General features: G+C 62.3%; 41 protein-coding genes and 2 pseudogenes (1 of these 43 running past the window's edge). 23 read left to right on the top strand and 20 right to left on the bottom strand.

All coding sequences use genetic code 11. The features are described from left to right. The 13 genes from ACFOOQ_RS21275 to ACFOOQ_RS21215 form a co-directional block, all read left to right on the top strand. Positions 1-1191 carry the 3' portion of a conjugal transfer protein TraG gene (locus tag ACFOOQ_RS21275; RefSeq protein ID WP_379729723.1) on the top strand. It extends 801 nt beyond the left edge of the window, so only the last 1191 of its 1992 coding nucleotides appear in the window; the start codon falls outside the window, past its left edge; it ends in the stop codon at positions 1189-1191. Positions 1192-1195: 4 nt separating this feature from the next. Beyond that, entirely contained in the window at positions 1196-1642 is a 447-nt protein-coding gene (locus tag ACFOOQ_RS21270) for a CopG family transcriptional regulator (protein ID WP_120216242.1), read from the top strand. Between the two features lie 170 nt (positions 1643-1812). Then, a complete protein-coding gene (trbB, locus tag ACFOOQ_RS21265) occupies positions 1813-2796 on the top strand; it encodes a P-type conjugative transfer ATPase TrbB (RefSeq protein WP_120216243.1) in 984 nt (327 codons plus the stop codon). Next, positions 2793-3125 carry a TrbC/VirB2 family protein gene (locus tag ACFOOQ_RS21260; protein WP_120216244.1) on the top strand — a complete coding sequence of 111 codons (333 nt, stop codon included), beginning with the start codon at positions 2793-2795 and terminating at the stop codon, positions 3123-3125. The genes trbB and ACFOOQ_RS21260 overlap by 4 nt, the downstream gene beginning before the upstream one ends. Further along, positions 3125-3406 carry a VirB3 family type IV secretion system protein gene (locus tag ACFOOQ_RS21255; RefSeq protein ID WP_379729722.1) on the top strand — a complete coding sequence of 94 codons (282 nt, stop codon included), beginning with the start codon at positions 3125-3127 and terminating at the stop codon, positions 3404-3406. The genes ACFOOQ_RS21260 and ACFOOQ_RS21255 overlap by 1 nt, the downstream gene beginning before the upstream one ends. A 14-nt stretch (positions 3407-3420) precedes the next feature. Further along, positions 3421-5868 carry a conjugal transfer protein TrbE gene (gene trbE / locus ACFOOQ_RS21250; RefSeq protein WP_379729721.1) on the top strand — a complete coding sequence of 816 codons (2448 nt, stop codon included), beginning with the start codon at positions 3421-3423 and terminating at the stop codon, positions 5866-5868. 5 nt (positions 5869-5873) lie between these two features. After that, positions 5874-6653: a P-type conjugative transfer protein TrbJ gene (gene trbJ, locus ACFOOQ_RS21245; protein ID WP_379729720.1), complete on the top strand. Its 780-nt coding sequence runs from the start codon at positions 5874-5876 to the stop codon at positions 6651-6653. A gap of 10 nt (positions 6654-6663) precedes the next feature. Then, positions 6664-6948, top strand: a complete 285-nt coding sequence (trbK-alt, locus tag ACFOOQ_RS21240) for a putative entry exclusion protein TrbK-alt (protein ID WP_120216247.1) — start codon at positions 6664-6666, stop codon at positions 6946-6948. Between the two features lie 3 nt (positions 6949-6951). Then, positions 6952-8310 carry a P-type conjugative transfer protein TrbL gene (trbL, locus tag ACFOOQ_RS21235; RefSeq protein WP_120216248.1) on the top strand — a complete coding sequence of 453 codons (1359 nt, stop codon included), beginning with the start codon at positions 6952-6954 and terminating at the stop codon, positions 8308-8310. Beyond that, on the top strand, positions 8307-8996 hold the full coding sequence (gene trbF / locus ACFOOQ_RS21230; RefSeq protein ID WP_120216249.1) for a conjugal transfer protein TrbF: 690 nt from the start codon (positions 8307-8309) through the stop codon (positions 8994-8996). Before trbL ends, trbF begins: the two co-directional genes overlap by 4 nt. Further along, positions 8993-9973, top strand: coding sequence for a P-type conjugative transfer protein TrbG (trbG, locus tag ACFOOQ_RS21225; RefSeq protein ID WP_120216250.1), 981 nt, complete (start codon positions 8993-8995; stop codon positions 9971-9973). Before trbF ends, trbG begins: the two co-directional genes overlap by 4 nt. Further along, complete coding sequence (locus ACFOOQ_RS21220) at positions 9970-11154, top strand: TrbI/VirB10 family protein (protein WP_379729719.1); 1185 nt, start codon at positions 9970-9972, stop codon at positions 11152-11154. The genes trbG and ACFOOQ_RS21220 overlap by 4 nt, the downstream gene beginning before the upstream one ends. Before the next feature lies 1 nt (position 11155). Then, positions 11156-11395 (top strand): DUF2274 domain-containing protein, encoded by a 240-nt coding sequence (locus ACFOOQ_RS21215; RefSeq protein ID WP_120216252.1) that lies wholly within the window; start codon positions 11156-11158, stop codon positions 11393-11395. Here ACFOOQ_RS21215 and ACFOOQ_RS21210 read toward each other — a convergent pair. The 8 genes from ACFOOQ_RS21210 to ACFOOQ_RS21175 form a co-directional block, all read right to left on the bottom strand. Beyond that, positions 11390-12283, bottom strand: coding sequence for a LysR family transcriptional regulator (locus ACFOOQ_RS21210; RefSeq protein WP_379729718.1), 894 nt, complete (start codon positions 12281-12283; stop codon positions 11390-11392). The genes ACFOOQ_RS21215 and ACFOOQ_RS21210 overlap by 6 nt on opposite strands. A 143-nt stretch (positions 12284-12426) precedes the next feature. Beyond that, entirely contained in the window at positions 12427-15723 is a 3297-nt protein-coding gene (locus tag ACFOOQ_RS21205) for a DUF499 domain-containing protein (protein ID WP_120216254.1), read from the bottom strand. 13 nt (positions 15724-15736) lie between these two features. After that, positions 15737-18541 (bottom strand): DUF1156 domain-containing protein, encoded by a 2805-nt coding sequence (locus ACFOOQ_RS21200; protein WP_379729717.1) that lies wholly within the window; start codon positions 18539-18541, stop codon positions 15737-15739. After that, the gene (locus ACFOOQ_RS21195) at positions 18525-22754 is read right to left on the bottom strand and encodes a sacsin N-terminal ATP-binding-like domain-containing protein (protein WP_379729716.1); all 4230 of its coding nucleotides are present in this window, start codon (positions 22752-22754) and stop codon (positions 18525-18527) included. The genes ACFOOQ_RS21200 and ACFOOQ_RS21195 overlap by 17 nt, the downstream gene beginning before the upstream one ends. Continuing rightward, positions 22751-23239, bottom strand: a complete 489-nt coding sequence (locus tag ACFOOQ_RS21190) for a hypothetical protein (protein ID WP_172595570.1) — start codon at positions 23237-23239, stop codon at positions 22751-22753. The genes ACFOOQ_RS21195 and ACFOOQ_RS21190 overlap by 4 nt, the downstream gene beginning before the upstream one ends. Next, the gene (locus ACFOOQ_RS21185; RefSeq protein WP_120216257.1) at positions 23239-24219 is read right to left on the bottom strand and encodes a hypothetical protein; all 981 of its coding nucleotides are present in this window, start codon (positions 24217-24219) and stop codon (positions 23239-23241) included. The genes ACFOOQ_RS21190 and ACFOOQ_RS21185 overlap by 1 nt, the downstream gene beginning before the upstream one ends. After that, positions 24216-27719: a protein NO VEIN domain-containing protein gene (locus ACFOOQ_RS21180; RefSeq protein WP_379729715.1), complete on the bottom strand. Its 3504-nt coding sequence runs from the start codon at positions 27717-27719 to the stop codon at positions 24216-24218. Before ACFOOQ_RS21180 ends, ACFOOQ_RS21185 begins: the two co-directional genes overlap by 4 nt. Positions 27720-27741: 22 nt before the next feature. Next, a complete protein-coding gene (locus ACFOOQ_RS21175) occupies positions 27742-28626 on the bottom strand; it encodes a WYL domain-containing protein (RefSeq protein WP_379729714.1) in 885 nt (294 codons plus the stop codon). Between the two features lie 199 nt (positions 28627-28825). On the opposite strand from ACFOOQ_RS21175, the gene ACFOOQ_RS21170 reads away from it, so the two are divergent. The 7 genes from ACFOOQ_RS21170 to ACFOOQ_RS21140 all read left to right on the top strand — a co-directional run bounded on the left by ACFOOQ_RS21170 (position 28826) and on the right by ACFOOQ_RS21140 (position 44871). Then, positions 28826-31483: a PD-(D/E)XK nuclease family protein gene (locus ACFOOQ_RS21170; protein WP_379729713.1), complete on the top strand. Its 2658-nt coding sequence runs from the start codon at positions 28826-28828 to the stop codon at positions 31481-31483. Then, entirely contained in the window at positions 31480-34875 is a 3396-nt protein-coding gene (locus ACFOOQ_RS21165; protein WP_379729712.1) for a UvrD-helicase domain-containing protein, read from the top strand. Before ACFOOQ_RS21170 ends, ACFOOQ_RS21165 begins: the two co-directional genes overlap by 4 nt. Before the next feature lie 14 nt (positions 34876-34889). Next, positions 34890-38231 carry a DEAD/DEAH box helicase gene (locus ACFOOQ_RS21160; protein WP_379729711.1) on the top strand — a complete coding sequence of 1114 codons (3342 nt, stop codon included), beginning with the start codon at positions 34890-34892 and terminating at the stop codon, positions 38229-38231. 64 nt (positions 38232-38295) lie between these two features. Continuing rightward, positions 38296-39513 (top strand): DUF6361 family protein, encoded by a 1218-nt coding sequence (locus ACFOOQ_RS21155; RefSeq protein WP_120218168.1) that lies wholly within the window; start codon positions 38296-38298, stop codon positions 39511-39513. Continuing rightward, entirely contained in the window at positions 39510-41315 is a 1806-nt protein-coding gene (locus ACFOOQ_RS21150; RefSeq protein ID WP_379729710.1) for a phospholipase D family protein, read from the top strand. Before ACFOOQ_RS21155 ends, ACFOOQ_RS21150 begins: the two co-directional genes overlap by 4 nt. Further along, entirely contained in the window at positions 41312-44320 is a 3009-nt protein-coding gene (locus ACFOOQ_RS21145) for a hypothetical protein (protein WP_379729709.1), read from the top strand. Before ACFOOQ_RS21150 ends, ACFOOQ_RS21145 begins: the two co-directional genes overlap by 4 nt. A 320-nt stretch (positions 44321-44640) precedes the next feature. After that, positions 44641-44871: a helix-turn-helix transcriptional regulator gene (locus tag ACFOOQ_RS21140; RefSeq protein ID WP_219436526.1), complete on the top strand. Its 231-nt coding sequence runs from the start codon at positions 44641-44643 to the stop codon at positions 44869-44871. 22 nt (positions 44872-44893) lie between these two features. Here ACFOOQ_RS21140 and ACFOOQ_RS21135 read toward each other — a convergent pair. From ACFOOQ_RS21135 to ACFOOQ_RS21110, 6 genes and pseudogenes are all read right to left on the bottom strand, one after another. Beyond that, positions 44894-45573: pseudogene (locus ACFOOQ_RS21135) on the bottom strand (IS5 family transposase); the annotation flags it as partial. Then, a complete protein-coding gene (locus tag ACFOOQ_RS21130; RefSeq protein ID WP_379729852.1) occupies positions 45536-46012 on the bottom strand; it encodes a peroxiredoxin family protein in 477 nt (158 codons plus the stop codon). The gene ACFOOQ_RS21130 and the pseudogene ACFOOQ_RS21135, both read right to left, overlap by 38 nt. A gap of 34 nt (positions 46013-46046) precedes the next feature. Next, on the bottom strand, positions 46047-46853 hold the full coding sequence (locus ACFOOQ_RS21125) for an SDR family NAD(P)-dependent oxidoreductase (protein WP_379729708.1): 807 nt from the start codon (positions 46851-46853) through the stop codon (positions 46047-46049). Further along, a complete protein-coding gene (gene yghU / locus ACFOOQ_RS21120) occupies positions 46850-47734 on the bottom strand; it encodes a glutathione-dependent disulfide-bond oxidoreductase (RefSeq protein WP_379729707.1) in 885 nt (294 codons plus the stop codon). Before yghU ends, ACFOOQ_RS21125 begins: the two co-directional genes overlap by 4 nt. Before the next feature lie 30 nt (positions 47735-47764). Further along, entirely contained in the window at positions 47765-48469 is a 705-nt protein-coding gene (locus tag ACFOOQ_RS21115; RefSeq protein WP_379729706.1) for a glutathione S-transferase family protein, read from the bottom strand. Then, positions 48466-49428 (bottom strand): DMT family transporter, encoded by a 963-nt coding sequence (locus tag ACFOOQ_RS21110; protein ID WP_379729705.1) that lies wholly within the window; start codon positions 49426-49428, stop codon positions 48466-48468. Before ACFOOQ_RS21110 ends, ACFOOQ_RS21115 begins: the two co-directional genes overlap by 4 nt. 105 nt (positions 49429-49533) lie before the next feature. Between ACFOOQ_RS21110 and ACFOOQ_RS21105 the strand changes: the two genes are divergently transcribed. Together ACFOOQ_RS21105 and ACFOOQ_RS21100 are read left to right on the top strand one after the other, a co-directional pair. Further along, positions 49534-49926, top strand: coding sequence for a TetR/AcrR family transcriptional regulator (locus ACFOOQ_RS21105; protein WP_379729704.1), 393 nt, complete (start codon positions 49534-49536; stop codon positions 49924-49926). Between the two features lie 92 nt (positions 49927-50018). After that, positions 50019-50873 (top strand): diguanylate cyclase domain-containing protein, encoded by an 855-nt coding sequence (locus ACFOOQ_RS21100; protein WP_379729703.1) that lies wholly within the window; start codon positions 50019-50021, stop codon positions 50871-50873. Between the two features lie 985 nt (positions 50874-51858). On the opposite strand, the gene ACFOOQ_RS21095 is transcribed toward ACFOOQ_RS21100, so the two are convergent. Next, the gene (locus ACFOOQ_RS21095) at positions 51859-53052 is read right to left on the bottom strand and encodes an NADH:flavin oxidoreductase/NADH oxidase (protein ID WP_379729702.1); all 1194 of its coding nucleotides are present in this window, start codon (positions 53050-53052) and stop codon (positions 51859-51861) included. A 555-nt stretch (positions 53053-53607) separates the two neighbouring features. Here ACFOOQ_RS21095 and ACFOOQ_RS21090 point away from each other — a divergent pair. Next, positions 53608-54186, top strand: coding sequence for a TetR/AcrR family transcriptional regulator (locus ACFOOQ_RS21090; protein WP_232014870.1), 579 nt, complete (start codon positions 53608-53610; stop codon positions 54184-54186). Positions 54187-54368: 182 nt separating this feature from the next. On the opposite strand, the gene ACFOOQ_RS21085 is transcribed toward ACFOOQ_RS21090, so the two are convergent. The 5 genes and pseudogenes from ACFOOQ_RS21085 to ACFOOQ_RS21065 form a co-directional block, all read right to left on the bottom strand. Beyond that, positions 54369-54857, bottom strand: coding sequence for a peroxiredoxin family protein (locus ACFOOQ_RS21085; RefSeq protein WP_012114951.1), 489 nt, complete (start codon positions 54855-54857; stop codon positions 54369-54371). Positions 54858-54907: 50 nt separating this feature from the next. Beyond that, positions 54908-55420, bottom strand: a complete 513-nt coding sequence (gene msrA, locus ACFOOQ_RS21080; RefSeq protein WP_379729701.1) for a peptide-methionine (S)-S-oxide reductase MsrA — start codon at positions 55418-55420, stop codon at positions 54908-54910. Beyond that, positions 55420-55866 (bottom strand): peptide-methionine (R)-S-oxide reductase MsrB, encoded by a 447-nt coding sequence (gene msrB, locus ACFOOQ_RS21075; protein ID WP_120216267.1) that lies wholly within the window; start codon positions 55864-55866, stop codon positions 55420-55422. Before msrB ends, msrA begins: the two co-directional genes overlap by 1 nt. A gap of 151 nt (positions 55867-56017) precedes the next feature. After that, entirely contained in the window at positions 56018-56893 is an 876-nt protein-coding gene (locus tag ACFOOQ_RS21070; protein WP_012114948.1) for a LysR family transcriptional regulator, read from the bottom strand. 271 nt (positions 56894-57164) lie between these two features. Beyond that, positions 57165-57322 (bottom strand): annotated as a pseudogene (locus ACFOOQ_RS21065) (IS5/IS1182 family transposase); the annotation flags it as partial. Positions 57323-57671 lie beyond the last annotated feature (349 nt).

The following is a 57671-nucleotide window of genomic DNA, read 5'->3' as shown; positions in this document are numbered from 1 at the left end:
ACGCTCGCCGGTGTCGCCGCCTTCCTCTCCGATCCGAAGCGCCCGATCGAGTCGACCCTCGACGCGATGATGAAGACCAGCCACCTCGGCGAAGCGGGACCGCACCCGGTCATTGCCAGCGCCGCGCGTGAGTTGCTGAACAAATCCGACAACGAACGGTCCGGCGTGCTCAGCACCGCCATGTCGTTTCTCGGCCTCTACCGCGATCCTGTCGTGGCCGAGGTGACACGGCGCTGCGATTGGCGGATCAACGACATGGTGGGTGGCAAGCTTCCGACCACCCTCTACCTCGTCGTGCCGCCCTCCGACATCAACCGCACCAAGCCGCTCATCCGCCTGATCCTTAATCAGGTTGGTCGCCGGCTCACCGAGGATTTGCAGGCAAAGGCGGGGCGTCATCGGATACTGCTCATGCTCGACGAATTTCCCGCGCTCGGCCGTCTCGATTTCTTCGAGAGCGCGCTGGCGTTCATGGCAGGCTACGGCCTCAAAAGCTTCCTGATCGCGCAGTCGCTGAACCAGATCGAGAAGGCTTATGGCCCCAACAACTCGATCCTCGACAACTGCCATGTCCGCGTTTCGTTCGCCACCAACGACGAACGTACCGCCAAGCGTGTCTCCGATGCCCTCGGGACAGCGACCGAGATGAAGGCGATGAAGAATTACGCCGGCCATCGGCTTTCACCCTGGCTCGGCCACCTGATGGTGTCGCGCTCGGAGACCGCGCGCCAGTTGCTGACACCCGGCGAAATCATGCAACTGCCGCCGACCGACGAGATCGTCATGGTCGCCGGAACGCCGCCGATCCGGGCGAAGAAGGCGCGCTACTACGAGGATGTCCGCTTCAAGGAACGCATCCTGCCGCCACCTGAACTGGCACGGCCCGCCGAAGGTCGACCGGACGACTGGAGCAGGCTGCGGATCCCGGCTCGCCCGGACACGAGCGACAGCGCCGACCCAACGGTCATCTCCGACGAGGAAGAAGATTCGACTGAGTCCGAGCGTCGCCATCAGCCTGAACTCAGCCGGGTGAAGCCCGTCGAGAAGATGGCGCCGATCGACAACGAATTCGAGTTCGGTCTGCCCGATGACACTGAGGATGACGCCGCACGCAATCAGCGCCTGACTCGCGCGATGGGTGGCGTTGCCCGCCAGGTCTCGCTCGATCCCAATGACGGCATGGAACTGTAGCATCATGACTAGCCGCAAGAAAAAGGTGCAAATCTCCGTCTATCTCGACCCCGACATCATGGCGATGCTCACCGACTATGCCGCGCGGCGCGAACAATCGCTCTCCCTGATCGCCGAGGCGGCCATCGCGTCCTTCCTGTCGCCGGACGATGCGCAGCGGCGGGAGGCCGTCGTCGCCAAACGCCTCGACCAGATCGACCGCCGCCTCACGCGCATGGAGCGCGATGTCGGAATCTCCGTCGAGACCATGGCCGTGTTCATCCGGTTCTGGCTCACCACGACGCCGGCACTGCCCGAGACCGCCGCCCAGGCCGCGCGGGCCATGGTCGGGAAGCGCTACGAGGCTTTCATCACGGCGCTTGGACGTCGATTGGCGCAAGGGCCGAAGCTCCGGCAGGAGATCGTCGAAGATGTAGGCGAATCGCCGACGGGAGAGACGGCGAGCGGTTGATAGAATCCGCTGGCCCGGGATCAAGAGCAGCGCCTCACCGCCGTTCTCCTGTATTTGCACGCCACGCTACTACGACGACCGATACTTGTTGAACCGATCCGTTTCCGGGCTCTTTTAATCACCCCGATCCGGGGACCATCTGTTTTGCCCCGTCAGGAAGCGGGGCAGAAATGACCACAACCAGCCAGAAGCCGGAAGCTCTCGCGCGTGGTGCGCGAATGCTGCGCACGGCGCTCGGTTCGACCATCACCCATCTGCTCGAAGACCCATCCGTCGTCGAGGTGATGTTGAACCCGGACGGTCGCCTCTGGGTGGATCGACTGTCGGAGGGCCTTGCCGATACGGGAGAGCGGCTGTCCGCCGCCGATGGCGAACGCATCGTGCGCCTCGTCGCGCACCATGTCGGCGCCGAGGTCCACCCGCGCAGCCCGCGCGTCTCGGCCGAACTGCCCGAGACCGGCGAGCGGTTCGAGGGCCTGCTGCCGCCCGTTGTCGCCGCGCCAACCTTCGCCATCCGCAAGCCTGCCGTCGCGGTCTTCACGCTCGATAACTATGTGGCAGCCGGCATCATGAATGCCGACCAGGCCGCGACGCTGCGCACGGCGGTCGTCTCGCGCGCCAACATCCTTGTCGCGGGCGGCACCTCCACCGGCAAGACCACGCTCACCAATGCGCTCCTCGCCGAGGTCGCGAAATCATCCGATCGCGTCGTCATCATCGAGGACACGCGCGAGCTGCAATGTGCCGCACCCAACCTCGTCGCCATGCGGACCAAAGAGGGCGTCGCCACGCTCTCCGAGCTGGTCCGATCCTCGCTGCGTCTGCGCCCCGATCGCATCCCCATCGGCGAGGTGCGCGGGGCGGAAGCCCTCGACCTCCTCAAAGCCTGGGGCACCGGCCATCCGGGTGGAATCGGGACGATCCATGCCGGCACCGGAATCGGAGCGCTACGACGCCTCGAACAACTCATTCAAGAGGCCGTCGTCACCGTCCCGCGCGCGCTGATTGCCGAGACCATCGACATCGTGGCCGTCCTGTCGGGTCGCGGCTCCGCACGCCGGCTGGCCGAACTCACCCGCGTCGAAGGGCTCGGCCCCGACGGCGACTACCGCGTCGTCCCCGCACACCCCGCCAGCACAGGAGACCCTAAATGATCCTCACCACCCTGCGCGCTCGCCGCGTCATCGCGGCGGCGGTCGCCTTTACCTATATCAATCTCGTCCTCGTCCCCGCCGCCCATGCCTCCGGCTCGTCCATGCCATGGGAAGCCCCGCTTCAGAAAATTCTCGAATCCATCGAGGGGCCGGTCGCCAAGATCGTCGCCGTCATCATCATCATCGCCACCGGCCTGGCGTTGGCGTTCGGCGACACCTCGGGCGGCTTTCGCAAGCTGATCCAGATCGTCTTCGGCCTGTCGATCGCGTTTGCGGCCAGCTCGTTCTTCCTGTCGTTCTTCTCGTTCGGCGGCGGGGCGCTCGTCTGATGGCAACGAGCTTTGAGCAGCTCGACGCCGTGCCGGGTTTCACGATCCAGGTCCACCGGGCGCTAACCGAGCACATCCTGCTCGGCGGCGCACCGAGGAGCATTGCCATCCTGAATGGCACGCTGGCCGGGGCTGTGGGTCTCGGCCTGCGCATTTGGCTCGTTGGCCTCGCCATCTGGGCCATCGGCCACTTCGCGGCAGTCTGGGCGGCGAAGCGCGATCCGCTCTTCGTAGAGGTCGGCCGCCGTCATCTGCGCATTCCCGCTCACCTGTCCGTCTGAGGAGGCACATCGCGATGATGAACCTTGCCGAATATCGCCGCACCGCAGCCCGTCTCTCGGACTATCTGCCCTGGGCTGCGCTCGTCGCCGAAGGCGTGGCCCTTAACAAGGACGGGAGCTTCCAGCGCACGGCGCGCTTCCGTGGTCCCGACCTGGATTCCGCCGTCGCGGCCGAGCTGGTCGCCGTCGCCGGGCGGCTCAACAACGCATTCCGCCGGCTCGGTTCGGGCTGGGCGATCTTCGTCGAGGCGCAGCGCCACGAAGCATCGACCTATCCGTCCAGCCTGTTTCCCGACGCCGCCGCGGCCCTCCTCGATGCCGAGCGCAAGGCCGATTTCGAGGAAGCCGGCGCGCACTACATCTCCGGCTACTACCTCACCGTCACCTATCTGCCGCCGGCCGAAGACGCCGCACGCACAGAGGCTTGGCTCTACGAGGGACGCGAGCGCGGCGGCATCGATCCGAAGGAGGTCCTCAACACATTCATCGATCGTACCGATCGCGTGCTCGCGCTGCTCGACGGCTTCATGCCCGAATGCGCCTGGCTCGATAGCAGCGAGACGCTGACCTATCTCCATTCGACAGTTTCGACCAAGCGGCACCGCGTCCGCGTGCCGGAAACCCCGATCTATCTCGATGCGCTGCTCGCCGATCAGCCGCTGACCGGCGGCCTCGAGCCGCGTCTCGGAACGGCCCATCTGCGCATTCTCACCATCGTCGGCTTTCCGACCGTGACCACGCCCGGCATCCTCGACGATCTCAATCGTCTCGCCTTTCCCTACCGCTGGTCGACACGCGCGATCCTGCTCGACAAGACCGACGCGACCAAGCTGCTGACCAAGATTCGGCGACAATGGTTCGCCAAGCGCAAATCGATCGCGGCGATCCTCAAGGAGGTAATGACCAACGAAGCGTCCGCGCTGGTCGATACCGACGCTTCCAACAAGGCTGCCGATGCAGACCTCGCTCTTCAGGAACTCGGCGCCGACTTTGCCGGCCAGGCTTATGTGACCGCCACGGTCGCGATCTGGGACGACGATCCACGCATCGCCGACGAGAAACTGCGGCTCGTCGAGAAGGTCATTCAAGGCCGTGACTTCACGGCAATGACCGAAACCATCAATGCCGTCGATGCCTGGTTGGGGTCATTGCCAGGGCACGTTTACGCCAATGTGCGCCAGCCCCCCATCTCGACGCTGAATCTCGCCCACATGATCCCGCTTTCGGCGGTGTGGGCGGGGCCGGAACGGGACGAGCATTTCGGGTCGCCCCCCTTGCTGTTCGGCAAGACCGAGGGCTCTACCCCGTTCCGGTTTTCCCTGCATGTCGGCGACGTCGGCCATACGCTCGTCGTCGGCCCCACCGGCGCGGGCAAATCCGTACTGCTCGCCGTCATGGCCTTGCAATTCCGCCGCTACGTCAATTCGCAGGTCTTTGCCTTCGACTTCGGCGGCTCGATCCGCGCCGCCGTGCTCGCCATGGGCGGGGATTGGCATGATCTCGGCGGCGACCTCACCGATGGCGTGGAGTCCTCGGTCTCGCTGCAACCGCTCGCGCGCATTCACGACACGCCGGAACGCGGCTGGGCGGCCGACTGGATCGCCGCGATCCTGATCCGCGAAGGCATCGCCATCACGCCGGATGTGAAAGAGCATCTCTGGACGGCGCTCACCTCACTGGCCTCGGCCCCGATCGAGGAGCGCACCATCACCGGCCTCACGGTGTTGCTGCAATCAAACGACCTGAAGCAGGCGCTGCGGCCCTATTGCGTCGGCGGCGCCTATGGCCGGCTGCTCGATGCGGAAGCCGAACATCTCGGCGCAGCATCGGTGCAGGCGTTCGAGATCGAGGGACTGGTCGGGACCGGCGCCGCGCCCGCCGTGCTCTCCTATCTCTTCCATCGCATTGGCGATCGCTTCGACGGGCGGCCGACCCTGCTCATCATCGACGAGGGCTGGCTCGCGCTCGATGACGACGCTTTCTCCGGGCAACTGCGCGAGTGGCTGAAGACCCTGCGCAAGAAGAACGCCAGTGTCATCTTCGCCACGCAGTCGCTGTCGGACATCGACAACAGCGGCATCGCCCCCGCCATCATCGAGAGCTGCCCGACGCGATTGCTGCTGCCGAACGAACGCGCGATCGAGCCGCAGATCACCGCGATCTATCGGCGCTTCGGGCTCAACGACCGCCAGATCGAGATCCTCGCCCGCGCCACGCCCAAGCGGGATTATTACTGCCAGTCGCGGCGCGGCAATCGCCTGTTCGAGCTGGGCCTGTCCGAAGTCGGCCTCGCCCTCGCGGCCGCCTCCTCCAAGACCGACCAGTCCGAGATCGGGCGCACCGTCGCCGAGCATGGCCGCGAGGGCTTCCTCTCCGCCTGGCTACGTCTGCGCGGCGCCGGGTGGGCCGCGGATCTCATCCCCGACCTGACGAACCTCATCCCCCAGCCTGAGAAGGAGTAGAGACCATGACGACCCAACGCTCACGTCGGCGCGCGCTTTCGCTCGCGGCAGTCATCCTGGCGATGCCACTCGCCGCGTCGCTTATGCTGACCGCGCCAGCACACGCGCAGTTCGGCTTCGGCGGTATCGTCTATGACCCTACCAACTACGCCCAGAACGTCCTGACGGCGGCGCGCTCCCTCGAGCAGATCAACAACCAGATCCGCTCGCTCCAGAACGAGGCGCAAAGCCTCATCAACCAGGCCAAGAATCTGGCGAACCTGCCCTATTCGGCGCTCCAGCAGATTCAGCAAAACGTCCAGCGCACGCAGCAGCTTCTCAGCCAAGCGCAGAACATCGCCTTCGACGTCCAGAACGTCGACCAGATGTTCCAGCAGCAATATGGTGGCGTCTCGCTTTCGGCCTCCGATGCCAAGCTCGTCACCGACGCCCGCTCGCGCTGGCAGAACACCGTGGGCGGCTTGCAGGACGCCATGCGGGTGCAGGCCGGCGTCGTCGGCAATATCGACAGCAACCGCACGCAGATGTCCAACCTCGTCAGCCAGAGCCAGGGCGCGCAAGGCGCATTGCAGGCGACCCAGGCCGGCAACCAACTTCTCGCGCTTCAATCTCAGCAGCTTTCCGATCTGGTTGCGCTGATCTCCGCCAATGGCCGCTCCGAGGCGCTCACCGAGGCCGAGCGTGCCGCTGCCGCCGACCAAGGCCGTGAGCAGCGGCGCCGCTTCCTGACGCCTGGTTCGGGCTACCAGCCCGGCAACGCGCAGATGTTCGGCAACGGCAACTGAGGGTGCAGCCATGGACGGCAAGATGCTGGCCCGGTTGGGCGCCGTCGTCTTCGTCGCCGTCGCCATCACGGCGACGGCGATCGAGATGACCCGGAATGAGACGCCTCCGGAGATGGGGCACGCCCGCGTTGTCGAACCCGCGCGTGATCCGCTGCGCGAAGAGCAGCGCCGGTGCCAGCAGCTTGGCCAGGCTGCGGCGAGCGATACCGACTGCATGCGCGTCTGGGCCGAGAGCCGTGATCGCTTCCTTGGCCGCCCTCCGGCACCTGCCGTCCCGACAACAGAAGGACGGTGAACCATGGGCGGCGCAGGCGTCATCGACAATTTCCTCGGGGTCTTCACCTCCTACATCAACAGCGGCTTCGGACTGCTCGGCGGCGAGGTCGCGTTCATCGCTACGACGCTGATCGTCATCGATGTGACGCTTGCCGCCCTGTTCTGGAGCTGGGGCGCGGAAGACGACATCATCGCCCGGCTCGTGAAGAAGACGCTCTTCGTCGGCGTCTTCGCCTATCTCATCGGCAACTGGAACAACCTCGCCAAGATCGTCTTCGACTCGTTCGCGGGATTGGGCCTCAAAGCTTCGGGCACCAGCTTCACCGCGCAGGATCTGATGCGTCCCGGCAAAGTGGCGCAGACCGGGCTGGACGCCGCGCGCCCCTTGCTCGAATCCATCTCCGACCTGATGGGTTGGATCGCGTTCTTCGAGAACTTCATCCAGATCGCCTGCCTGCTCTTCGCCTGGGCGTTGGTGCTGCTCGCCTTCTTCATCCTGGCGATCCAGCTCTTCGTTACCTTGATCGAATTCAAGCTGACGACGCTGGCGGGCTTCGTCCTCATCCCTTTCGGCCTTTTCGGCAAGACCGCTTTCATGGCTGAGCGTGTCCTCGGCAATGTCGTCTCGTCCGGTATCAAGGTCCTCGTTCTCGCGGTCATTATCGGCATCGGCTCGACGTTGTTCAGCCAGTTCACGGCCGGCTTCGGCGGTGCAACGCCCACGATCGACGACGCCATGGCGATTGTCCTCGCCGCGCTATCGCTGCTCGGTCTCGGCATCTTCGGTCCCGGCATCGCTGCCGGTCTGGTCAGCGGCGGACCGCAACTCGGCGCCGGTGCGGCTGTCGGCACCGGGCTTGCCGTCGGTGGGGCTGCGCTCGCAGCTGGTGGCGCGGCAGGCCTTGCCATGAAGGGAGGAGCGGCTGCGATGTCCGGCGGTGCTGCCGCCGTGCGGGGTGGAGCGGCTGCCGCAGGCGGAGCCGCCGCTGCCTACAGCGTCGGCTCGCTCGGCCAGTCCGGAGCCGCTGGCGTCGCCTCTGGTCTCGGCGGCGTCGCCCGCGCGACCGGAGCGGCCACAGTGTCACCCCTGAAGCGCGCGACGGCGCGCGCCGCCGAAGGCGTCAAGTCCAGCTTCTCGGAAGGCGCCAAGGCCGGTTTCGGCGCGACCGGTGGCTCTTCGACCATGGGCGCCATCCCTGGGTCCGGGACGACAGGCGAAGCCGCGGCAACGCCCCGCGACGGCCAGCCCGACTGGGCAAAGCGCATGAAGCGCGGCCAGTCCCTCAGCCACGGAGCCACCCTCGCCGCCCATGCCGTCCGCTCCGGTGACGGCCATGGCGGCGGCTCCTCCGTCAACCTCTCCGAAAGTGACCGCTCATGAACCTCTTCAAACGGCCCTCCGCTCACTATGGGAAATCGCCCGAACCCGAAACGCCCTATCAGAAGGCCGCCCAGGTCTGGGACGAACGAATTGGTTCGGCCCGCATACAGGCCAGAAACTGGCGCATCATGGCCTTCGGCTCGCTGTTCCTGTCGGCCGGTTTCGCCGCCGCACTGGTCTGGCAGTCGGCGCGCGGCACCGTCGTCCCCTGGGTCGTGCAGGTCGATCGTCTCGGCCAAGCGCAATCGGTGGCACCGGCGACGGCCGATTACCGGCCGACCGATCCGCAGGTAGCCTGGCATCTCGCCCGCTTCATCGAGCAGGTCAGAAGCATCCCCGCCGATCCGATCATCGTGCGGCAGAACTGGCTGCGCGCCTATGAATGGACCACCGACCGCGGCGCAGGCGCGCTGAACGACTATGCCCGCACCAACGACCCATTCACCAAGGTCGGCAAGCAACAAATCGCCGTCGAAGTATCGAGCGTCATCCGTGCCTCCCAGGATTCCTTCCGCGTCGCCTGGACGGAGAAGCGTTACGAGAACGGCCAGCTCGCCGAGACCGAACGCTGGACCGCGATTCTGACCATCGTCATCCAGACGCCGCGTGACGCCGAACGGCTGCGCGCCAATCCACTCGGGATCTACGTCAACGCTATCAACTGGTCGCGGGAGATGTCCCAATGAGCGGGCCTCGCCGTAGGCCCGGCTTTCCGGCTGTACGTAAATCCGCTTTGGCGATGGTGCTGCTTTCTGCCACCATGCTGGCGGGATGCGCGACGTTCAAGCCGCCCACCATCAGCTATGACAGTGACGTGCCACCTCTGCCGGCGGTGCCGACTCCAGTCACCGAGCAACCGCCGCGGCCGTTGCATACGCCGCCCGCCTGGACGCCCGCGCATGGCGGAACCGCCGCGAACACGCCAAGCGGCCGCGTCGAGAACGCCAACGCCGCCGCCCGCGTCGAACCGCGCCGCGAGGGCTACTACAATGCGATCCAGATCTATCCGTGGAGCGAAGGCGCGCTCTATCAGGTCTATGCGGCACCCGGTCAGATCACCAACATCGCGCTCGAACCCGGCGAAAGACTGACCGGCGCTGGCCCGATCGCCGCCGGCGACACCGCCCGCTGGATCATCGGCGATACCGAGAGCGGTTCCGGCCTCTCGCGCCGCGTCCACATCCTCGTCAAGCCGACGCGCCCCGACATCACCACGAACCTCGTCATCACGACCGACCGCCGCATCTACATGCTCGAACTCAGGGCGGAAGCGAAGCCGTACATGCCAGCCGTGGCATGGGCCTATCCCGTGCCCCCGGCATCGCAGCGCGCCAACACCCCGGCGACACCGATCATTCCCGCAGCCGCCGCACGTCACTATCGATACGGCATCACCGGCGACACACCGCCCTGGCGGCCGGTCTCCGTTTATGACGACGGCCGGCGGGTCTATGTCGAGTTTCCGCGCGGCATCGTCCAGGGCGAAATGCCGCCCATCTTCGTCCTCGGCGCCGACGGCGAACCCCAGCTCGTCAACAGCCGCATCTACCAGAACATCCTGATCGTGGACCGCATCTTCGGCGCCGCCGAGTTGCGTCTCGGCGGCGGCAACCGCCAGCAAACCGTCAGGATCGTGCGAACCGATGGGAAGCCTGCATCATGAGTGATACCGACAACGACACCCCCGAACCACGGCAGCCATCGGGGCCTTTTGTCGATTCAACATCGCCCATGCGCCTGCGCGCCGAGTCTCCGCGCGTCACGCGGCTGTCGCGCAAGGTGCTCGCTGGCGCGGCCGCCGTTGCCCTTGTCGGCATCGGCGGTTCCCTCATCTACGCGCTCCAGACCCGCGATCCCGGCAAGAGCGGCGATGAACTCTATTCGACCGATAATCGCGCCACGGCCGATGGCCTGGCCGGCTTGCCGCGCGATTATACCGGGCCTGTGCTTGGTCCGGCGCTACCGGGAGATCTCGGCCGCCCGATTGTCAGTGCACAGAACCAGGGCCAGCCTGTCGTACCGCCCGCCATGGCACCCCCGCAGGCTGACCCCGAGGAGCAACGCCGTCTCGCCGAGCTGGAAGCGGCGCGCACCAGCCAGGTGTTTTTCGATGCTGGCCCGGTCTCAACGTCGGCATCCGTCGGCATGACCAGCCCCGGCCTTGCCGGTGTGGGAACAGGTGCGCAACCAGGCACCCAGACCGCGCAGGATCGCCAGCTTGCCTTCCTCAACGCTCCCGTCGACCGCCGCACCATTGCCGCCGACCGCATCATGGCGCCGGCGTCGCCTTATGTCCTCCAGGCGGGCGCGGTCATCTCGGCCGCCCTCATCACCGGCATTCGTTCCGATCTGCCGGGGCAGATCACCGCCCAGGTGACTGAAAATATCTATGACAGCCCGACCGGGCGCATCCTCGTCGTTCCGCAAGGAACGCGCATCATCGGCGAATACAGCAACGACGTCGGCTTCGGACAGCGTCGTATCCTCTTGGTGTGGAGCCGCCTCATATTCCCCAACGGACGCTCGATCGTGCTCGAACGCCAGCCCGGCGCAGACACGCAGGGCTATGCCGGTCTGGAGGATGGGGTCGATTACCACTGGTGGGATCTCGCCAAGGCCGCTGGCCTCTCGACGCTTCTTTCGGTCGGGGCCGAACTCGCCGTCGACGACCAGGACCGACTTTTGCGCGCAATCCGCAACGGCGGACAGGACACCATCAACGACGCAGGCCAGCAGATCATCCGCCGCCAGCTCAATATTGCGCCGACGCTGACCATCCGGCCGGGTTTCCCGGTCAGGGTGATCGTCACCCGCGATCTCGTCCTCGAACCCTACGGAGGCTGACATGACGAAATTGAAGCTCGGTCCGATCATGGAGGAAAAGCCGGTCAAGGCGACGCTGGAGCTACCGGCATCGCTCCACCGCGATCTCACCGCCTACGCCGAAGTGCTCGGGCGCCAGACCGGCCAGCCTGTGCGCGATCCCGTCCAGCTGATCGTACCGATGCTGGAGCGCTTCATCGCAACCGATCGCGGGTTCGCCAAAGCCCGCAGAGCGAAACCCGTCGGCGGTCCTGGTTCATAGTTCCGCGCCTTGGCTGCGCGCCAACACCTTCGCCATGCTGACGAAGCGCCTGAGCGCCGGATTATCGTTCTTCGGCGACCATACGCCGCTAAAGGGAAGAACCTCGCCGACGATTGGCCTGTAGCAGATGCCCGGCACATGGGCTGCTGTCGTCGCCTCGCTTGTGACCGTGAGCCCGCTGCCGATCGCGACAAGCGTCAACAGATTATCGCGCCCGACAAACTGTGATTGTATTTTCGGATGGTGGCCGAGATCAGCGACCCGCTGCACCAGATAGTCATGAATTTCCTGACCCGGAGGCACGTCGCTGACGATGAACGGCTCATGCGCGAGGTCATGCCAATGCACCTCCTCTTTCTGAGCAAGCGCGTGCGATTCAGGCGGCACCACGAAAACACGCTCTGACCAGAGATAGTCGGTCTCGCATCGTGGCCAGTCCAAGGTCCCCGTCAGAAAGGCGATGTCCAATCGGAACTGCCGGATCGCTGCGACATGCTCTGCGGGGTTGCCGTCGGCGACCTCGATATGGACGCCAGGATGCTCCTCGGCAAAGCCACGCAGCAGGTCGGGGAGAAAGCCGGATGCCAGCGAGGTGAAAATACCTACCCGCAGATGGCCTTCCTCGCCGCGCCCGACCGCGTCCACGATCTCCGTGCCTTCGTTGACGTAGCGAAGGACCTTTCGCGCCTTCGACAACAGCCGCTGCCCTGCGACGGTCAGGCACACGCCGCCGCTATGGCGATGAAACAACGCTGAACCGAGCCCATCTTCCATGTCGCGAATCCGGCGACTGATCGTGGACTCCTGCACACCGAGCGCTGCACCCGCCTTTCGAAAGCTTCCATGCTCGAAAGCTGCAACGAAATAGCGCAGATGTCGAAAGTTCATACTCACACCTGGAAATTGTCCGGGGAGTCCCCTTATCCCGAATGCTTGACAGAGACGCTGCGAGGCTTGCCAAACCGATTTCCCAGCGTGACGACAAAGTTCGTCGGCGTTCCCCGGCCACACTGGGTAACGCCGACCGGCTGTCACTCTACGGATTTCTCTATGAATCCAAGTGTATTGGCATTCTCGACCAGCGTCCGAACCTTGGCGCGATCGAGACCGTCAGGCACTTCGGCGTCAATCTCAAGTCGGATCTTCACCTGGCTGCCCGGCAGCGTCGTCAGTTGTTCGACGATCGCTTCGACGATCTGATGGATGTCTCGAGCCGGTCGCTCCGGTGAGATCATCACGGCACCGGAAAAGCGCGTCGGCTTCTTGTCCGCTGGAGGTGCCGGCGGTTCACCGTCCGTCGATTGTCCATCTGGCGCTGGCGTACTGTCGCCGGGTCCTGAGGGCGTGTCACCGGTTCCCGGCCGCACCGGCACCGGACGGTGCGCTTCGGCTACCTCGGGTCTCACGATTACACTGTCGCTGTCGATCACCACCACGGCGCTGATCGCCCGCTCGATCGCCAGCCCCATATAAGTGTCCGACTTCTCGTCCCATCGTTCGGCATAGGCGAAGGGACCGGGCAACATCCCGCTCACGGCCGCCTGCACGGCTTTGACCAGAACGTCCTGTCCCTTGAGACGCGGCAAATAGATGTAGCGATTGAGATATTCCCGCAGATCCTTCAGCGACAGTCGCGGCTTGTCATTCCAGATGTATTTCTGGAGATCGCGGTCGAGGCGCGACGGCCCCAACTCCACGAGCAAGCCCTCTTCCGCCACCAGCTTTTTGCTGGCCCGCGCCAGCAGCCCATCCTGCGCCGGAATCTTACCCGATACCCACTCCCAATCGGCTTGGGCGCTTTCCTGGGCCGGGTAATGCAGATAGCACCACGCCTCTTTCAGGCGGGTTTTCATCGTCTCGTTCGCTTCAGTCAGCTTTGCCTTGGCCAGCGCGCTATCGCTCTGGGTGAGGTTCAGCCGCTCCGTATCCCGCACGATCTCGCCCCAGGCGAGCGACGCGCGCACGGCGTCTTTCAGATGATCAAGCTGGCGGGCTTCCGCGGCGATGAACACCAGCATATTGCGATAGACGCGCGGCGTGCTGCCACGCTGCGTGAGGATATCTTTGGCCTCGACCAGCGCCTCCGAACCATCACGTCCGTTATGCGGGTGTTTGACACCCAGCACGACGGCGCGGACGCCGCCCGCTTCATCGGGGACTTCTGCTGATGAGGCCGGCGCGACCTGCACGGCATCAAAATGGCCGCGATCCGTGAGCCCATTCACGTATTTTCCGAGTTCGGCGTCGATCGTCACGTCGACCAGCGCCGTCTCGATCTGCGCCGCCTTGTCCGCCGCGATGCGGTTGAGACTCGCCGACATGGAATACCAGTAGCGGCCGAGATCAGCGTGCATGAACTTGGCTTGGTTGGTCAGCCGGCGTAGTGCGTCGCCAAAGATCGCCGGACGCTCGCCGGGCTGCACGACCCCGAGATTGATCTGCTTGTCGTCGAGGCCGGTGTTCTGCTGCTGATGGGTGGGCGCTGTGCCCATGAAGACCGCGCGGGCGACGCGCCGAGTTGCCGAATACCGGTTCAGGTTGGGCGCCGACTGATCGATCTTATAGGGTGTGGACGTCGTGCCATCGACATCGCCAGCGATGATCGACTGCCAGGTCACATCGAGGTAGTGGAGCAATTCCGGCTCCACGCGCGGGGAACTCACGGCGACACTGCCCGGCATGATCATCACCGATGGATCGCCATTCATCCAAAGCTCATGGATGGCCTGAGCCATCAACCGCAGCACACCGCGCGTGCGCTGGAATTTTTCAAGCGATCCCCAGGTCGCATAGAGCTGGTCGAACAGCTCGGGATGGATCGGATAGGCTTTTTCCAGCTTGCGCCTGTAGTCCTCATCCGCGCAGCCCTGCGGGAAGTCGTTGGCGTTCTCGCGATACAGCTTCGCGAACTGCTTCAGCGTGTTGTCGCGGTGATGGAACTTATCGCCGGGGATGTCCTTGAACAGCCGCCGCCGAACAATCTCATAGCTTTCTTCCTGGCTCGCCGGCCGCCATGACGACTCGACACGGCTGAAGGTCTGCTTGAGCCGCGCCAATGCCTCCTGGCCGCCTTCGCCGCCAACCTCGATCTGTGATGCCGGCAAGGAGGCGACCAGCAGAGTGCCGGGGCTGGCCTTGACCGCCTCGGTCAGCGACTGGACGAAGGACAGGTTCGCGTCGAACGATCCCGACGGCAGCCCTTCGACTTTGTAGATTTGCCTCAGATAGGCGACCCATTCGTCGATCAGGATCAGGCACGGCGCGTATTTCTTGAAGATCGCCTCGAGAAGATGGGAGCCTGGCGCGATGCCGTTGGCATCATTCTCGGCGACCATGGCGAAGGCTTCTGCCCCGCCGAGTTGCCATGCCAGTTCGCCCCATGTGGTACGGATCTTCTGGCCGCTATCGGTATTGAGGACATCCTGTGGTCCTCGCGACGTGCCGACCAGCACCGCGCGATTGACCTTCTGAGGCACGCTCAGCTCGTGCTTGTCCAGCAAGCGGTCAAGTCCGGACAGGTCCTGTACCGGCGTTCCACCCGCCATGTGATAAAGGGCGAGCATCGAGTGGGTCTTACCGCCACCAAAATTGGTTTGCAGTTCGACCACCGGATCGCCGCCGCTGCCGGCAAGCCGTTTGGCGGCGCCAACCAGAAGCGTGCTCAAACCCTCGGTGAGATACGTCCGGCTGAAGAACTGACCAGGGTCACGATACTCGGCGGGCGCGCTGCCAGAATGGACTTTGGCAAGGTCCGCCGCGAACTCGGCCTGCTGGAATTCGCCAGTCGCGACGTCCGGATGCGGTTCGACCACTTCGCGCCACGGGAGCAATCCCGCCACGGTTTCGACCGAGATATCCAGCCGCTGGGTTTTTCGCCGCTCCTCGTTGCGCTGAAGCTCTGTGAATTTGGTCCGGAGGATCGTGTCACGCATCTTCGAGAGCTGCTCGGCAACCTCGCCAGCGCTGATCGACTCCATCAGCCGCCGCATCGTGTCCAACGCCCGCTCGGCATCGTCGTAGGTGAAGGTCTCGTTGTGCGAGAGCTTGTTGCGGACATCGAGCAGTTCGGAAACATAGGAGCGTTCGGGATGCCCAAGCACCGACGCGAAGGCATCCTTCCAGAATGCCATCATGGTCTTGAGCAGACCCTGCTGATCCCAGCCGACCTCTCCTGCCGAATTGGGCTTGAGACCCTGTACTCGCTGCACGACCTCGATCTGCCAATGTCCCTTGACGGAGGTCTCCAACCGCTTCTCGACGAATGGAATGAGCGCTGCGGGGAGCAGCTCCATTCCTTCGAAAACATATTGCCGCGTGCTTTTTGCCACGTCCCGTTCCCCCTCAAATATCCAGGCGGATCTGACGATCCCCGCTTGTGTCGTGGATGGCTGCTGCCGCCTTCGTCAGCTCGGTCCAGTCGGCGATCAGGGCGTTGTACGCCGTGGCCTCCTTCGCATCTTTCCGCTTGTTGGCGCTAATGTCGTAGAGACAATAGGCGAGATCCTTCACGGCCTCAGCCTGTGTACTGATCTTCTTCAACAAGACGGCGGTGTCGTGTGAGATACCGTCCTTCTCGTGCCGACCGACCAGATGCTGGAGGCATTCCCACACCGTCAGGTGGCGGTCCTCTTCCGGGTCCCAATCTTCGTCTAGCTCGTCGCGCGTCAGGATGCGCACCTTGCCGGCGGCACTTTCGACGATGCCGGCGTGCTTGACGCTATCGACCGAGATGCCCCGCGCGGTCGCGATACTGTTGGCTGTACCATAATCTCCCTTGCCCATGCCGTGCTGCTCGAACCAGGTGATGGCAAAGCGGGTGTCAGCATCGAACTCGCCTTGAATACCACCAAGATATTCGTCGAGTTCCCGGTTGATAAGCTGGAGCGCGGTCTTCACGCTCATCGGGCTGTCGTCAGATTCGAGGACGGTCTTGTAATGCGAAAATACCCCCATGCCGGGACCAATGGCCGATTGCGGCATGTCGGCTGGCGCAATGTTTGCGACTTGCAGTTTCGCAATTGCAGCAGGCAACTCACGCTTTAGAGCCCGCAAGAACTCTGCCCGACTAACGCTGATAGCGTTTTCGTCTCTCTTTCTACAGACTAGGACCACGGAACTGGCGAGCGCATTGCTTCCGATCCCTCTAATCCTAGATGTCTGCTCAGATCGAACTGGCCACGTTGCGCTTATATACATACCTGCATCGATTATGGCCTGAATGAATGTTGCCCATCCGGTAGAACTGATTCCATCTTTTTCGATCTCGCTCTGTTTGAACGCGTAGTATATTGAGAGCGGATATTCGGCGCTCGCCTGCAGCGCCATGCTCCGCATAGCTTTCGTCATACCATCCAGGAAGAATTGCTCTGCAGCTTTACCCCCACCGTGTCGAGCCGGCGTAGCTACCAGCTCTTCAGATTTTGGTGTCTGGATAAAAGAGAATAGGTCCGGATACACATCACTTATGCTTCTCTTGAGCCACACATAGAAGAAATCCGAAAGATCCGCATATCCAATATTGTCGTAATACGGCGGGTCGGTCGATATGACAGCGTCAGGTCCGTAAATAACCGACTGTGCATCATGCTGCCATGCGACGCCAGGAGTGTCCGTTATCAGGCGGGACAGGCATTTCGCTTGATATTCAGTCGCTGGCGCAAAGCCGCCCACGACGTCAGCAAGAATATTCGCCTCAGCGAAGTCCCAGACCATAGGTATAGCTTGCCGACCAAAAAGATTCATCGGCTTCTCGTTACTTGAACTCCAACGCACTAGAGAGTTATTGAAATCTGCCGCCCTATCGATCCCGAATGCCAAATATATGCTCACCGCCTCAGCATACGCCTTAGCACCTACACCGCCATCCCGTAAGGAAGGCTCACTATCAGCCATTCCTCCCGCGAGAGCCGCAACCTCTATCTCGCCGCGTACGTCCTTTATGATTTCGCCCAATGTATTTAACGCGACAATCTGTCTTTGAGTAAATAAATCACTCCATTTTGACATTCCGTAGTTGCCCACTCGGAATCCTAGTCCCTGCTGGAAAAACTCGGCTTCAGGCTTCCATTCCGAAACTTGCGAGAAGGCAACATCCTCATGATGTTGCGAAGGGGGAAGATATATGCGACCGCCCTTTCCATCGGCGACGATTGCCATAAGCGTTTGCCCTAGTTCACCCTTGAGGCCGCATTCCTTAATGTATTCTGGAGTGATTGCAGTCTCGGAAATAGGACAAACAAAGTTGGCCCTCCCAACCTTCGTTCCTTCCTTCGCCTTGTCGATTTCTGCCTTGGTGCCGCCCTTGCGGATCCGATATTGAATCGTCTTCGTCGCCTTATCGATTTCAAGAGATATCCAGCTCTCTTTTCCTTTCTTCGTGCTGAGGACGAAATTTGACGCTATCGGCACTCGCACGTTGGAGAAGGCGGGATCGGGGCTCGGTACCGTTCGCGCCCATATCCACGCGATTACGGTCGCTTTCTGGCCTCCCAGATCTTTGGGCAAGTCAACCTTCGGATACAGTTGGCCAATACGCTCTACGGCGCGCTGTCGAACACGCTCACCGTAATATGTGACGTCCTCGGCCAAGCCTTCGGCATGACGGTAGTGATTCCGATCACTGGGTCCGGGATGGACGGGCTTCAGTCCTTGAAATCTAGGCGGTATTTCGATCATTGCCTTGCCGATCATGACAGCGACAGGGTTTAAGTCGCTGCCATGCGCGGGAAGACCAAGTCTTTGCGCCTCCGAAGTTATTGAAAAACCTCCAGAGAAGGGATCATAAACCGATGGAAGAGTTCCATTGCAGGATCTTAATATTTCTACCCTTGCCTCTCGGAACAACTCTTCATCGTGACTGTTTTTCCAATCGGACAATCTCTCTATAATATTGAACAATCGATTTCGTTCTACCTGTTGCGCCTCTTCCGTTGAAAATTGAGCAGGATCGCTCGAAGGGTCGTCAACGAGTTGCGCAAACAGGAATGAACGACACGCCACATGAGGGCGCCGTGCCCACCAATGGTGAATTCCCCGCGGGTGCGGGCCTATCCCTGGCATCTTCTCATAGGACGAACCCGCACTGATCGCCTCCAAAGGGATCGCGACCTCAATGAGCTTCTTCTTGATGTTATTCGTCGAGGTCATAAACGAGCCTGTAGGTTGCGGGGTGAATGGTAAGTTCGCCGCCGTCGCGCAGTGCGCGTAGGCGAACGCCCGTCATCTCGACGGGATCACCCTCCGGGTTGATGAGAATGAACGAATAGAGGTCCGGCTTCTGGTCAAGCAGCCCCCAGACGTCGGCCTCAAGCTGGAGCGGTTCATGCTCCAGGCAATGGTCCTTGGGATAGTAATGACGCAGGATCTCACCGCCTGCCGAGCGGCGCTCCCACGGAAAGCGCGTGCCGTTACCGCGGCCGATCCAGCTCCCGTCCGCATGGAAGAAGCGATCCTCGCCGTCAGCCTCGTAGCCCTGGCTCAACGCGAAGCGCGCCATGACACTCGGGCGTGGGGGCTTCGGCACGGCGCGGGGCTTGGTCACCACCTCTGTTTCGATCAGTTCGCGATCCGCCTCCCCGGCCGGCGAGGCGGGTTCAGGCTGGTTTGCGGGCTCATCGTCCTCCGCTGGGTGGAGATCATCCGCATCAACCGGCTCGGCATCACCGTGAGCGTCTTCGGCAACCTGGTCGACGTCCTCGTCATCGCCGGGTTCGGCAGCGGGCTGTATCTCGGCAATCGGTAGGGCGACGATGAGCTCAGGGCCGAGTGTGAAATTCTCCTCGAGATATTCCCTGATGTCCTCGGGCGAACGTTCGAACGCATAGGCCAGTGCCGCGCGAATATCGGCGCTCAGGCTCCTGCCAATCTCCTCCGGCACACGCTTGGCGAGCTTGGCCTTCGATAGCGGGCTGACGAACAGCTTGCGGTCAAGCCACAGGATGTCGGTGAGCCGGGGCGTACCGGCCGGCACGCCATCAAGGTACGGGATGACCTCCAGCTTGGAGCTCTGGACCCAGCTCGTCGCCGCGATCGCATCAGACAACGTCCGCACACGCTCGGTCTCGGCGGCATCGGCCAGCTCGATCCGCCCAAGCTGCGTTCCGAACGCCGTTAGCCAGGCGCGGCGATCATCCACGCCGTCCAGCAACGACGGCTGGTTGAAGCGTTCCTCAACGAGTTCCGACAAGACCAGCAAGGCCGAGAATGGCGGCGCCTGCACGGTCTCCCCCGACAGCCGCTGAAAATCGGCGGTCTTGCGCTTGACCCATTCGTGCAGATGGCTCCACCGGAACAGCGTCTGCATACTCAGGCCATAGGCGAGCGTCTCAACCGGCGCCCACTCACCCACCAGATTCACCCAGTGCCCGCACTCTTCCCATATCCGGGTCGGGTATCGGATCAGCAACGTGCGAACACGCCGGACCTCATCGGCTGACAGCGCTTTCCCCGAGGCCAGCGTCCCAAGCCATTGCAGTGCCAGATCCGCGGACGGCCGATCGGCGACACCGATACGATGCCACAGACTGAGGTCGAGCACGGACGCGCGCACGACGGCGGCGCCGGGAACATCTTCCTCGTCTCCCGCCAGGAAAACGCCGCTGGTCGGCGCCCATGTCCCATCCTGGGCGAGGATCAGCTTCTCGGTCTTGAAGGCGTTCCTAATGTTCTGGGCATCGACGGTCGAGCAACCGTCAAGCATCTGATCCAAGCGGCGATACCACTTCTCGACTTCATGCGCTGGCGCCTTGTCGGATTTCGCCAGGGAACGCAGGCGGTCGAGCAGACGTCCCGGACCGCTGGGCGCGCTGCGAACGCTGAGAAGATCGAGCAGCGGGCGCGTCGTTTCCCGGTCGAGCAGCCCATGGACGAACGGCTCCACGTCGATCAGGGCTTCCGTCTCGGGTGTCCTGCGAACCAGGTCCGCTGGGAGCTGGATCATGTTGCGCGTGTCGGGCAGGCAGGGTTTGGCCCGCAGCTTCAGCAACCAATCCGCCAACAAAGGCTCCGACGTGACCGATCGCGTCGACCCCGTGGTCGCTACCTGCGACAGACGAGCGCCAGCGGTGCGCAACCAATAGGTATCGCGCTGATCTAGGATCTTGCCGACGATTTTGGTCCAGATGCCCGCGTCGACCTTCGACAGCGCCTCCCAATGCCTCCAGTAATCGGTAGAGAAATCCCAGTCTTCGATGACGAACTGGTTGGTAACATACGGATAATAGAGCGCACCGCGTGCTCCACGTGCCTGCGCTTCCGTCGTGAGCTGCTGTCGCCCATAGATATTCTGGCGCTTCTGGACGAACGGCACGAACGTCAGGAGACCGGAGCGGCCAGAGCCGATCCAGCGAAGCCAATCCTCCCGCGAGCAGGATTTGAAGCTCGCTACATAATCCCCGTGCAGGAGCTGGGTCTTCTGGACCGACTCAGGCAGCAGCTCCTCCAGCGCGCCATTCTCGTCGAACAACACTCCCTTGCCGATCGACCGAAGCGTTCGATCAACGCAGGCGTACCGGAAAGCGTCACCGATCGTGACGCCCAGCTTGGCCGCGATCTGGGCAAGCTGAATACACTCGGCGAGTTTCGGTTGGCCGGCGTTGAAATAGTCGGCAGCGACGCGCTCGATCACGGCATTGACGTCGCTCGTCCCATCGAGGCCGATCTCCTCCAGCACCGCGAAAGCCGCCTCGACCGTGTCGTTGCGGCTTTCCCCGTCCCCCTTGTCGCGGCGCTGCTCGGCGAGAAACCGGGTCCAGTTCTGGTTGAGGACGATCAGGTGGCCGGCGAGAAACTCCCAATCCTCTTCAGACTGAAGCAGCTTCTTCTCGCCGAGCCGCACGATCTCCGACGCCCCATAGAGCACGTCTTTGCCCTGCACAGGCACGATCCGCAGGGCGTCGGCGTCATGACATTGCCAGCCCGTCACTTCGGGCGCGATATAGGCCCATAGGTTCAATAGGTGTCGCCAGGTCGCGGGCCGAGGCAGGTGATTGCTACGCAGGCGCTCAAGTAAATCGGTCTTCGAGAACTCCTCGACCAAGCCCCAGTGAACGAGCTTGGTCCGGTTCTTGGCCGATACATGTTGGCACAGCGCCGACCGGGATTTGTCGTCGAGCAAGGCCATAGCCTGATCAGCCGGCCAGATGTCGAATATCTGCCGCGGAACAGTGATCGCGGCTTTGGCGCTGACGAGTTGCCCATCTTCGGTCAGCAGCATCGATCGGCCATCGATCGCCGCATCAAACGCCAGTTCGACGATCGCACCACACGATCCTTCGAGCGTGGACGCCTCACGATCAACATCAGGCAACAAGCCATAGGCATCCGAGCGATCCCGCGGGCTGGCCTTGGTCTGCTCCAGCCACTCAATCATCGCACTGGCGGCGAGTTCGCCGGCCCGGTTCAACAGCCAGCGATTGGTCGGCGAGGTCTCCGGATCCTTGATCTTGAGACGTGCCGGATCCTGGATAAAGGGTGCGTTGCAGGCGAAAGGTAGCGTCGTTTCCACGCCGGTCGGCAGCACGACATAGAGCCGGCCCTTGGCGCCGAGCACAATCTCCACCCGGCAGGGCGGGAAATCACCGCTATCCTCGGCCCCCAACATCCGCTCGTTGCGGATCTCGTCGAGCGCTTCGGCAGGAAAGGCTTCCTCGTCCGACCGCACGAGCAGGAAGGGATCGTTCGCCTTCTCGTCCAAAGCCATCCATTCGCTTTCGGCGATGGGGCCAGGTCCGAGACTCTGCCAATGCACCTCGCTGTCGCCGATCAGAAGGCGACGGATTTTCTTGAAGAACAGCAGCGACACCGGGCTTTTCAGCCACTCGTCGAGGTTCTTCTCGACTTCGCGGCGTAGCAGCGGGCCTGCAATTGCCACCTCGACGCGCGTGGTTCCAGACGTCAGGGAACGACTATCAATCCAGTGCGGCTGCGTGAACCGCGCGCGCTCGAAGGCGACAGCCAGCGTCGGCGTGAACAGCTCGACCCGATCGCCCAAGCTGAATGTGCTCTTAAAGCCGATCCCTCGGAAGCCGATCGTGTGCAGCGCGCGCTTGTTGGAGTAGCCGAAGCGGCAGATCGATGCAAAGTGGGCCTCGATGAAGTCCTCGCCATTGTGCTCGAACACGAAGCGGTCGTTCTCGATCGATACCCGCGCCTCGCTAGCACCGGCGTCGTCAGCATTCTGGAGCAGCTCAGACAGAATATGGCGTGGGCTCTGCACCTGCTTGAAGAGCTGATGCCACGGCCCTGCAAGCTCCGGGTCCGCCTCAAGCTGGTCCCAGCGTTTGGTGGCGCGTTCCTGGATGGGCTGGAAATAGCCAGGAGGATCGTCGAGGATCGCTTCGATCTTGCGGCCCGCGCTCATAGCGGCAACTCCAGCGTCGAAGGCGTGGCGACCATTTCGGGTCCGCGCGGCGGGGCTGTCTTACGCCAGCCGCCCTTTACGGTCTGGATTGCAGAGATCGGCAATCGTCGCCCGGCCGGCAGTTCGTGCAGATCGCAAACGTGCCAGAACACCGCCCAGTGGCCCTGATTGTCGGACGTATATTGGCCCGTCGTCGGCGGGCGATGCATCATTTCCTTTGAATGCTTACCGTTTCCGCTTTCCTCGCAGCCCACATACCAACCCAGCCAGGACACGACAAAACTGAGCTTGGCCGGCACGTCCTCGTGGGATGGATAGATCAAGACCGGCACGCGAACGCCGCCGCGCAGTTCATCGACCTTGCGAAACAGCTCCCACTTCCGCGAGCCAAAGGCGACGAACCCGGCCTTGTGCGCGATGTCTGCGCCGGACTGAAGATGCTCCAGCGGCACCGGAGCGAGAATGGCAAAATCCTTCATCTCCATCACGCGCCCCTCCCTTGCGATCCGCACCGCATGAGACTGACGCGATAGCGATAGGCTGCAATTTCCTCGACCACGACGCGGTCCCCCGCTCGGGCGCAATACAATCGATAGAAAGCGCCGATCCAGCCACGGGCGCGGAAAAACTTCTTCTGGCCGTCGAGGTCGGTCTGGACCGGGTCCGTGCCGCCCCACTCGATCGTTAGATCGCGCTTCGCCCGCGTCGCCTTGTTTGACCCGCCAATGGCGTCGGCCGGGAAGCGGTCGAAGAAAGAACGGAGGTAGATGTGGTTGTTCGCGATGTTTCCGTCGGTGATCTCCACCTCGCCGATCACGCGCCCGGTCGTCGTCTGCAAGGTCGTCATGACCCGTGACGCCGGAGGTCGCACGGTCTGGGCGGTCGCGGTTGATGGCATCGTCTTCACCGGATCGATTACGTCCGGCTTGGCGTCATCCCACTCAATGTCGACATGCAGCTTACGACCGCGCTGGGAGACATCGACCTTCACCGTATCGGCGCTGCCGAACCGATCCTGCCGCGAAGCGCCAACCAAAGGCATCGCCACTTCCGGCTCGCCCATCGTGCCCCCGGCTCCGAGCTGGCTCGCGATACCATCGACGGCCGCATCGTCCAGTTCGACCCAGGTCACGGCGCCGCTCTTGTGCCGGTAAGCAACCGGTCGGTCGAGGCGGCGCACATCGGCAAGCTTCCAGGGCGTATTCCATTTCGCGACTTCGCCCGAACGGATCATATGCTCGGGAATACGGTGATGTTCGAACGTGGCGATCATCTCTTCTGGCGATAGCGGCGCGCCGGCCTCGATCAGTCTTGCCACGCCATAGACCGCCCCCGTGCCTTTGCGGATCAGTCCGAACCAATCGCGATGAGAAGCGCCGGTCGAGCGCATTTCCCAGTCCTTGGTCCCGCCAAGGATATAGCCAATCCAAGGATCGGCGATGATCAGACCCTTGGTGATCCTCATCGCGGCGCCTCCGCGCGCTCGAGCAGGCGCGGCAGATGAAATTGAATTGCCGTCTCGAGAAAGGACGGCTCGCGCTCGACAAGAGGGCCACGCACATAGCGCGGCTCATGGGCGAAGCCGCTGGCGACAGAGACGATCGCCAGAATAAACTTCTCCGGCTCGTGCAGCGAGGTGATGACCTCCTGCCGTGTGATCATCACGCTGTCGGCACCGTCGATGCGCCCCTTGACCTCGATGAAGCGTAGGTGCCCCGACTTCGGATCGTGCGAGGCGATGTCGTAGCCGACCTTCTGGGCCGATACGTCGACCGGCGCGTTCCCCAGTGCACGCTCGGCGGCCATGACGGCCTCCATCGCGGCAAGCTCGATCACTCTGCGTGCAGCGGGGTCTTCCGCAAAATGGTTCGGGACGCTTGGCGATTGACGCTCTTCGAGCAGGCCGCGCGGGATGACAACCATGCCACCACGGACACGCGGTGGCTGCGATGAGATGAAGCGCTCGCGCTCAAGCTGGTCCATTCGGCGCTTCTGCCGTTCGGCAAGGTCTTCAGCGCGGCGCTGGGCATTCTGCCAGTTCACCCGCGTCTTCTTGCCAGCCCGCTCCTCTTCCTTCAGCTCGAAGGCGCGCGAGTCCCAGTAGTTGATCTCCTTTTTGAGCCGGGCGCGAACTTCCTGCTCGACCTTTTCGATCTCGGGCAGGCGCCGCGCCTTGACCTCGGCGACATGACCCTGGGCAAGCTCGACTGTAGCGAACCGAATGGCTGCTTTTTCCAGCTCTGAGGTGAGCCAGCTCTCGTCCAGGAGGTCGCGCACGCTGGCAACCTCCTCCGTCGTCGCGGGCCGGAGATTCAAGTGCGGCGCAATGCCTGCATTGACGGTATTACCAGTCCTGTCGAGGGCCGCGAACTGGAGCCGTTGCGATATTACGTGCGGCTTGCCGGCGCTGGTAACACGACTGTCCTGGACAGTGTGCTCCAGTAAGAAGATCGCCGACAGCGCGTCGCCGGCATCAGTGTCATCCACCAGGATCGCACCCTGCCGCATGATCTGCTCGTATTGCTCGCGGATCATGCTGATCACGGCCTCGAGCAGCGGATGGCCGGGGCAGACGAAGGCTGCGACGGGCTGCTGGTTGATCTTGTCCTTCTCGAAGCAGATCCGCTCATACTGCGTCTGAATCGGCGCACCGGTCCCGATCTGACGATCCCGCTCGCGAATACGCACCGGGACGTGCGTGATCTCCCAGCGTCCTTCCTCGCGGCGCTTGATCCGGCCACCCAGATGCTGAAACGCCTCGACAAAGAAGCTCTGGATGTGGTGCGGCTGAAGGCGCTGCGCCTCGGCGCGCTCCATTTCAAGCCTCAATTCCTCGACCCTGGCCTCGGGCATGGTGTCATTGGTCAGCGCGCGGCGCCGCAGCAGTTCGAGCAGGTTCGCCTGGTCGACCGCGCCATCGACCTGCTGGAAGAGACGCGCCTTGACCTCTTCCCTCTCGCCATACTGTATCGCCTCGAACAGCAGATCCTTGAGCGCCACGCCGTCGAAGAGTTCACCGAGCACGTCATAGACACGACCGCCCAACGCCTCGCGCGCTGCCTCCAGCTTTTCAAGAAGCCGGGCATAAACCTCGCCCTCGCGAGTATCGGCAGCGACAAGATTCCACAGATGGCAAACCTCAGTCTGACCAATGCGGTGGATGCGGCCGAACCGCTGTTCGATCTTGTTCGGGTTCCACGGCAGGTCGTAGTTGACCATGAGGTGGCCACGCTGAAGGTTCACGCCTTCACCGGCCGCATCATTGGCGATGAGGACAAGCATGTCCTTGTCCTGCATGAAGCGCTCGACGACCTTGCGTCGCTCCTCGCGTGACACGCCGCCGTGGATCACCTCTACGGCCTCAGGATTGCCAAGCCGCGACCGCACCTTGTCGAGCAGGTAGTGGAGCGTGTCCTTGGGTTCGGTAAAGATGATCAGCTTGCGTCGATTGCCGGCAGCATCGATCATGAGATCGTCGTCGAGAATACGATTGAGCTGAGTCCACTTCGTATCGACGCCGGAGCGAAGTACACCGAGCGCCATCGCCTCCAGGCCCTTCAGCGTCTCGACTTCGAGGGCGAGTTGTTCGACCGTCTCGGCCGTCGTCGCGCCCGTCGAGATCAGATCCTCAAGCTCGTCGATCTCATCCTGACCATATTCCTCGATGTTGCGCAGCATGTCGGCGTTGACTACCGATTCACCCATACCGGCCCGACGGCCTTTCGCGGCAAGGCGTGCCTCACCCAGCTCATTCTCCAGCCGCTCGCGGCGCCGCTTGAGTGACTGGTAGATGGCGGCCGGGGACGAGGCGAGGCGCCGCTGGAGAATCTGCAAGGCGAAGCCGACATTGTTGCGCTTCTTCCCGTCACCCTCGGCGAACCGCTGCACGCGGTTCATCTCGGTGCGCACATATTCAGTGACGGCGGTGTAGAGCGCAGCCTCCCCTTCCGAGAGCTGATATTTGACGGTGCGCGCGCGCCGCTCGGGGAAGAGTGGCCGGCCATCGAATCTCAGCAGTTCCTCTTTCGTCAGCCGCCGCATCATGTCTGCGGTGTCGGCGTAGTGGACGCCATCGCGGAACCGGCCTTCGAACCGATCTCCATCGAGCAGCGCCATGAAAAGCTGGAAATCCTCTTCCTTGCCATTGTGCGGCGTCGCCGACATCAAAAGCAGGTGCCGACATACTTGGCCAAGCTTCTGACCGACCTGATAGCGGCGGGTATATTTGACCTCGCCACCGAAATAGGTCGCTGACATGCGATGAGCTTCGTCGCAGATGATCAGGTCCCATTCGCGGGCACTCATGAGCTTCTCTTGAAGCTCCTCATTGCGCGCGAGCACATCGAGACGGACGATCAGCCGATCCCGGTCGCTGAACGGATTGCCCGACCGCGAGTTCTCGATCATGTCGCGAGAGAGGATATCGAATTCGAGATTGAACTTCTGGCCGAGTTCGTCCTGCCATTGCTCGACCAGACTGCCCGGCGCGACGACGAGACAACGCTCGAGATCGCTGCGCGCGATCAGCTCCTTCATCAGCAGACCGGCCATGATCGTTTTGCCGGCGCCGGGATCGTCGGCGAGGAGGAAGCGAAGCGGCTGCCGCGGCAGCATTTCGCCATAGACAGCAGAAATCTGGTGCGGCAGCGGCTCAACTAGACTCGTGTGAACCGCCAGATACGGATCGAAATAATGCGCCAGCTTGATACGGTTGGCTTCCGTCACCAGACGCAGCAGCTCGCCATCGGCGTCGAACGACCAGGGCCGCCCGTTCTGCTCGATCTCAAGACGGTGTTCGTCATCGCGATAAAGAACAGCCTCGGCCACCGCACCATTGTGATCGCGGAAAACGACATTGATCGCCTGGTCGCCGATCCAGTCCACCGAGATGACATGCACGGGCTGCGCGGAGGCCACCCCCCGCACAGACGCGCCGTTCTTTACATCTTCAAGCCGTGCCCCCATCAGTCAGCGCCCCCCGATTCATTCATAGCTGAAGCCCCGATTTCTCTAGCGCGGCCTCCGTTTCCTTACGGTTTATCGTAACGATATGCTGCGTATGGGCGCTCTGCTTTGAGGCATCGCCAAGAAGCCCGAGGCGCTTCAAGACATAGAAGAGCATTGCGTAGCGCACCGAAAGCACGCTCTTGCCCTGGTCCAGCCCATAATCCTTGGCGACGACTTTCTGTTGGCTCGCCGTAAGAGCCGGATGCGGCCCGACGATAACGTCGAAATAGTTATTCCAGAGCCAATCCCGTTCACCAGTCTCGCCAGGCTCCCCATTCGCGCCGACGTCGAGGATGCGCGGCAGCAGGAAATCCTTGAACTTGTGTTCGAGGTGGCAATAGGCCCGCGTGTGCCAGCGGAAACCATCGTAACCGAAGCCGTGCGGCGTGATCCGTCGCCAGGTAGGTTCAGGCCGCAACTTGTTCATCGACTGGTAGAAGACGTCGATGGAGACGCCCTCACGGCAGGCGTCGAGAATCTTCCTCAGAACCTCAATGTCGATGTCCCGCCTGGGGGTCAGCGCCACATCGGCGCTGGGGAGCGCCGCAATCCAAGAGTCGTTCGCGGACACAGCCCCCTCGGCGACCGAGCGAAGCTGCGATAGATAGATGTACGGGTCCGGCTCCAGGAACCGCAGCACAAATTTCTCGGCAGCGACGTAGCGCTTGGCGCGGGTGTCATACTCCATGTTTCCGGGCGCACGCTCCTGATAGAGCGTCAAATCCTTGGAAGCCTGCGGCACCGACACACCAAACGCCTCGACAAGATCAGCCCGGTTGATCGAGCCCTCCCAAAACAGCCGAAACTCGATGAATTCGAGTCGGCGCCCGACCCCCCACTTCAGCGCCGTCGCGGCTTCTGCCATGTACCCTGCCTCGCCTAATGGGGATAAAAACTATATGGACAACTCATCATTGTCCGTGTAATTAGTATTCCCATTAGGGGGTTCCGTCAATGGTCGATCTGTCACAGTCAGCGAGGCAAAGAATGCCGCGGCACGGCTTTTTGGATCGGATCGATGGCGCGACGCACAGCCCCAAGCAAAACCCGGAAGGAGGACGGCCATGACCATCGCACATCGATCCACCTTGGTCGTTCACGGCCGTCTCGCTATGCGGGAAAGCCGCCTTGCGGCGGGCCGTGCCTGCCAGCACGGCCTCCAGATCATCTCCTTCGAGCAGGCCGCCGTCCGGCTGGCCGGCGGTTTTGTTCGCCCGATCGATGACGAAAGTCTGGGCGGGGCCATCCAGACGGCCCTATCCGCCACGCCGATGGGCGAACTGGAGAGCATCAAAACGCTGCCCGGTATGATCGATGCGGCGGCTGACACGCTGCACAAGGCCTGGCGCGCGGGCATAGATCTTGCCGCAGGCGCGGCCGATGACCATCCCCGTCTCGCCGCCATCGCACGCCTGGAGGCGGCCGTCCTCGACCAGCTTCCAGCCGGCATGCTGCGGCCTCTCGACATCGCCGCCGCCGCGACTGAGCGTCTTGCCCATGCGCCAGCGGTCCTTGGTCCGATGGAGATCGTCGGGCTCACCGAACTCTCGCCGTGCTGGCGGCCGCTGCTTCAGGCGCTCACCGCCCATATCCCCGTGCAGTGGACAGCCGGCCCGAGAAGCGTTCCCGCATGGCTGGACGGCACGGGCGTCGCGATCTCGCGTGCGCCGGCGCAGGCGCCGGGGATCAACGCCGTCAGCGCGGCGACGGCCTATCACGAGGCCATCGAGGCGATGCGCTGGGTGCGAGGCCTGCTCGCTTCGGGCGTCACCCCCTCGGAGATCGCCATCGCGACCGCCTCGCCAGCCGACTATGATGATCATTTCCTGGCTCTGCGCGCCGACGCCAACATCGACCTGCACTTCGTCCACGGCGTCCGCACCGTCACCACCCGCGACGGTCAAGCCGCCGCGGCGCTGGCCGACATCGTGGTCCGCGGTCTGTCGCAGTCCCGGTTGCGCCGGCTCGCAGCGCTCTGCCGGGACAACGGACCTTTCAAGGCGCTGCCCGAAGGCTGGCTGCGAGTCCTGCCGACCGATGCGCCGCTCTCGACGCCGGGCGCTTGGAACCGACTGCTGGCGCGCTTGGCGCCGGAAGACTGGCCGGATGGCGCCGACCATACGCCGGCTTTGCGCGCGGCAGTCGAGACGCTGACGAAAGGGCCAGAGGCGGCCAGCGAGATTGGAGAAGCCTTCCTTAAGGGCCGAGCCCTCGCGATCTGGCGCAAGGCGCTGCTTGCCGGCCCCGCCGCCTCGGTCGATGCGACACTCGAGACCCTGAAGCAGGATGACGGACTGGAAGCCTGCATCTGCGTCGCCTGGATGCCGGCCAGCGCGCTGGCCGCGTCGCCCCGCCGCTTCGTGCGGCTGCTTGGCCTCAATTCGTCCCGCTGGCCGCGCGGGATCGCCGAAGACCGGCTGATACCGGACCATATCATCGCGACCCCTGTGCTCGACCCGTTGCCGGTTAATCTCGCTGACCGGCGCGATTTCGAGACGATCCTCGCCACGACGGGCGATACCGTTGTCCTCTCTCGCGCGCGGCGTGACGCCGATGGACGTCTCCTGGGTCGCAGCCCTCTGCTCGCCGGGCATGGCGACGAAACCTATCTGCGCCGCAACGCGACGCCAGCGCACGCCTTCAGCGAAACCGACCGCCTGATGGCCCGGCCCCAGGAATTCGCCGCCGATACGCAAGCCGTCAGCGCGCAAGGCTGCTGGCGCGACTGGCGACAGATCGAGATCACCTCCCACGATGGCTTGGTGCGGGCGGATCATCCGCTGATCCTCGCCATCCTCGGCCGGACCCAATCCGCCAGTTCGCTGCGCCGACTGTTGCGCAATCCGCTCAGCTTTGTGTGGGTCTATGCCTTTGGATGGCGTGAACCGCAGAGCAGCGCCGAACCGCTCGTGCTCGACGCACTCGGAATTGGCGATCTTGTCCACTTGGTCCTAGACCAAGCCCTGCGCGATCTCGAAACCGGAGGTGGCCTTGCGGCCGCCGACGCGCAGACCCTCGAAGCCGCAGTGGCGCGGGCCGCGCAAGCCGTCGCCGCTGACTGGGAGAGCGAGCGCCCGGTTCCGCCGGCGGTCATCTGGGGGCGGACCCTCGACGACGCCTGCGTGCTGGCCAGCCGCGCTCTGTCCTATGGCGATGACCTTCTGCCAGGCGCGCGTTCCTACGGAGAGGTTCCCTTCGGTGGCTCGCAGCCGAAATCCGACGGGCAGACGCCTTGGGATACGAGCACGCCAGTCACGATCCCCGACACTGGCTTCAACATCGCCGGCTATATCGACCGGCTCGACATCGCGGGCGACGGCAAACGCGCCCTCGTGCGCGACTATAAGACCGGCCGCCCGCCGCGCGGCGACATCCGACTGAACGGCGGACGCGAGCTTCAGCGCTGCCTGTATGCGTTCGCGGTCAAGGCGCTGCTCGGCGATGACGTCGCGATCAGCGCCTCTCTGCTCTATCCACGCGATCCCGTCGATCTTCAACTCGACGATCCCGAGGCGGTGCTCGTGGAGATCACCGGCTATCTACGCGCGGCAAGGGCGAGTCTCGCCGGCGGCGCGGCCCTGCCTGGACCGGATACTGGCGGCGACTACGACGACCTCGCCTTCGCCCTGCCGGCCAACGCCAGCGCCACCTACTGCAAACGCAAGATGCCGGCTGCCACGGCGCGGCTCGACGAAGTCGCTCGGGTCTGGGAGGCGGAATGATGAGCAACGTGTCCAAAGTGCTGAAGGATGACGGCGCGCGCCGTCATGCGATCAGCCTTCATGATCGCTCCAACCTGGTCGAGGCGGGCGCGGGTTCGGGCAAGACCGCCGTCATGGCTGGGCGCATCGCCGCCATGCTCGCCGAAGGCGTTTCCCCGCGCGCCATCGCCGCCGTCACCTTCACCGAACTCGCCGCGAGCGAATTGCTCTCGCGCGTCCGCGAGTTCGTCGCGGACCTCTCGGCCGGGGTGATCGCGACCGAACTGCGCGTGGCGCTGCCCGACGGCTTGTCGGAGACCCATCGCCGCAATCTCACCGCCGCCAGCGCCGCGATCGACGAAATCACCTGCTCGACCATCCACGGGTTTTGTCAGCGCCTGATAAAGCCCTACCCTGCGGAGGCCGACATCGACCCCGGCGCCAGCGTGATGGATCGCAACCAGGCCGATCTGACCTTCCTCGAGATTGTTGACGGCTGGTTGCGCGAGCGCCTGTCTGGCGGCCAAGGCGGCATCTTGGCCGAGATGGTGCTGCATAGCCCCGGCGAAACGGTGGCGCTGATCCACAAGATCGCGGAGAACCTGCGCCGCCGTCCCACGCTCGCTGCGCCCCCTGTCTCCGCACTTGACGGCCACCTTGCAGCGTTCCGACAGGCGGCCGCGGATTTCGTAGGCTTATTGGGCGGTACAGCGGCGGCCGAACCGGAGACGGCGACGATCGTCGAACGGCTGGCCGAAATGGCGGCTGCCCTGGCGACCGCTCCCGATCCAGGGACGCCTGCAGGCCTCGTCCAGCTCCTGACCTCGCGCCCCCACCCGGATCTTTGCACCAAGTCCGGCACCTTCGCCTCCTACCGCAAGAAAGGAAAATGGGCGGCCGCAGCCAAGCAAGCTGGTCTTTCCAAGGCCGACGGCGATCGGCTGAACGACGTGGCCGAGACCCACTACGCCGCCTGCTGCGATGCCTGGACCGCGCTTGTGCAGGTGGCCGCTGGCCATGCTCTCGCAGCGCTGATCGACGAGGCGCATCCCATCCTGCAACGCTATCGCGACCACAAGCGCGCCAGCGCCCAGCTCGATTTCGACGATCTGATTTTCGCCGCGCGCGCCTTGCTGCGAGACCACGATGCCGTACGCCGGGCGCTGGGACAACGTTTCGCCCATGTCCTCGTTGATGAGTTCCAGGACACAGATCCCCTGCAAACCGAGATCTTCTGGCGTCTGTGCGGCGAACCGGTCGATGGCGATGACGACTGGACGCGGTACCAAATCCGGCCAGGCGCGCTCTTCCTGGTGGGCGACCCCAAGCAGGCGATCTATCGCTTCCGGGGCGCCGATGTCGGCGCCTATGTCCAAGCGCGCGACGCTTTCCGCGCCCAAGACGCCGACAGCCTCCTGTCGATCTCGACCAATTTCCGCTCCTGCGCCTCGATCCTTACCTTCGTCAACGAGCGCTTCGAGGCCGTGCTCTCGGCCGATGGACAGCCGGGGTTCACCGCGCTTGACCCGTTCCATGACGACCGGGGTGGCGTTTGCGTAGCGGCCCTCGACATCGCCGTGGCTGATGAAAACGGCAAGGCCAGCGCCGAACTGCAACGCGACGCCGAAGCCTACGCCATCGCCGAACTTTGCGCCCAGCTGATTGAAAGCCACCCTATCGTCGACCGACGCAGCGGCACGGAGCGCCCTTGCCAACCGGGCGACATCGCCTTGCTGGCGCCGACCGGCGCTGAACTGTGGCGCTACGAGGAAGCTCTGGAGCGGCGCGGCATCCCCGTGGCGACCCAGGCCGGCAAAGGGCTGTTTCGCCGCCAGGAAGTCCAGGACCTGATCGCGCTGACCCGTGTTCTGGCCGATCGCCGCGATACGCTCGCGCTCGGCGCGCTGCTGCGCGGACCTCTGGTCGGCTTGTCCGAAGAAGAGCTGCTGGACATCATCTGGGGGCTTCCCCGCTCGGAAGATCAGCCTGATCGGATTCCACGCCTGGATCTCAGCATCGACCCTGCCGTCATCACGCACCCGCTCACGCGCGAGGTCATCGAACGGCTGCAATCGCTCTCCCGGCGCGGCAACAGCACGACCCCGCACGAATTGCTTTCACAGGCGGTGGACGTGATGCGCATCCGCCCGCTTCTCCTCGAACGGCATCGCGGCCAGGCCGAGCGCGCGCTCGCCAACGTCGATCTCTATCTCAGCCTGTCGACCGGCTACGCCGTACGCGGTTTGCGCGCCTTTGCCGAGGCCATGGCGACGGCGTGGTCCGACGAGGCCCGCGCCGTCGAGGGGCGACCCGATGCACAGGAGGAAGCGGTCGCGCTCTTCACCATGCATGCGGCCAAGGGGCTGGAATGGCCGATCGTCATTCCGGTCAACACCATGACCGGCGTGATGGCGCCCGAAAGCGCCGTCCTCGATCGCCAGACCGAGACCTTCTATTGCCCGGTCCTGGGCGTCCCACCCGAAGGCTATGACGCTGCGCGCCAGGCGGAAAAGGAGGAACTGGACCGCGAACGCATTCGGCTCTGGTATGTCGCGGCCACACGCGCCCGCGAGCTTCTCGTCCTGCCCCGGCTCGACACCGCGCCGTCGAAATCGGCGTGGATCGGTCTCGTCGATCTATCGCTCGCCGAACTTCCCGGCCTAGATGTCTCGCATCTGCCCGCCTGTCTCACGGCCGCGGGCACGGGAGTGGACAACGCCCAGACACGCGCGACCTTCGCCGCCGAAGCTGAAATCATCGCCGCTGCACAGACGCGGCTGACCTGGCTTGCACCCAGCCGCGACGAAAACGCCGCCGGGGCGGTGCTCCGGGAAGAAGAGGCGTCCCTCTGGACCGGCTCGGCTGACGACCAGCCCCCCGAACTGGAAGCCGTTGCCCCCGTGCAGGGAGGCCGGGAGCGCGGGCTGATCCTCCACAAGCTCATCGAAGAGGTACTGACCGGGGAGATCCCGGAAGCCGAGGCGGCGCTGATCGAGCGGGCGGCCGACCTCATCCGCTCGCTTGGCCGGTCGCCGGTCGCCGATCCAGCGACAGGGCTGTCGGCCGACGAACTGGCAGCCTGTGTCGCTCGCACTCTGGCTCTGCCTGACATCGCGGCCTTGCGACCCGGTCTCCTGGCCGAATTTCCCGTCTATGCCGCCCAGGCGAACGACGGCGTGGAAACCGCGACGGTCGGAATCGCCGACGCTCTGACAGTTGGCGCAGATGGCCGGCCAGTCGTGGTGGTCGACTGGAAGAGCGACGTGGACCCCGACGCGCAGACTCTCGATCATTATCGTGCGCAGGTGCGCGCCTATCTCAACATGACCGGCGCCGAACGCGGACTGATCGTGCTGATGACGAGGGGAGCGGTAATTTCCGTCTCGCCTTCGCAGCAGACCGTGTCGGCCTGACGGAGGGCGACCCAATGGCCTCCCGCACGCGATCCACCGGCCCCAACCAGGACGATCTCTTTAATCCCGAGGTCGAACTGCTTTTGCCGGCCCGGCTTGCCATCGACGGCAAGGTGCTGGGAAGCCCCGTGCGCCAGTTGGCCGTTCCTGCGCGCCGGGTACGTTGCCGACTGCGTCCATTCGCCGTCCGCCGCGTCAATGGTTATGAGACGACCCTGGAATCCGGCGAAATCCTGAAGGTCATCGGCGCGAAGACGGCCACACCGTTGGAAGCTGATCTGGTCCTGCTAGTGCCCGGCGCAACGGAGCCGGAACGGATCGTCGAAACGCTCGAACTGGGCACCGGCCGGTGGATGAACGCGCTGCCGATCGGCATAGACACGCTGGATCGTTCCGCGCGCGTCGAGCGGCTTAAGGCCGTCTCCGCCTCCTGGATCGACGCCATTCATTTGCGCGAAGGCCGAGCCGCGGCCGATGGTGTGCCGGCGCAGCCTGGTTTGCGGCGCCCCCAGATCGGTGCGCTTCATGCCGCGCTTGCCCATGCGACACGATCGACGGACCCGGCCACCATCGTCATGCCGACGGGGACGGGCAAGACCGAGACAATGCTGGCACTCAATGCCAACCGGCGGTTCGAGCGCCTGCTGGTGGTGGTCCCTACCGACGCTCTGCGCGAGCAGATCGCGGGCAAATTCGAGACCTTCGGCGTCCTGAAACAGCAGAAATGTCTCGATGAAACCGCGGCTTTCCCTGTGGTCATACGGCTCTCACACATTCCGGTCAGCGAGGCCGAGGTCGATGAAATCTTCGACAGCGCCAATGTCGTCGTCACCACGATGCAGATCGCTGGCCGCGCCGAGGCGGCGGTACAGGAGCAGATGGCAGCCCGTGCCTCCGCACTCTTTATCGACGAGGCGCATCACATCGGCGCACGGACCTGGAAGTCCTTTCGCGGACTCTTCGTCGAGCACGAGCCGCCCATTCCGGTGATCCAGTTCACAGCCACCCCGTTTCGTGAGGATGGCGGCCGCGTCGATGGGGAGTTCATCTACACCTACCCCCTGAAGAAGGCGCAGCAGGAAGGCTATTTCAAGCCGATCCGCTTCGAGGCCGTATTCGGGCTGGATCAACCCGACGCCGACCAAGCGATCATAGACAAGCTCGGCGAAGTGCTTGCCTCGGACCTGGACGCCGGCCTCAATCATCTGGCGATGGCCCGTTGCAGCACGATCGAACGCGCCAAACACCTGCATAGTCTCTATGCGGCAGCCTATCCGGACTGTCGGCCAGTCATCGTCCACAGCCAGCAATCGCTGAAGGAGCGGCGTGAAAATCTGGCAGCGCTACGCCGCTTTGAGAGCCGGATTATCGTATGTGTCGACATGCTCGGCGAGGGCTTTGACCTGCCCGAGTTGAAGATCGCTGCATTGCACGATCATCACAAGAGCGTGGCGGTGACGATCCAGTTCGTCGGACGCTTTACCCGCCAGGACCCGACCCTGGGTGATGCGACGGTGATCGCCAATACCGGCATCGACGATGTCGATCGTTCGCTGGCCAAGCTCTACGCCGAGGACGCCGACTGGAACGCGCTGGTGGAGGCGCTCAGTTCCGCCAAGATCGAACGCCAGGTTCGGCGCGCGGAGATGTTCAAGGGCTTTTCGGGGGACCTGAGCGACATTCCGCTCCAGACCCTCGAACCGAAAATGAACGCGGTTCTCTACCGGACGTCTTGTGATGCTTGGGATCCGTTCTGCGCGGAGGAACTCTACAATCCCGGCGTCTATCTCGGCATGAAGCTCAACCCGCATCAACGGGTCGCGATCTTCGTGACCCGGGCAGAGGAACAGGCGCGCTGGACCTCGGCGCAGCAGGCAGTGAACGTCACCTGGGATCTGCACATGCTCCACTGGGATCAGGCAAGTGGCCTGCTCTACATCAGCAGTTCCGCCAAGGGACCGTTCGACCGCCTAGCAAAGGCAGTTTGTGGCGATACGACGCGCCGCGTGGAAGGAGAGGAAGTGTTCCGCAGCCTCCACGGGTTCAAGCGTCTCATCCTGCGCAACCTCGGCCTCACTCACCATCAGGGGCGCGGCGTCCGCTATTCAATGTATATGGGCGTGGACGTCGCCGACGGCCTTGATAGCGCGAAATCCCAGTCGAGGATCAAGAACAACATCTTCGCCACCGGCTTCCTCGACGGCGTGCCTGCCTCACGCGGATGCTCGGCCAAGGGCAAGTTCTGGTCCAGCGCCAAGGTCCATGACCTGACCGACTGGGTGGATTGGTGCCAGCATGTCGGCCGCACGGTGAACGATCCCAGCATTACGACCGACGGCGTCTTCAAGAGCGCGATGCGCCCCCACCAGATCAGCCAGCGCCCAGCTGTTCCGCCCGTGGCTATCCATTGGCCTGAATCTCTGATCACCCAGTTTGAGGAGCGGATCGACATCTCGTTCGGCGATGAGCCCGTAACCTTCGCGGAATGCGACATCGAGTTGCTCGATAACGCTCGTACCGGGCCGCTGCGCTTCGCCGTGCGGAGCGATGATCACGCAGCGGAGTTCGAGATCGTCTTCAGCGACGGGCATGCCCGCTACCCCCAGCGCACCGGTGCCAAGGCGACGATCAAGATCGGCAGCAAGATGCAGACGCTTTCGGAATCCTTCGGCGAGGATTCGCCTCAGATCGACTTCGGCGATGGATCGCTGCTCATCTACAGCCATCTCTACACCCTTCCCGAGGGCGAAGCGGTCGAGCCCTACCCGTCCGACAAGATCGAGGCCTGGGATTGGTCGAAGGCCAATATCCGCATCGAGTCGCAAGGCACGAGTAAGCGCGCAGACTCAGTCCAGCGCCTTGTCATCGACACGCTGTTGGCGGACCCCGATCCCTATGATGTGATCTTCGACGATGATGGCAAAGGCGAGATCGCTGATGTCGTTGCGCTGCGCATAACCGACAGCGTCGTTTCCGTGACCCTTTACCACTGCAAATATTCGGGGGCGGATACGCCAGGTGCACGTCTCGGCGACCTCTACGAGGTTTGCGGCCAGACTCAGAAATCCGCTCGGTGGCGCGACCGACCAGGCCGCATGCTTCAACATATGCTGAGGCGCGAAAAGATGCGCCGGGACCGCGGCCTCAGGTCTCGGATTGAGCAAGGCTCGGCCGCCGCGATCAAGAAACTCAAGGTCGGGTGGCAAGATCACCGCTTCGAGTTCGACGTCCGCATCGTGCAACCGGGGCTATCCCGACAAGCAATCGGTGAAGAAGGCTTGCATCTCCTTGCCGGGGTCGAAACCTATTTACTCGAAACCCGCGCCATGAGGTTGAAAATTATTGGTAGTGAATGATGTCGTGAGGCATCTGAAATATTCTTAAGCTGTAAGTTTTATCACGCCTTGGGGGGCAGGCTTCGTGTCATCTTTTGGGTTCACCTTTTTGTCGCGCAAAGCGCTGGGCCAGGCCGAACAGATGATGTTCGGCGGCGCAGCGGGGGTGCGCGACGAGGTCGGGTTCCTCATCGTCCACCAGCGCTATGCCGATCACTTCTTCCCGGGCACATCGGTTCTGCACACACGGCTGCGCTACGCGCTTCTCATCCCCTGGCTTTACCAAAGCCTGCGGACGAAACGCCCTGTCCCCAAGGATTTTGGCCAAGCCTTTTCCGATCTCGAACACGAGCTGACCGGCCGTCTCAAATATGTCGATGGAGCGGGCGGCGAGAAAGATGGCGTGATCGGAGGGGAAGTCTTCCCGCGAGTGATCAGCCAGCCACCAGCCTATGTTTATTGGACGGCCCTCGCCAAATGGGGACTGATCGGCACCCGCCCTGATGGCCGGCCATGGAGTCGCCCGGATATGGCGAAGCTCTTGGCGGCATCCAGCAGGCGCGCCCTCAATGACGATGACGGGAAACCCTTCGAGACGGTGGCCTGGCCAATCTCGGGATTGATCGATGCCCCCGGCGACTGGGATGGCGGAGGAAAACTCACGCTCGACCTTTCAGCGCCCGAGCAGATCTATCTCGCGACCAAGCTGCGCGCCGTTCGCTCGCCGACCGATCCAGGCGAGCCATCGCTCTTGTCGAAACTGGTCGGAAAGCCGCTCGGCGAGGCGGATCACTGCTGGGACAGCGAAATTCTCGCACTCGCCGGCAAGGAGGCCGCCATGCTGAAGCGGGCCGGCCAGGCGGCGGCGCTCTCGGGCATTGGCAGGGCGATTTATGCGGCCCAGGTCGAGACACTCAAGGAAACGCGCGACAAGCGGCCGCAGCCAAATTTGCATCGCACCGAACTGAAAGACGCGGTCGAGCAATGGGGCGGGCTGGCCGCTCGGTTGGATATGAATCTGTTTCTCGCCGAAATCGGCCACCTCCCGCCTGCGGTTGAGGGCGTGTTGAAAGAAACTTCGGCCTGGGTTCGGGCAAATAGCAAGGATCCGATGCCGCTGCTCGACGTGTATGCGCGAGCGGAGGTGAGCAGGAAGGATGATCGCGCGCGTCTTGCCAGCAACCAGTTCGGCGTCGATCGGCGCATGGAATGGCAAGGCGAGCGCCATGGTCGTGCCGAGCCGCTCCATTATCGCTGGGGGAATGTGAAGCGGCTCCTGCGTGATCTGGAAGCCGTCGCATGAGCGATCGGCAAGCTTGGCACGGCCAACCCTACCTCGACGAACTGCGGCCCGGGCGATTGGAGACAGTCAAGCTCGCGTTGTTCGCGACCTACTCGGTCGACCTGTCTGCGGTCGCCGCGGCGTTGCTCGCCCTGATTGGTCGTAACAATGACAAGGGCAGCGGAACGGCGGTCGATTTTGCCGAAGCGATCGACAGGCTGCGCGATCACGTCAGGATAATCATCCAGCGCGGGCGGATCGCGCGCCCGGTCGCTCTCCCCCGTATCGCGGGCATCCTAGATCAGTTCATCGTCGAGCAACCCTACGATGAACGTGAGCGCAGCTGGCATCCGAAGATTGCTTTGGTTGCCTATAACTGCCCCAAAGGGGAAACCCGCTGGAAACTCTGGATTGGCAGCCGGAACCTCACCCGATCTCAGGATCTCGACGCGGGCGTTTTGCTGGACGGCAGCGAAAAGCGCGCGAAGGGACGGGTTCGGCTCCCTGGCGTCGGCGCGCTCGCGAGCACTCTCGCACGCTCCGCAGCGCGCGAGGATGCCGATGACATCTCGAAGCAACTGGAGGCGATCTGGTGGGATGCGCCAGACGGGTTTCGCTTACGCGCCCTCCTCAATGGTCTGGACCAAGGCGCTCCCTTGCCAGCGGAGCCGCCATCCGGCGCGGTCGACGGCATAACGATCATCAGTCCGTTCTTATCGCCCGACTTTCTGAAAAAGGCAGGCCACTGGGGGGCGGCTGGATCCAGAACGCTGATTTCGTCGATGCCGGCTCTTGCCGATATGGTCAGCCGGTCCAGGACATCGCTGACCGGCTTCTCGAAAATCCTGGCCTATGCGGCGCCGGACGTGCTCGCTGACGAGTCCACGCTCTCTCTTCCCGGCACCGAACCTGTGGCCGAAGATGATGTGGAGCCGGTGCCCCTTGCTCTCCATGCGAAGATTTTCTGCTTCCACTCGGGCGAGAAGACGATCTTGAGGGTCGGGAGCGCCAATGCGACCGAAAGGGCATGGTCCGGACGCAACTCGGAAGTCATGGTCGAACTCGAGGCCGGAGAAGCATTCGCATCCGGTCTGGCGTTCCTCGTCGGTAAAGCGACGCCTGTCACCCTAGAGGAACTCGCCGCCACAGACCTGCGCAGCATGAGTGCGGCCGATGCACTGGAAGAGTCGCGCAAGGCGCTGATCGCCTCTTGGGATCCGATTCTGCGCCGCGACGGGGAATGCTTCTCGATCAAAGCGCGGGCGGTTCCTTCGCTTGCCTACCTGGACCATGTGCTGCACGCCGGATCTGCAAATGGCGACCTGCTGGCTTGGCCAACCGACGCCGTCCGCCTCGGTCTTGGACCGATCCCCTTGTCACTTCAGTCTGCCTTCATTCAGGTCCGGATAAGCGGCCCAGACGGCGATTTGCGATGGATGCAGCGAGTCACCGTCGATCCGCCTCTCGAAGAGCAGCGGGATCTAGCCGCGCTGGCCAGCCACATGGGGCTTCGCGCATTTCATGACTGGATGCGTGCGATGCTCGGTGGCGACACGCTTCCGGTCGGTGGTGGCGCATGGGATGAAGATGCCGGATCGCGGGGGAACCGCCCCCAAGGCCGGGGTTATGACCGCCTGACGTTGGAGGATATTCTCACGGCTTGGGCACGCGATCGCAAAGCCTTCGGCCGGGTCGATCGCCATTTTGCGCCCTATGTGGATGCGCTCCTCGCCCACGGCGAAAACCTAAGCGAAACGGAGAGGGCTGACTTGAACGAACTCGCTCAGATCTGGGCCATCGCGCGGACCCGGCTTGTCCCATGAGCGCAAGATCGAAACCCTTCCAGGCCGCGACGGTCAAGGCTGCAACCGCCGCCCTGTCGGGAGGCAATCCACTGCGCCGGTTTCTCGTAGCGGACGAAGTCGGCCTCGGGAAAACCGTCGTCGCCCGAGATACGCTTGCGGCATTGGCGAGCAAAGCGCGTAAGTTCACGGTTTATAATATTACGAGCGGGCTCAAAGTCGCGGACCAGAACAAGGTCGAACTGCTGCGCTTCCTCAACAAGGACGACGCCAAGGACGCGCTCTCCATCATCGACCGCGTCGGTCTCATTCCGTTCGAGGAAAAGCGGAAGGGAAAACTGCGACTCTACGCCTTTACACCCACCACATCATTCTCCAGCTCGCAGCGCCTCTACGGCGGAAAGTCTGTCGAGCGCGCGTTTATCAAGCTCCTGTTGGACGAACTATACCCCGGTCTGACCGCAGCCTTTCCGGAAGGCTATATCGAATATGGCGCAACGTCCGGCTGGCCATGGGCGTGCGAGGAAGCTCAAAGCAAGTTCGACAATGTCTCCGCCCTCTTCAAGGCGGCCTATGGCCGAGCGTTGCGCGCAGAATTTGGCAAGCCGGCCCGCGAAAACATTCTGCACGCGATCGATACGAGCAAACATGGCCAGAGCTTGGGCCGGATGCGGAAGGCGCTCGCTCAAGCCGCTCTGGATTCCGCCCCGCCTGATCTCGTAATTTTCGACGAGTTCCAATGCTATCGCGAGCTGCTCGACGCAGGCGCCGATAATCCCTTGGCGCGTCAACTGCTGGCAGGAATAGATGGAGGGACGCCACCGCCGATCCTCCTCCTGTCCGCCACGCCCTACCGTTTCTATGCCGAGCGCTGGGAAAGCGGCGCTGGGGCTGCTCCTCATGTCGAATTTTTCGAGATTATCGAATTTCTGGGCGGGTCGGCTGTACGCGCTGATGCTGAAACCCAATTTCGTCGTTTTGGCGATCTCCTGCATTTGATCGGCCACCTGCCATCCGATAGCCGAACGGCGGCGATCGAAGAGGCGCAAACGCTCAAGCATCATCTCGAGGCGCTCCTCACACCGCTCATGTCGCGGACCGAGCGTCCGGTTTCCGACCATGCCGGAGAGCCTGCGCCGCCGTCCGTAAGGATCGAGCCCCACGATCTCGACGTCTATCGCCATTTCACCGACCATGTGTCGCCCAAGCTCGCGGGCAGCGCGATCGCCTACTGGCTTTCAGTGCCTCTCCCTGCGCAAGCGTTGGGGGACCGATACCAGATTTCTCGCGACATAGATTTTCCGGCCACGCGCAGCGTCCCCCGGCTCGGAGTCACCAATTGCTTCAAGCCGCCCAAAGATGGTTGGGGAAGCGCCAAGCTCCGCGCCCTCAACGGCCTTGTGCCAACGGAGGCGCTTGCCCTCCCATGGGTGTTGCCGTCGCTGACTTGGTGGGCGCCTTCCGGCCCATGGGCGAAGGTGACACAATCGCCCAAGATGCTGATCTTCAGCCGGTTCAGGGCCACGCCGCAAAGCCTGGCAGCCCTTGTCAGCCTTGAGGTCGAGCGCAAATGCGTGGGAAAAAGCAATCTTCCCTACGCCGCCGCGTGGAAGAAGCGCCACCTTAATCCGAAGCCGAACCAAGGCCCCACGCTCGCCCTGTTTCACCCGAGCCCCTTCCTGATCCGCGCTGTCGATCCCCTCGATGTGAAGGGAAAGGCGGCGATGAAGCAGATCAGGGCTAGGGCACGGCAGCAGATTATTCAGGCGTTGCCCCCGTCGATCGCGCCGGAGGCTCCGAATGCGCGTAGTAACCGACGCCGCAAACCAGCGTGGGCGATCCTCGCGGCCATCGAGCACGCGCAGAAGGCCCCGCTGGCGCGGGAGTTCGCGGTGGTCCAGAAGAACTGGGGCCGGGTCGCACAGAAGGATGCGACACTTCAAACATTGCTCAAACAGCGCCAAGAGGCAGAGGCGATCACCTGGCTAAGCCAGTGGGAGTTGGACGCCTTGGTGGATATGGCTCTCGGCGCCCCTGGCGTCGTGACTGGCCGAGCACTCTATCGCCACCTTCCGGACCTTTTCGATTTCCAGGAGCAGCATTTCGCGCGGCTCGTACGCTTCTGCTGGACACGGCTGCGCACCTATCTGGATCGCCCCGTTTTCTGGTCGGTCTTGCCCGGCGAGGACGCCACGCAGAAATATCAGAATGCGTGCGTTGATGGCTGCCTGGAGGCCGTCCTCGACGAACATTTTTGGCTGCGCAAATCCAAGGTCAACCCTGATGGGCTGATCGAGGATCTGTCGACGGCGCTCGCAGCGAACGTCGGCACCTTCGGGTTCAAGGGCGCGAAGAAGAAGGACAAAATTCGTATCCGTTGTCACGCTGCGGTGCCGTTTGGGGGCACCGAGACAGAGGCGCATCGACAGGAGCATGATGTCAATGAACCGCCACCGGCGCGCTCTGAGGAAATCCGCAGCGCGTTCAACACGCCGTTCTGGCCCCACGTCCTGGCAACAACCTCTGTCGGACAGGAAGGTCTCGACTTTCATAGTTGGTGCGACAGGCTAGGCCACTGGGATCTTTGTTCCAGCCCGGTTGACCTGGAGCAACGAGAAGGCCGCGTTCAGCGCTTCGGCGGACTGACTGTCCGACAACCGCTCGCCCGAAAACTAGGTGAACAAGCGCTTGCGCAGGCACGAGGCCAAGCATCGTCGCCGTGGGACATCATCGCACGCGACGCCGACAAGGCATTCGCGAATGATAAAACCGGCCTCAGCCCGTGGTGGGAGATGGAAGGCGCAGATCTAAAGCGACATTTATTCGCGCTTCCCCAAAGTCGCGACATTGATCGATTTGCGAAATTGAGGACGCAGAGGCTGCTCTATCGCCTTGCTTTGGGACAGCCGAACCAAGAGGATCTTGTCGATCTCCTGACGCATCACGACGTGGAAACGACGCGATCACTGCAAGCATTGACCCTCGATCTGTCCGCATTTTCACGACAGAAGAACCTCGATGAATAGCGGACTTGCCATTCGGCGCTCCCGGCTCGTCCATCCTGTTCATGCGGGACAAGCAGCCCCTCACGCGGCCTGATCATCCCTAGTCGGCGTCGTGCAGTTTCCCGCCTATTTATATCCCTGACTAGCCGCGTTCCCTACGCCTGAAGATTGATACTTCCCTGGCCACTTGCGCGCGCTCATGTTCGGTCGTGCAGGAGCGTGCGCCATCGAAGCTCGGCCATCGCGTCGGTGCCTCTCCATGACAGACGCATTTCGGAATGCGTCTCGCGCTTGATCGTCAACAATGACCGACGGCAGGTTTTCTTGCTGAAGGAGGGCATATGTCACAGACCACATTCCTCACACCAGAAGAAGTAGCCGAACGCTATCGTGGCAGCGTTTCCGTTGGCACACTTCGGAATTGGCGTGCGATGAAAATCGGGCCGTCGTTCGTAAAAATCGGCAAAGCGGTTCTCTACCGGGTCGATGAGCTTGAGGCGTGGGACGACAAGAATCGTGTGCAGTGCCGCGCCCCAAGGCGAATTGAACAAAGCGCTATGGATCGTGCTTGATCGCTTAAGAGTCCATCCGGGATCAATTCGTGTTTTTGCATAGCTTTCGGAGCATGAGGCGAACGGTGGCCCAGCGCAGGAAGGTGAGGCCGGTGCAGTTGAGGCACTCCCAGTCCTTTGCCAATCGGCGGCAGCGGTTGAGCCAGGCGATGGTGCGCTCGACGATCCATCGTCGAGGCAGGACGACGAACCTGTGCACGTCCGAGCGTTTGACGACCTCGACGTTGACCTGGGCACAGGCGGCGGCGAGGCCGTCGCGGAATTTTGGTCCCTGCTAACCGCTGTTGGCGTAGAGCTTGAGCAGAAACGGATAGAGGCCGAACAGCGCGCCCATCAGCAACACACCGCCGTCGCGATCCTGCACGTCGGCGGCATGCACGATGGCCTGCATCGACAGGCCCTGTGTGTCGACCAGGACGTGCCACTTCTTACCTTTGATCTTCTTGCCGGCGTCGTAGCCTGGCGGATCGACCGAGTGCCCCCTTTTTCGGCGCCCTTGACGCTCTGGCTGTCAATGATCGCCGCTGTGGGACTGGCCTCCCGGCCCGCTGCCTCACGACACGCAACATAGAGCGCGTAATGGATGCGCTCGAGCGCTCCATCCCAGTCCCATCGCCAGAAGTAATCGTTGACCGTGCTCCGCGGCGACAGATCAACCGTTTTTTTAGTTGCCTGCCAGGGACTTGAAGTGACGTACAAAATTCAGAACATCGGCGGGCATAAGGCGACCGATCGCGCGGGTCGAGTAGACAGCTGTCACGATCCGGCCCTCTGGATCGATGACGAACCCGGTCGCTTGCAGGGCCAGCGGATTCTCATTGACGAAGGCGCCGGTGGCTGCGGAAACTGCTCGTGCATCCGCGCTGTAGCCGACCGGAAACCCTAGCTTGTGCTTGTCGACGAGCGCCTCCGATTTTTCCCGATCGTCCGTCGATACTGAGACGACCTTGATCCCGTCCTCGGCGAACTTGTCCGCCGCTCGCGCAAATTCGGCGAGCTGGGCGTTGCAGTATGGACACCAGGAACCACGGTGGAACAGGATAACACCGAACCCGCCCGCCAGATCTCCGGGCAAGTGGATTTCGCCGCCGCCAGCGCGACCAAAGATGAATGAGGGAAAGACGTCGCCATTCTGCAGCATCACAATTGCACTCCTTGTTAAATTTTTTTGGCGCTCAAAGCGCCGAGTGGTCCTTCACCGCTTCTTCCAACGCCCGCTTCAACCCGAGAAAGCGTTCGTCGACTGCGGCCGGGTTTTCGCGGTTGAGCGCGATCATCTGCGCACGTGTCTCGCCGCCGCGGATTACTTCGAAAGCCCGCGCCTCGATGCCGGCAACGATCGCATCGGCGACAGCGGAAGCCGGCTCGCGCGAAAAGCCTAGATCGGGTCCGGCGCGGTTCGATTTCATCATTGGCGTATCGGTGCCACCCGGATAGACGGTCATCACGTGGATGCCCTCACCCTTTAGTTCGCGCCGCAACGCCTCGCCGAAGTTGGCAAGCCCGGCTTTCACCGCGGCATAGGTCGCATAGAATGGTGCACCGACGAGCGCTATCCCGGAGGAGATGTTGACAATCACGGCATCGCCGCCTTCCCGCAGGACAGGCAGCGCCGCCCGGGTCAACATGATCGGCGCTACGAGATCGACATCGATCATCGCCTGCAGTTCGGCTTCGGGCGTGTTCTCAAGGCGTCCAGCCCGAACCCCACCTGCATTGTTGACGAGGATGTCCAGGCCGCCGAGCTTTTGCAACGCTCCTTCCAACGTTGTAGCGCGGCCTTCCGGCGTGGCGATGTCGGCGACGACGCCGTGAACCTCACGGTCGCCTGCCTTCAGCTCGGTGACAGCATCCGCGACCATTTTGGCGCGGCGGCCGGTTATGGCTACCCTCGCGCCCTTGGCTAGAAGCGCGTGAGCGAGGGCCAGTCCGATGCCGCTCGATCCGCCAGTGATCAGAATGCGTTTGCCAGCAATGTTCACGAGCGTGCTCCTTCAAGCTTATCCTGTGTCCTGTTCTCGAAGTCGGACGCGTTGTGGCGTTCGTGGAGTTGGCTCGACGGCTCGCCCGAAGTCCGGTTGACCTTGCGGCCGCGCGTCACCGCCGGGCGGACAAAGATCTGTTCGGCCCAGCGATTCACGTGCGTGTATTCGTGCGTAGAGAGAAACTGCGCCGCGTCGCCATACTGCCAGCCCTTCACCAGCCCGCCATACCAGGGCCAGATCGCGATGTCGGCGATGGTATATTCCGAACCGGCAACATATTCGTTGTCGGCAAGGCGCCGGTCGAGAACATCGAGCTGGCGTTTCACCTCCATCGCGTACCGGTCGATGGCGTATTTGATCTTCTCTGGCGCATAGGCATAGAAATGGCCGAAGCCGCCGCCGAGGAATGGGGCCGAGCCCATCTGCCAGAATAGCCAGGATAGCGTTTCGGCGCGCATCGGCTGTTCCGTCGGCAGGAAGGCGCTGCCGAATTTTTCCGCCAGGTGCATCAGGATCGCGCCGGATTCGAAGATGCGGAGCGGCGTCGGGCCGGAGCGGTCCATCAGCGCAGGGATCTTGGAGTTCGGATTGACCTCGACGAATCCGGAGCCGAACTGGTCGCCGTCGCCGATCTTAATCAGCCAGGCATCATATTCGGCGCCCTTGTGACCGGCCTCGAGCAGTTCCTCGAACATGATAGTGACCTTCTGGCCGTTCGGCGTGCCCAGCGAATAGAGCTGCAAGGGATGCTTGCCGACGGGCAGCCCCTTATCATGGGTGGAACCGGAGATCGGGCGATTGATACTGGCGAACTGACCACCATTGCCCTTCTCCCAGGTCCAGACTTTCGGCGGCGTGTACTCTGCGGTATTCGTCATGGTCGCTCCTGTGACGTCTCAATGGCCGGCTTAGGCCGCCGGAGGATAATTCGACGGGAACAGCGCGCGCTTTGTCTCCTCGTCGTTCACTTTCTTGAAGGCGTGGTCCTTGCCGACTTCTCGCGCTCTGGAGGCGGCAGGCCGTGCATCGACAGCCTCGAACAGTCGCTTGAGGTTGGGAAAGGCTGCCAGCGGGTCTTCCGCCCCCGTGCATACACGGGAGGCGCGATCGAGCCAGCCCCAGGCGGACATGTCGGCGATCGTGTAGCTGTCGCCTATGATCCAGTCCCTCCCCTCAAGATGATCGTTCAGAACCTGATAGTGGCGCTCGGCCTCGCGACGATAGCGGTTGGTCGCGTATTCCTGGCCCTCCGGCGCGGCGAACTGGAAATGCACGGCTTGTCCCGAAAAAGGCCCGAGACCCGTGCCAAGGAAAAGCAGCCAGGAGAGTAGTTCGGGCCGATCCTCCGGCGTGCCGAGAAACTTAGCTGTTTTCTCGGCAAGGTAGATCAGGATCGCAGTGGAATCGAAAACCCGCGCTTGCCTGCCTCCCGGACCATCTGTGTCAACAATGGCTGGTACCTTGCCGTTCGGATTGATCGCCCGGAACGCCGGAGCGTGCTGCTCGCCCTTGCTGGTGTCGACCGGCACGGTTTCATATGGAACCCCTGCCTCCTCAAGGAACAGGGCAATCTTGGCCGGGTTCGGCGTGGGATGGAAATAGAAGCGGATCATTGTGTCTCCTGCGGTTGAATTGACAGTGTTGCAGACGGTGGCCGGCTGGCCGCCAGCAGGACGCCCACAACGATGATTGCTATTGCAATGCCTTCGACGAACGACGGCGTTTCGCCCAGGGCCGGGATGGCAAGCAGCGATGCCGCAGCGGGAACGAGAGCGATCATGGCCGTCGCCGCCGAGGCGCCCAACAGCGAAACCGCTCTATTGAAGGTGACGAGCGCAACCGCCCCCATCAACACACCCTGGTAAAACAACTGGAGCGCTATCTCGCTTGCGGACGCACGGCCGAGATGGCTGAGACCGAAGAGGACATAGGCCGGCAGAAAGAGAGCTGCCGACCAGATGCAGATGAGCGCCGCGGCCTGGATCGACGACAGGCCGCTGCGGCGGAACAGCAACGTATAGACCGCCCACATGCCACCTGCCGCGGCCAGCGCCGCAACGCCGGCTGGACTGGGCGGAGTATTCATCGTGACGGCTCCGGTGAGGCAAACCAGTCCGGCGAGGATCGCGGCATATCCAGTCCACCGGATCCACCCCTGTTGTTCCTTCAGGAAGACGTAGGAGAGGATCCCTGCGACGAGAGGCATCGTCGTTGGGGCAATGGAGGCGGCCTGAGCCGCCGAAGTCAGTTGGAGTCCGAGCGCCACAAGGAGCACGAAGGGTGCACCCCACAGCAATGCAAACAAAAGCCCCTCACCCCATGCAGACATGGGAAGGCGCGAGCCGCGACGCAGGACAGCCGGGGCAAGGAGGACGGCGCCCACGCCGAAGCGAAGCGCGGTCACGTCCCAGACCTGCAATTCGCGCGTGACGCTGAACCGAGTCACCACGAACCAGCCTGAAAAGATTGCGACCGATAGAGCAGCCCAGAGCAGACCCTCAAGCCGCGTGCCCCGCCATGACGCCGCCACGCGTTCCGCTCGTGTAACTTCAATCGCCTCCTGGGCAGACATGATTCCAGCCTTTGGATCGTCCAAGGCTGCCGGCAGAGAAACGATGACGGCGGTCACACCTTGAGTTTTAGTTCACTTGTTCTAGAATGCATCGGCGCGGACAATATGGCAAGACGCGAAGCTGGAATTTTGCGAGAGCGCCGGATGGCAAGACCAAGAGAATTCGATGAGGAAGCCGTGCTCGACGCGGCAATGCAATGCTTCTGGCGCCATGGCTACGAGGCAACGTCAGTGCGCGACCTTATCGACAAGACCCGGGTCACCGGCGCGAGCATCTACAACGCATTCGGGGATGAGCGCACGCTCTTCGCCAAATCGCTGGACCGCTATGTGGAGAACAGCGTAGCCGACCGTATCCGACGTTGCCGTGCATTACCGCCCCGCGAAGCCATCGAAGCGTTCTTTTCCGACGTCTTGAAGCGATCGCTTGAGGATCCTGAGCGCAAGGAGTGCATGCTCGTGAACACCGCATCCTCGATCTATTGGGCAAGGGCGTAAGTGACGAAACTACAACCATTCCCGGATACAATGACGGAGCGCAATTGGGGCGGACTAGTGGATTGAAGCGCATGACATTTGGAGGGACTGCCGTGCGCTCGCTGTTCGAGCGGACTTTGGATGCGCTTCCGGACGGCGTCCTACTAACCGACTCCGAGCGTAGCGTAGTCTATGCGAATCGCTCTTTTGCTCAGCTCTGGAGGATTCCAGACGAATTGGTGAGCACGAAGAACGAGCTCGGCATGCTCACTTTCGTGACAGACCAACTGCTGGACCCGGAGGGTTTCCTTCGCGAGGTGGATCGGCTGCAGCTGGCCCAGGAGACCTCCGAGGACGAAATTCTGCTGAAGGACGGCCGCATTTTTTCGCGGCGCAGTGTGCCGTTCGATGAAGGGGGAAGGTTGGCTGCGCGAATCTGGATTTTTACGGATATCACCGAAGCACGCAGCGCCAGTATCGACGCGTTGACGGGGATACCGAACCGGCATGCCTACTCACGACGATTTCCAGAATATCTCAACACGGCCAACGATGGCCTATTCCGATCCGTCGCCATTCTCGATATCGACAATTTCAAAAGCTACAATGACAGGCATGGCCATGCGGCTGGAGACGACGTTCTGCGCCGAATAGGCACGGTTCTGCGCATGCATTTAACAAATGCAGACGATCTTTTTTTCCGGATCGGCGGCGAGGAGTTTCTCATGGCGTGTCGTACACGCGCCGCTCTGGACGCACACACTTTTTTTGAGGCATTGCGGAATCGAGTCGGTGCGTTGGCAATTACGCACCCCGGGAACCAACCCTACGGTGTGGTGACGGTTTCGATGGGGCTCGGGATTTTTGAAGGGCCACAATCGCCGGCCGACGTCTTTCACCAGGTTGATGCGGCGTTGTATCAATCCAAGCATCTGGGCCGGAACAGGGTAACTATCTGGCGCCTCTAGTGCCAGTGTTATCATGGATGGACGACGCCCCGACACGCTATAGTTTCGCGGCCGAGGCGGCCGCGAGCGCGGACTTATCCTTCACAAGTTCATGGAGGAGGTGCTGCTGGGGAAATCGGAGAATCTCGAGCGGCTATCGACTGATCGGCCGCCGGACTAGAACCATCCCTTGCGACCAGAATATGTGCGTACATCTCGTGTTCCCTCAAGATCGAAAGTATAACGTCGCCTGCGACACTGCTTCAGCTTTTTCGGTGGTCCGTGTTCTTTTTTCCGTGCCCTGGCCCAAAAATATGAGCGTTGATCTCCACCGCCAAAGACCTCCGACTATGGAATCGATGCATTCGGAGATGGATTTCAAAATGCCAACGGCGCGGCCGAAAGAATTGACGTCTCAACGTGCGGTGCTGGTTGACTTATTCACAGTGCGACCAGAATAGACATCAGCTACATTGCGCCACAGAGCTTGCCCTCAATAGGGCCCGTCTGAATATTCGATCCGCGCACCATGGTCAGATCGACTGGTCATCGATCAGCCATCCCAAGAGTCATCTGGCGCGGTCGTCATTGAGTGGCCCTTCGAGCACTATCGCTCGTGTGAAAAGATCCGTGGGCATCATGTCGGTACCTTTCGAATCCACGGCTGTCATTCGCGCTTGCTCAGGCGAGAGACTCTTGCGTTGTGCAGATGACCGCATGGTCATCGTCGTGCAGGCGGCAAGCCCTGCAGCAAATCGTAGGGTGAAGGACCACTGCTGAGACCTCCAAGGCTTATCGGCTCATCTGCGATACCTGCTCAATCTCGAATGGGGCCGCCACCTCATGCACGGGCGACGTCAACAATGACGATGTCTAGATCTCGCAGTGCGCGGCTACTCCTCCATCGAGTTCCTGTCCTAAGGGATGTTGTATCTATCTTGCGTCGCGGCAAGAGCAATCGCGCCCGGATTTGGGGCGGAGGGCGTTGTTGATGATCGATGGTCGATCACTTGCGTATCCCGAGTCTGCGGACAGCCCGCGCTCGTTTCTCGAGCCACCACCCGAACTCCGGGTGCCACATCCCATGACTGCTGTCAGCGCCAAGTTCGCGGGCCGCCTGCAATGGCCAGTTCGGGTCCTCCAGCAGTTCGCGGCCGAGTGCGACGAGGTCGATCTCGCCTTGGTCGATCGAGCGGTCGACCAGCTTCGGGTCCCAAAGAAGTCCGACACCAATCGTCGCGATGCGTGCTGCCGTCTTCACCCGCGCGGCGAGGGCGAGCTGATAGCCATGCTCGAGGGTCATGCCCTGCGGACGTTCCCGTCCTGAGATGCCGCCGCTTGAGCAGTCGATCGCGTCGACGCCGAGGTCTTTCAGTCGTTGTGCGAGGTAGATTGTGTCGTCCACTTGCCAGCCCTCGGGTTGCCAGTCGGTGACCGATAGGCGGAAGATCAGTGGGTATTCGTCTGGCCAAACCTCGCGGATCGCTGCGGCGATCTCGAGTGCCAGACGGCATCGTCCTTCGAGGCTTCTGCCGTAATCATCGCGCCGTTGGTTCGCGAGCGGCGAGTAAAACTGGTGGATGAGAAACCCGTGCGCGGCGTAGACCTCGATCACCCGGAAGCCGGCCTCGCGTGCTCGCTCAGCGGCAATTCGGAACGACGCGATCACTTCCCTGATGTCCTCGATGCTCATCGCGGCCGGAGCAGGCCAGCCTTCCGCGTATGGGATCGCACTCGGCCCGAGTGCAGCCCACGGTTTTTCACCGCGCTGTGCGATGTCTTCCGAGTCGACCGGCGTCTCACCGTGCCAGGGGCGGCGTTCGCTCGCCTTGCGGCCCGCATGGGCGAGTTGGATACCTGCAACTGCTCCCTCTTGCGAGAGGAAGCGAGTGACCGCCGCGAGCCGGTCGATGTGGGCGTTCGACCATATCCCGAGGTCGCCATGTGTACGCCGGCCGTGCTCCTGCACGGCAGTCGCCTCGCAGAACACCAGCGCGGCGCCTCCGAGAGCGAACCGACCGAGGTGGACCAAGTGCCAGTCGTTCGCCACGCCGTGCTGCGCGCGGTACTGGCTCATCGGTGAGACGACCACCCGGTTCTTCAGCGTTACACCGCGCAGCATGAATGGTTCAAACAGCGTCATCTGGTACGTCTCTCTTCGTTGTAATTGGCTTTGGTCTGCTTCGAGCGGTGTCGTCATTGGGGTTGCACGATCCGCCACGATGCCGACCCTCGCAGCGTCCAGCCACGCAGAATCTCGAGTCTTGACAAACCGTCCGATGACGGAGGTGCAGTCGGCGCAGCGCAGCATACAGGGCCGCGTACATACGCGGTTTCGCCCGCAAGCGGCTGGCTGCGATCGTGATCGCGCTGCCACGCGACGTCGCCGAGCTCACGATGCTCGCGAAGGAAGATTACATTTTTCCGCATGCCCAAAATACGCCGGACTGGTTTGCCTCACCGGAGCCGTCACGACGCAGGCTCCGAGTAGCCCAGAGCAGACCCTCAAGCCGCGTGCCCCGCCATGACGCCGCCACGCGTTCCGCTCGTGTAACTTCAATCGCCTCCTGGGCAGCCATGATTCCAGCCTTTGGATCGTCCAAGGCTGCCGGCAGAGAAACGATGACGGCGGTCACACCTTGAGTTTTAGTCCATTTGTTCTAGAATGCATCGGCGCGGACAATATGGCAAGACGCGAAGCTGGAATTTGCGAGAGCGCCGGATGGCAAGACCAAGAGAATTCGATGAGGAAGCCGTGCTCGACGCAGCAATGCAGTGCTTCTGGCGCCGCGGATACGAGGCAACATCCGTGCGCGATCTTATCGACAAGACCCGGATCACCGGTGCGAGCCTTTACAACGCATTCGGGGATAAACGCGCGCTCTTCATCAAATCGCTGGACCGTTATGTCGAACACAGCGTTGCGGATCGGATCCGGCGTTGCGAGGCATTGCCGCCCCGCGAAGCCATCGAAGCGTTCTTTTCCGATGTCTTGAAGCGATCGCTTGAGGATCCTGAGCGCAAGGGATGCATGCTCGTGAACACCGCGCTCGACGCGGCACCCCCCGACGAAGCGTTCCGGGAAAACGTCGCGGCCGTGCTCATGCGCATCGAGATGTTTTTCCTGGGCCGAATAGAGTCGGGTCAGGCCGATGCCACGATCGCATCACTGCTGCCGGCAGAGGATATGGCACGGCATCTCTTGAGCGTGCTGATGGGATTGCGCGTGCTCGCGCGCGTGCGACCCGAGCCAGCTTTGCTGAAGGGAATCGTAGCGTCGGCTCTCGGAATGCTCGATTGCGCAAGAAAGGAAAAGGCTTTGCCCGCGATCTGATCAGATAGCATAGAGCACCTGATGCGGGATCATCGAGGACAGGGCTCTCTCTCTCTTTCTCTCTCTTTCTCTCTTTCTCTTTCTCTGTCGGAATGCGTTGCGGAGATCATCTAGGGCTGCGCACGACTTCGCCGGCCCGGGAATTATACCGCTGGGCCGCCGCGGCATCCAGGCTCCTTTTATCAGGCCGTGAGCGGCCGAAGTTTCTGGATGAGGCTCTCCGCGTCGAGCTGAAACCCGTTATACACGACGCGACCATCGGGTGCGATCACCACAAACCATGGGGTTCCGCCGGACCGGTAGGCCTCCATGATTGCTGGCGCAGCGTCTACTGAGCCCGAGCCCGCGACAGCATGACCAAATGGAAGACGCAGTCCATATCGGCGTTGGTTTTCCCGCAGACGATCGAAGGTATTGACTTCCGAACCCTCGAACACAGTCTGTATCGCCGCCAAGCCAACTCCCTTATCGCGAAATTCCTCGGCAAGGGTCACGAATGTGGGAAAACCATGTGCATGACAGCCTGCACACCAATCCTGAAAGAAGTACAATATTTTGAAACCCTGCCCCAACTCGGCCAAGGTCAAGGAGCTACGCTCGTCACCATTTTCATCGATCCACCGGATATTCTCCAGCGGAGGGGCAGGCAGACCCACAATTCCCGTTTCCATGAAGCCCTCCGATGGCGGCTCGCGGCGTTAAACCACGAGCCGCAGGTTTGCTAAGCGGCAGCACCGGCCCTGCGCGGCAACACCCAGTCCGGACGTGCAAAGTGGCAGGTGTACCCGTGGGGAATTCGCTCGAGATAATCCTGATGCTCGGGCTCTGCCTCCCAGAAATCACCGACTGGCTCGACCTCGGTGACGACCTTGCCTGGCCATAGGCCCGACGCTTCAACATCTGCAATCGTATCGAGCGCAACGGCCTTCTGCTGGTCGTTGGTAAAATAGATCGCGGAACGGTAGCTCGCGCCTCGGTCGTTCCCCTGACGGTTGAGCGTCGTCGGGTCGTGGATCTGGAAGAAGAACTCAAGCAATCGGCGATAGGTGGTCTGAGAGGGATCAAAGGTGATCTCGATCGCCTCGGCATGAGTGCCGTGATTGCGATATGTCGCATTCGGCACATCGCCGCCCGTGTAACCGACACGGGTGGAGATTACACCGGACAGCTTGCGGATAAGATCCTGCATGCCCCAGAAGCAGCCGCCGGCGAGAACAGCGCGTTCAGTCGTCATCAGATATCCTCCACCTGGTTGAGATATTCACCGTAACCTTGGCTCTCCATCTCGCCGCGGGGTACGAAGCGCAGCGAAGCCGAATTGATACAGTAACGCAGGCCACCGCGATCGCTCGGCCCGTCGGGGAAAACGTGGCCGAGATGGCTATCGCCATACGTCGAACGCACTTCCGTCCGGATCATACCGTGGCTGTTGTCGCGTAGTTCATTCACGTTCGCAGGTTCGATCGGCTTGGTGAAGCTCGGCCATCCGCAGCCCGACTCGTATTTGTCGGACGATGCGAACAGGGGTTCGCCTGAGACGATATCGACATAAATGCCGGGTTCCTTATTATGGAGAAGCGCACCGGTTCCTGGTCGCTCGGTCGCACTCTGCTGCGTCACCCGATATTCCTCAGGTGACAGCTTGGCGATAGCAGCTTCTGTCTTCTTGTAGGCTGTCATGGATTCCTCCTTCGAACTCATACCCGAGAAAATGGATATTCGATCCGAAGGTGTCCAATACGCCGCAACTATAGTTTTGATGTTGTCACCGGCATGCACTGGGAACGCTTGTGTGGTCGCCGCACCATAAAGGCCCGCGCCTTCACGGAATTCACGACCACACATACCGCTCTATCAGTACGCGGAGCTGCCGCAGCGCCGTTGCCGTTCCAGATCCCGAAATCGATTGGAATGCCACCGTGCGCGACAGGTCGAGCGTATCGACCGGGCGTAACGTCAAGCCCTCTACGATTGCCGAACGTTCAGGCAGCATGCAAACGCCCGCGCCCGATGCCACGGCTTGTTGAATCAAATCCTCCCGTTCGGATCTGAGCCGTGGGATCATGAAAATCGCGCGCTCGTTCAAATGGTTTTGCACGCGCGTGCGGAATTCGCACTGGAGGCGATCGAGGTAAGGCTGTTCCGATAGCTCGACAAGAGACACCGAGGCTTGGCTTGCCAGGCTGTGTCCATGCGCCATCGCCAGTAACAGTCGCTCACGGAACATTTCAACGGTTGCAATCTTGGTGTTTCCGGCCGCTGGATCCGTGCAGAAGCACCCGTCAATTTGACCGCCGAGCAGGCGCTCCATTCCCTCGTCGCGGGTGATCGGCTGAAGAACCAGTTCAAGCATCGGCATCTGTCGAAGGGCGTGTTTCAGAAATTCCGTAATCAGTGCTGGCGCGATGGTATTCACGATACCCAGCGTCAAGGTCTCGCGGCGGCCGCGAACCCGATTGAGGGATATTGCCCGAACCCGCTGTTCGCGGTCGGCGATCGCAGCGAATTCGGATCGTATGTCGCGGCCGAGCGTTGTCAGTCGACTGTCTTTTCCATCGCGATAGACCAACGTTCCGCCCAACTCCTGTTCGAGCCGCTGGATCGCGCGGGTGAGCGTGGGCTGAGACACCCCGCTGCGCATGGCTGCTTCGGTGAAGTTGAGGGTGTCTGCCAGGTTCAGGAAATATCGAATCTGGTTGAGTTCCATTGTTCTTCCTTCGTCGCCTACTCAAGCATCGACTTCAGACCGGACAAGCACCGTCGGCCGAAGGGATGCTTCCGTACAGAAACTATACACGCGGCGATGTCACGGTAATGACTTGTGAGGAGCCCCCCGCGATAGACGCTCTTGTGAGGTGGTCCCGCCTTCTTGGACAGTTTGGCGGCGAAGTTAAGCTACTCCCGGATGTGATTATCCCGCCAGTAGGCATTGTTGCGCAAATCCTCTGAACGCCGGAGTGCCCTTTCCCTGGACAGACCTATCCTACGCGCTGCGTGAGCGGCGTTCCGAGGGCGGTGAAGCGGTTCAGGATTGCGGCCTGATCTGAAGCTCGGCGACCTGCCTTTCGAAGTCGCGGGACATGACGTGCGCTCCTAGGAGCTTGAAGCAGCGCATCTTGGTCTCGACTAGGGTCCGAACTCGCTACAAACACCGGATGGCGGCAGCGAGACTAATGGTATTTTGATCGCATGCTGCGTTAGGGCTTGGCGGTCATGAGCCGACAGGCGAGCTCGTGGTCAGCCCAACGCGTCGCGAAGGTGTCGGAAACCTCGAACCAACTGCCGTCATTCCCGGCGCCGTGATAGAGGCCCATGCAGGAACATTGGCACCCGTCATCCCCCTTCCGCACCACCCCCGGCGGCCCTCCACCTGAGCTACCTCTAGGGAGGCTTTTATTGCATAATGCCGCCAGCTGGAGGGGATGCCATGCTTCTATCATCGTTGACGGACCCGGTTGACCTCGCTCGGGCGCAGGCCGCGTTTG

Origin of the sequence: Ferrovibrio xuzhouensis, from assembly GCF_042648965.1 — a bacterium.
GTDB classification, from domain to species: domain Bacteria; phylum Pseudomonadota; class Alphaproteobacteria; order Ferrovibrionales; family Ferrovibrionaceae; genus Ferrovibrio; species Ferrovibrio xuzhouensis.
This window is presented reverse-complemented; position numbering and strand designations above follow the sequence as displayed.

What these genes read in the sequence shown, in the direction of transcription:
- trbK-alt (WP_120216247.1), top strand. Translation starts at nt 6,664, where the DNA reads ATGGACGGCAAGATGCTGGCCCGGTTGGGCGCCGTCGTCTTCGTCGCC.
- ACFOOQ_RS21110 (WP_379729705.1), bottom strand. Translation starts at nt 49,428, where the DNA reads ATGTCTGCCCAGGAGGCGATTGAAGTTACACGAGCGGAACGCGTGGCG.
- ACFOOQ_RS21145 (WP_379729709.1), top strand. Translation starts at nt 41,312, where the DNA reads ATGAGCGCAAGATCGAAACCCTTCCAGGCCGCGACGGTCAAGGCTGCA.
- ACFOOQ_RS21095 (WP_379729702.1), bottom strand. Translation starts at nt 53,052, where the DNA reads ATGACGACACCGCTCGAAGCAGACCAAAGCCAATTACAACGAAGAGAG.
- trbE (WP_379729721.1), top strand. Translation starts at nt 3,421, where the DNA reads ATGATGAACCTTGCCGAATATCGCCGCACCGCAGCCCGTCTCTCGGAC.
- ACFOOQ_RS21150 (WP_379729710.1), top strand. Translation starts at nt 39,510, where the DNA reads ATGAGCGATCGGCAAGCTTGGCACGGCCAACCCTACCTCGACGAACTG.
- ACFOOQ_RS21190 (WP_172595570.1), bottom strand. Translation starts at nt 23,239, where the DNA reads ATGGAGATGAAGGATTTTGCCATTCTCGCTCCGGTGCCGCTGGAGCAT.
- ACFOOQ_RS21180 (WP_379729715.1), bottom strand. Translation starts at nt 27,719, where the DNA reads ATGGGGGCACGGCTTGAAGATGTAAAGAACGGCGCGTCTGTGCGGGGG.
- ACFOOQ_RS21185 (WP_120216257.1), bottom strand. Translation starts at nt 24,219, where the DNA reads ATGAGGATCACCAAGGGTCTGATCATCGCCGATCCTTGGATTGGCTAT.
- ACFOOQ_RS21170 (WP_379729713.1), top strand. Translation starts at nt 28,826, where the DNA reads ATGACCATCGCACATCGATCCACCTTGGTCGTTCACGGCCGTCTCGCT.
- ACFOOQ_RS21195 (WP_379729716.1), bottom strand. Translation starts at nt 22,754, where the DNA reads ATGAGCGCGGGCCGCAAGATCGAAGCGATCCTCGACGATCCTCCTGGC.
- ACFOOQ_RS21085 (WP_012114951.1), bottom strand. Translation starts at nt 54,857, where the DNA reads ATGGAAACGGGAATTGTGGGTCTGCCTGCCCCTCCGCTGGAGAATATC.
- ACFOOQ_RS21165 (WP_379729712.1), top strand. Translation starts at nt 31,480, where the DNA reads ATGATGAGCAACGTGTCCAAAGTGCTGAAGGATGACGGCGCGCGCCGT.
- yghU (WP_379729707.1), bottom strand. Translation starts at nt 47,734, where the DNA reads ATGACGAATACCGCAGAGTACACGCCGCCGAAAGTCTGGACCTGGGAG.
- msrA (WP_379729701.1), bottom strand. Translation starts at nt 55,420, where the DNA reads ATGACGACTGAACGCGCTGTTCTCGCCGGCGGCTGCTTCTGGGGCATG.
- ACFOOQ_RS21215 (WP_120216252.1), top strand. Translation starts at nt 11,156, where the DNA reads ATGACGAAATTGAAGCTCGGTCCGATCATGGAGGAAAAGCCGGTCAAG.
- ACFOOQ_RS21270 (WP_120216242.1), top strand. Translation starts at nt 1,196, where the DNA reads ATGACTAGCCGCAAGAAAAAGGTGCAAATCTCCGTCTATCTCGACCCC.
- ACFOOQ_RS21200 (WP_379729717.1), bottom strand. Translation starts at nt 18,541, where the DNA reads ATGACCTCGACGAATAACATCAAGAAGAAGCTCATTGAGGTCGCGATC.
- trbB (WP_120216243.1), top strand. Translation starts at nt 1,813, where the DNA reads ATGACCACAACCAGCCAGAAGCCGGAAGCTCTCGCGCGTGGTGCGCGA.
- ACFOOQ_RS21115 (WP_379729706.1), bottom strand. Translation starts at nt 48,469, where the DNA reads ATGATCCGCTTCTATTTCCATCCCACGCCGAACCCGGCCAAGATTGCC.
- ACFOOQ_RS21210 (WP_379729718.1), bottom strand. Translation starts at nt 12,283, where the DNA reads ATGAACTTTCGACATCTGCGCTATTTCGTTGCAGCTTTCGAGCATGGA.
- ACFOOQ_RS21260 (WP_120216244.1), top strand. Translation starts at nt 2,793, where the DNA reads ATGATCCTCACCACCCTGCGCGCTCGCCGCGTCATCGCGGCGGCGGTC.
- trbJ (WP_379729720.1), top strand. Translation starts at nt 5,874, where the DNA reads ATGACGACCCAACGCTCACGTCGGCGCGCGCTTTCGCTCGCGGCAGTC.
- ACFOOQ_RS21160 (WP_379729711.1), top strand. Translation starts at nt 34,890, where the DNA reads ATGGCCTCCCGCACGCGATCCACCGGCCCCAACCAGGACGATCTCTTT.
- ACFOOQ_RS21140 (WP_219436526.1), top strand. Translation starts at nt 44,641, where the DNA reads ATGTCACAGACCACATTCCTCACACCAGAAGAAGTAGCCGAACGCTAT.
- trbF (WP_120216249.1), top strand. Translation starts at nt 8,307, where the DNA reads ATGAACCTCTTCAAACGGCCCTCCGCTCACTATGGGAAATCGCCCGAA.
- ACFOOQ_RS21175 (WP_379729714.1), bottom strand. Translation starts at nt 28,626, where the DNA reads ATGGCAGAAGCCGCGACGGCGCTGAAGTGGGGGGTCGGGCGCCGACTC.
- trbG (WP_120216250.1), top strand. Translation starts at nt 8,993, where the DNA reads ATGAGCGGGCCTCGCCGTAGGCCCGGCTTTCCGGCTGTACGTAAATCC.
- ACFOOQ_RS21130 (WP_379729852.1), bottom strand. Translation starts at nt 46,012, where the DNA reads ATGCTGCAGAATGGCGACGTCTTTCCCTCATTCATCTTTGGTCGCGCT.
- trbL (WP_120216248.1), top strand. Translation starts at nt 6,952, where the DNA reads ATGGGCGGCGCAGGCGTCATCGACAATTTCCTCGGGGTCTTCACCTCC.
- msrB (WP_120216267.1), bottom strand. Translation starts at nt 55,866, where the DNA reads ATGACAGCCTACAAGAAGACAGAAGCTGCTATCGCCAAGCTGTCACCT.
- ACFOOQ_RS21105 (WP_379729704.1), top strand. Translation starts at nt 49,534, where the DNA reads ATGGCAAGACGCGAAGCTGGAATTTTGCGAGAGCGCCGGATGGCAAGA.
- ACFOOQ_RS21255 (WP_379729722.1), top strand. Translation starts at nt 3,125, where the DNA reads ATGGCAACGAGCTTTGAGCAGCTCGACGCCGTGCCGGGTTTCACGATC.
- ACFOOQ_RS21220 (WP_379729719.1), top strand. Translation starts at nt 9,970, where the DNA reads ATGAGTGATACCGACAACGACACCCCCGAACCACGGCAGCCATCGGGG.
- ACFOOQ_RS21070 (WP_012114948.1), bottom strand. Translation starts at nt 56,893, where the DNA reads ATGGAACTCAACCAGATTCGATATTTCCTGAACCTGGCAGACACCCTC.